40 protein-coding genes (1 of these 40 only partly in view) are annotated in these 45,626 nt (G+C 59.1%); 15 read left to right on the plus strand and 25 right to left on the minus strand.

Annotated features, from left to right (window positions below):
- Positions 1-530, minus strand: the beginning of a protein-coding gene (locus LCM31_RS07030; protein ID WP_224868594.1) for a S8 family serine peptidase. 1,024 nt of this gene lie to the left of the window's left edge; only the first 530 of its 1,554 coding nucleotides appear in the window; its start codon is at positions 528-530; its stop codon lies beyond the left edge, outside the window.
- Positions 531-1,111: 581 nt separating this feature from the next.
- Between LCM31_RS07030 and LCM31_RS07035 the strand changes: the two genes are divergently transcribed.
- Positions 1,112-2,779 carry an FAD-dependent oxidoreductase gene (locus LCM31_RS07035; RefSeq protein WP_224868595.1) on the plus strand — a complete coding sequence of 556 codons (1,668 nt, stop codon included), beginning with the start codon at positions 1,112-1,114 and terminating at the stop codon, positions 2,777-2,779.
- 104 nt (positions 2,780-2,883) lie between these two features.
- Here the strand turns inward: LCM31_RS07035 and LCM31_RS07040 are convergent, their stop codons facing one another.
- Both LCM31_RS07040 and LCM31_RS07045 read right to left on the minus strand, forming a co-directional pair.
- Positions 2,884-3,069, minus strand: coding sequence for a CPXCG motif-containing cysteine-rich protein (locus LCM31_RS07040; protein WP_224868596.1), 186 nt, complete (start codon positions 3,067-3,069; stop codon positions 2,884-2,886).
- A gap of 18 nt (positions 3,070-3,087) precedes the next feature.
- Entirely contained in the window at positions 3,088-3,867 is a 780-nt protein-coding gene (locus LCM31_RS07045; RefSeq protein WP_224868597.1) for an alpha/beta hydrolase family protein, read from the minus strand.
- Positions 3,868-4,215: 348 nt separating this feature from the next.
- Between LCM31_RS07045 and LCM31_RS07050 the strand changes: the two genes are divergently transcribed.
- The 3 genes from LCM31_RS07050 to LCM31_RS07060 all read left to right on the plus strand — a co-directional run bounded on the left by LCM31_RS07050 (position 4,216) and on the right by LCM31_RS07060 (position 7,736).
- Positions 4,216-5,379 (plus strand): phosphoglycerate kinase, encoded by a 1,164-nt coding sequence (locus LCM31_RS07050; protein ID WP_224868598.1) that lies wholly within the window; start codon positions 4,216-4,218, stop codon positions 5,377-5,379.
- 228 nt (positions 5,380-5,607) lie between these two features.
- Positions 5,608-6,672 carry a class II fructose-bisphosphate aldolase gene (gene fba, locus LCM31_RS07055; RefSeq protein ID WP_224868599.1) on the plus strand — a complete coding sequence of 355 codons (1,065 nt, stop codon included), beginning with the start codon at positions 5,608-5,610 and terminating at the stop codon, positions 6,670-6,672.
- Between the two features lie 86 nt (positions 6,673-6,758).
- Positions 6,759-7,736 carry an alpha/beta hydrolase gene (locus LCM31_RS07060; RefSeq protein ID WP_224868600.1) on the plus strand — a complete coding sequence of 326 codons (978 nt, stop codon included), beginning with the start codon at positions 6,759-6,761 and terminating at the stop codon, positions 7,734-7,736.
- Between the two features lie 37 nt (positions 7,737-7,773).
- Here LCM31_RS07060 and rarD read toward each other — a convergent pair whose 3' ends face one another.
- The gene (gene rarD / locus LCM31_RS07065) at positions 7,774-8,682 is read right to left on the minus strand and encodes an EamA family transporter RarD (protein ID WP_224868601.1); all 909 of its coding nucleotides are present in this window, start codon (positions 8,680-8,682) and stop codon (positions 7,774-7,776) included.
- A gap of 208 nt (positions 8,683-8,890) precedes the next feature.
- Positions 8,891-10,138 (minus strand): phosphoglycerate dehydrogenase, encoded by a 1,248-nt coding sequence (serA, locus tag LCM31_RS07070; RefSeq protein WP_224868602.1) that lies wholly within the window; start codon positions 10,136-10,138, stop codon positions 8,891-8,893.
- Between the two features lie 154 nt (positions 10,139-10,292).
- Here serA and LCM31_RS07075 point away from each other — a divergent pair, with 154 nt between their 5' ends.
- Entirely contained in the window at positions 10,293-10,955 is a 663-nt protein-coding gene (locus tag LCM31_RS07075; RefSeq protein WP_224868603.1) for a fumarylacetoacetate hydrolase family protein, read from the plus strand.
- 209 nt (positions 10,956-11,164) lie between these two features.
- Here LCM31_RS07075 and coq7 read toward each other — a convergent pair whose 3' ends face one another.
- The 11 genes from coq7 to LCM31_RS07130 all read right to left on the minus strand — a co-directional run bounded on the left by coq7 (position 11,165) and on the right by LCM31_RS07130 (position 23,938).
- Positions 11,165-11,812: a 2-polyprenyl-3-methyl-6-methoxy-1,4-benzoquinone monooxygenase gene (gene coq7, locus LCM31_RS07080; RefSeq protein ID WP_224868604.1), complete on the minus strand. Its 648-nt coding sequence runs from the start codon at positions 11,810-11,812 to the stop codon at positions 11,165-11,167.
- Between the two features lie 47 nt (positions 11,813-11,859).
- Positions 11,860-13,155: a phosphoribosylamine--glycine ligase gene (purD, locus tag LCM31_RS07085; RefSeq protein WP_224868605.1), complete on the minus strand. Its 1,296-nt coding sequence runs from the start codon at positions 13,153-13,155 to the stop codon at positions 11,860-11,862.
- A gap of 288 nt (positions 13,156-13,443) precedes the next feature.
- Entirely contained in the window at positions 13,444-15,018 is a 1,575-nt protein-coding gene (gene purH / locus LCM31_RS07090; RefSeq protein WP_224868606.1) for a bifunctional phosphoribosylaminoimidazolecarboxamide formyltransferase/IMP cyclohydrolase, read from the minus strand.
- 140 nt (positions 15,019-15,158) lie between these two features.
- Positions 15,159-15,458: a DNA-binding transcriptional regulator Fis gene (fis, locus tag LCM31_RS07095; protein ID WP_010132306.1), complete on the minus strand. Its 300-nt coding sequence runs from the start codon at positions 15,456-15,458 to the stop codon at positions 15,159-15,161.
- On the minus strand, positions 15,455-16,492 hold the full coding sequence (gene dusB / locus LCM31_RS07100) for a tRNA dihydrouridine synthase DusB (RefSeq protein ID WP_404804229.1): 1,038 nt from the start codon (positions 16,490-16,492) through the stop codon (positions 15,455-15,457). The genes fis and dusB overlap by 4 nt, the downstream gene beginning before the upstream one ends.
- A gap of 178 nt (positions 16,493-16,670) precedes the next feature.
- Entirely contained in the window at positions 16,671-17,951 is a 1,281-nt protein-coding gene (locus LCM31_RS07105; protein ID WP_224868608.1) for a DUF3426 domain-containing protein, read from the minus strand.
- 99 nt (positions 17,952-18,050) lie between these two features.
- Positions 18,051-18,935: a 50S ribosomal protein L11 methyltransferase gene (gene prmA / locus LCM31_RS07110; RefSeq protein WP_224868609.1), complete on the minus strand. Its 885-nt coding sequence runs from the start codon at positions 18,933-18,935 to the stop codon at positions 18,051-18,053.
- 375 nt (positions 18,936-19,310) lie between these two features.
- Positions 19,311-20,654: an acetyl-CoA carboxylase biotin carboxylase subunit gene (gene accC / locus LCM31_RS07115; protein WP_224868610.1), complete on the minus strand. Its 1,344-nt coding sequence runs from the start codon at positions 20,652-20,654 to the stop codon at positions 19,311-19,313.
- Positions 20,655-20,670: 16 nt separating this feature from the next.
- Positions 20,671-21,141, minus strand: a complete 471-nt coding sequence (accB, locus tag LCM31_RS07120; protein ID WP_224868611.1) for an acetyl-CoA carboxylase biotin carboxyl carrier protein — start codon at positions 21,139-21,141, stop codon at positions 20,671-20,673.
- A 66-nt stretch (positions 21,142-21,207) separates the two neighbouring features.
- Complete coding sequence (aroQ, locus tag LCM31_RS07125) at positions 21,208-21,645, minus strand: type II 3-dehydroquinate dehydratase (RefSeq protein ID WP_224868612.1); 438 nt, start codon at positions 21,643-21,645, stop codon at positions 21,208-21,210.
- A 412-nt stretch (positions 21,646-22,057) separates the two neighbouring features.
- Positions 22,058-23,938, minus strand: coding sequence for a protein-disulfide reductase DsbD family protein (locus LCM31_RS07130; RefSeq protein ID WP_224868613.1), 1,881 nt, complete (start codon positions 23,936-23,938; stop codon positions 22,058-22,060).
- Positions 23,939-24,129: 191 nt separating this feature from the next.
- Here LCM31_RS07130 and LCM31_RS07135 point away from each other — a divergent pair, with 191 nt between their 5' ends.
- From LCM31_RS07135 to LCM31_RS07150, 4 genes are all read left to right on the plus strand, one after another.
- A complete protein-coding gene (locus tag LCM31_RS07135) occupies positions 24,130-24,855 on the plus strand; it encodes an N-acetylglucosaminyltransferase (protein WP_224868614.1) in 726 nt (241 codons plus the stop codon).
- Between the two features lie 62 nt (positions 24,856-24,917).
- Entirely contained in the window at positions 24,918-25,466 is a 549-nt protein-coding gene (locus LCM31_RS07140; RefSeq protein ID WP_224868615.1) for a copper chaperone PCu(A)C, read from the plus strand.
- 74 nt (positions 25,467-25,540) lie between these two features.
- Positions 25,541-26,119 carry a YajG family lipoprotein gene (locus LCM31_RS07145; protein WP_224868616.1) on the plus strand — a complete coding sequence of 193 codons (579 nt, stop codon included), beginning with the start codon at positions 25,541-25,543 and terminating at the stop codon, positions 26,117-26,119.
- 290 nt (positions 26,120-26,409) lie between these two features.
- Positions 26,410-28,203, plus strand: a complete 1,794-nt coding sequence (locus LCM31_RS07150; RefSeq protein WP_224868617.1) for a putative bifunctional diguanylate cyclase/phosphodiesterase — start codon at positions 26,410-26,412, stop codon at positions 28,201-28,203.
- 199 nt (positions 28,204-28,402) lie between these two features.
- Here LCM31_RS07150 and LCM31_RS07155 read toward each other — a convergent pair whose 3' ends face one another.
- On the minus strand, positions 28,403-29,407 hold the full coding sequence (locus LCM31_RS07155; RefSeq protein ID WP_224868618.1) for an adenosine kinase: 1,005 nt from the start codon (positions 29,405-29,407) through the stop codon (positions 28,403-28,405).
- A gap of 354 nt (positions 29,408-29,761) precedes the next feature.
- Here LCM31_RS07155 and mrcB point away from each other — a divergent pair, with 354 nt between their 5' ends.
- On the plus strand, positions 29,762-32,425 hold the full coding sequence (gene mrcB / locus LCM31_RS07160; RefSeq protein WP_224868619.1) for a penicillin-binding protein 1B: 2,664 nt from the start codon (positions 29,762-29,764) through the stop codon (positions 32,423-32,425).
- Between the two features lie 31 nt (positions 32,426-32,456).
- On the opposite strand, the gene hemB is transcribed toward mrcB, so the two are convergent.
- From hemB to LCM31_RS07185, 5 genes are all read right to left on the minus strand, one after another.
- Positions 32,457-33,467 (minus strand): porphobilinogen synthase, encoded by a 1,011-nt coding sequence (gene hemB / locus LCM31_RS07165; protein WP_224868620.1) that lies wholly within the window; start codon positions 33,465-33,467, stop codon positions 32,457-32,459.
- Positions 33,468-33,479: 12 nt separating this feature from the next.
- Positions 33,480-34,763: a glutamate-1-semialdehyde 2,1-aminomutase gene (gene hemL / locus LCM31_RS07170; protein WP_224868621.1), complete on the minus strand. Its 1,284-nt coding sequence runs from the start codon at positions 34,761-34,763 to the stop codon at positions 33,480-33,482.
- A 138-nt stretch (positions 34,764-34,901) separates the two neighbouring features.
- Positions 34,902-35,693: a bifunctional hydroxymethylpyrimidine kinase/phosphomethylpyrimidine kinase gene (gene thiD / locus LCM31_RS07175; RefSeq protein WP_224868622.1), complete on the minus strand. Its 792-nt coding sequence runs from the start codon at positions 35,691-35,693 to the stop codon at positions 34,902-34,904.
- Positions 35,694-35,798: 105 nt separating this feature from the next.
- On the minus strand, positions 35,799-36,221 hold the full coding sequence (hemJ, locus tag LCM31_RS07180) for a protoporphyrinogen oxidase HemJ (RefSeq protein ID WP_224868623.1): 423 nt from the start codon (positions 36,219-36,221) through the stop codon (positions 35,799-35,801).
- 72 nt (positions 36,222-36,293) lie between these two features.
- On the minus strand, positions 36,294-38,114 hold the full coding sequence (locus LCM31_RS07185; protein ID WP_224868624.1) for a chloride channel protein: 1,821 nt from the start codon (positions 38,112-38,114) through the stop codon (positions 36,294-36,296).
- A gap of 123 nt (positions 38,115-38,237) precedes the next feature.
- Here LCM31_RS07185 and argC point away from each other — a divergent pair, with 123 nt between their 5' ends.
- The 4 genes from argC to erpA all read left to right on the plus strand — a co-directional run bounded on the left by argC (position 38,238) and on the right by erpA (position 41,089).
- Complete coding sequence (gene argC / locus LCM31_RS07190; RefSeq protein WP_224868625.1) at positions 38,238-39,293, plus strand: N-acetyl-gamma-glutamyl-phosphate reductase; 1,056 nt, start codon at positions 38,238-38,240, stop codon at positions 39,291-39,293.
- Between the two features lie 60 nt (positions 39,294-39,353).
- Entirely contained in the window at positions 39,354-40,097 is a 744-nt protein-coding gene (locus tag LCM31_RS07195; protein ID WP_224868626.1) for a DUF6776 family protein, read from the plus strand.
- Positions 40,098-40,191: 94 nt separating this feature from the next.
- Complete coding sequence (locus tag LCM31_RS07200) at positions 40,192-40,605, plus strand: bactofilin family protein (protein ID WP_224868627.1); 414 nt, start codon at positions 40,192-40,194, stop codon at positions 40,603-40,605.
- Between the two features lie 130 nt (positions 40,606-40,735).
- A complete protein-coding gene (erpA, locus tag LCM31_RS07205) occupies positions 40,736-41,089 on the plus strand; it encodes an iron-sulfur cluster insertion protein ErpA (protein WP_010132281.1) in 354 nt (117 codons plus the stop codon).
- A 34-nt stretch (positions 41,090-41,123) separates the two neighbouring features.
- Here the strand turns inward: erpA and LCM31_RS07210 are convergent, their stop codons facing one another.
- Entirely contained in the window at positions 41,124-42,248 is a 1,125-nt protein-coding gene (locus LCM31_RS07210) for an anhydro-N-acetylmuramic acid kinase (protein WP_224868628.1), read from the minus strand.
- Positions 42,249-43,619, minus strand: coding sequence for a peptidoglycan DD-metalloendopeptidase family protein (locus tag LCM31_RS07215; protein ID WP_224868629.1), 1,371 nt, complete (start codon positions 43,617-43,619; stop codon positions 42,249-42,251).
- Positions 43,620-43,982: 363 nt separating this feature from the next.
- Here LCM31_RS07215 and tyrS point away from each other — a divergent pair, with 363 nt between their 5' ends.
- The gene (tyrS, locus tag LCM31_RS07220; protein WP_224868630.1) at positions 43,983-45,290 is read left to right on the plus strand and encodes a tyrosine--tRNA ligase; all 1,308 of its coding nucleotides are present in this window, start codon (positions 43,983-43,985) and stop codon (positions 45,288-45,290) included.
- Here tyrS and LCM31_RS07225 read toward each other — a convergent pair.
- Positions 45,238-45,626 (minus strand): hypothetical protein (locus LCM31_RS07225; RefSeq protein ID WP_224868631.1); only part of this gene is annotated, 389 nt, incomplete at its 5' end. The genes tyrS and LCM31_RS07225 overlap by 53 nt on opposite strands.

Genomic DNA, 45,626 nt, shown 5'->3' on the forward strand with positions numbered 1-45,626 from the left:
TTTGGCATTACGCCTACCACGCCTTTGCCGTTGCCGATGGCGGCAATGGTGCCGGCAACGTGCGTGCCGTGACCGTTCTGATCTTCGTACCAGTTGCCGGTGCCGCTATCGTAGTTACCGGTGACGGTGTTACCCGATAAGTCTTCGTGGCTGATGTCGTAACCGGAGTCGATAATACACACGGTTTGGTTGCCCGCGCTCATATCGCTCAGCTGGTCCGCCTGCACCATGGGGATGCCGAAGGGCACCGACTCAGACAGCGGATAACGCTTCACGTCCTCCTCGACATATTCCACGTTGGGGTTTTTGGCCAGCGACTGCGCCACATGGCTTGGCAGGTAGGCGGCCATGGCGCTGTGTTTTTCCAGTGCTTTGGCGGAACGTCCCCCACTTGCGTTGACCGCAGCCATTACTGCCGGACCTTTACCACTTTTATATTTCACGATGTAGCGCTGGTCTTCGCCATTGGCATTAGCGGTGGCGGAAAAGGCAATAAGCGTCGTGAGCAACGCGGAAAGCGTCTTTCTCATTTTTCTTTTACTCCAGGAAAGTTGGATACGAGATTATTTGATGATTGGTAGGTGACAGAAATCACGGTAAACATCGGGCGCCATCCCTGCCGTGGTTGTGAATGTAGCAGGCGCAGTCAGTGTGTAAGGGTGAGGATTTTCGGATCTGTGAATCTGTCGGCGAACTGCAGTTTTGAAGTTGAAATGCGTGCCTGATTGATTGAGGGGGTTGCAACAGCGTACGTCTTGGCCCGTCCAGCGCCGCCTCCCAAGAGAGGGGCGGCGGTCGCTGGCAGAGTGATCTATGCGAAGCGAGGTCGAAAGGGGCTGGTATATATTCATGAAACTCTACGCAAGAGTGACAAAATTGGATGCAATTGGCGGAAAATTAAACGGCCATTAAGGGGTGATGTATTGGGTAGTAGGGGTTGAGGTTAAAAAAGTCTATGTAAATCAGTTTATTAGATGTTTGTGAGTACTTAGTTTTCTTTGGGTGCTAAAAACCGAATAAATATTCCATTTTTCTGCATCCCCTGTAGAATGGCGTAAAAAATAACTTCTGGGACCTAGGTCCCAGTTTCGCCAAACTCACAGGAAGAATCATGAGAAGCCGCAAGTCCCTCTCCCCCATCGCGGGCCTGATGCGCCGCATGCGTGTCGCCCAGGCGCTGTCTGATAAAACCGGAATCTCCGCAGACGAAAGCCTCGACATCGTTACCGAAGGCGCCAAGCTGACCGGTAATGAACAGCGTCGTCGCTTCCTTAAGCAGCTGGGTATGGGGGCCGCGGCAGTTGGTGTTGGCTCTTCTCTGGCAGGTGTTTCCAAGCCGGCGCAGGCGGATCCAGGTGGCGGCAATGGCGACGGCCGTCCGGGCAGCGTTGCGATTATCGGTGGCGGTATTGCGGGTATTCGCTGTGCGCATCGCCTGCAGCAGTACGGCATTGCCAGCACTGTGTTTGAAGGCAACACCCGTCTGGGTGGCCGGGTAAATACCAACCGCACCATATTCGGTGGCCCGGTTGAGCGCGGCGGTGAGTTGATTTCCACCGAGCACAATGCTGTGCGTAACCTGGCGAACGAGCTGGGTCTGGATATCGAAGACGTAAACGGCAACGCAGTGCCTGGCGGCAGCGAGCTGTATTACGTAAATGGCCAGCACTACTCAGAGCACCAGCTCAACGAAGAGTGGCGCGAAACCTATAAGATCTTCAAGAAAATCCAGCCAGAAGCCCCGTGGCTGCCGACCTACGACTGGCACAATGACACGCACAAAGCGCTGGATTATCTTGACTCCAATACCTGGATGGATCAGGTAGGTATTGGTGCTAATTCCAATATGGGGCAGGTATTCCAGGCGGACCTGGTGGCCGAGTACGGCCTGCAGCCGGAAGAGCAGACAGCGCTGAACCTGATTTATCTGCTGGCGTGGAACCCGATCAACAGCGCCACGCCGCTGGCGGGCACCGACGAGCGTTTCCGCATTGCGGGTGGTAACGACCAGCTGTGGAGCCGCATGGCCGAAGAATTGCCGGAAGGCAGCATCGAAACCGGACGCAAGCTGGTGGCGATCAATGGCGACATCAATGGTCCTTACACCCTGACTTTCGAAGACGGCTACGTACACAATTGTGACAAGCTGGTTCTCGCGCTGCCGTTCTCCCTGCTGCGTGATGTGGACATTGAACCGTCTCTGTACAACAGCTTCCGTCCTGAGAAGCGCATGGCGATAGAACAGATGGCTTTTGGTGCCAACGGCAAACTTGCCATGCACCACAACAGCCGCCCCTGGACCCAGACCCAATACGTAAACGGCCAGGCCGTGACCGCCAACGGAGTTACCTACGTGGGCCGCCCGGAGCTGTTCGACACCTGGGATTCCACTTCCGTAAACGGCCAGCCAGACGGCATTCTGGTGAACTTCTTCGGTGGCGACTACGGTAAAAACCTCGGCACCGACCAGCCTTTTGCGGCGCCGCTGCAGAGTGACATTAACCACTTCCATAACATTGTGGATAACGTCTTCCCGGGTACCTCTGCGGCCTTCTCTGGTACTGCGATGCAGTCCAAGTGGTCTGCCAACCCGTGGTCCAAAGGTTCTTACTCCACTCCCACCTTTGGCAGTTACACCTCCTGGTGGGGTGCCCAGCCGTTGGTGGAAGGCAATATCCACTTCTGTGGTGAGCACACCGAGCTGGAGTACTTCGGTTATATCGACGGTGCCGTATCTACCGGCGAGCGCGCGGCCAAGGAAATTCACCAGTCGGTGTAATTTCCCAGTCCGCCAACTTCATCTCACAGGATGCAAAAAAGGCCGCGAACGGATGTTCGCGGCCTTTTTTGTTTTGCCGATGTGTTTTTGCCAGAGCTGGTGACTTACACCTCGTTTTCATGGTTTAGCTGCACCTGCCAGCTGCCGTCCATCTCCACCGTTACCCGCACCTGAATCGGCCGACAGCACACTGCACAATCTTCAATGTAGTGCTGGTCGCCGGCACTGGTATCGATCAGCATGGAAATCATTTCCCCGCAGTAGGGGCACTGATCCGTGAATTCTTCCATGGTGGTCACCTTGCGTTGTTACTCCGAGCGCGTTTTCAGGTGCGGCTGGGCCCAGGCCGCTAGAGTATCGGCCACATAGAGGGCATCTGCCCGATCACTCAGCAGGTGGTCGGCATCGTCCAGACTGATAAAGCTCTTCGGGTGCAATGCGCGATTGTAGATATCCGCAGCCTCGTCAATGGACACCACCTGATCAACCGGCGAGTGGTAGATCAGTAGCGGACGCCCTAATTTGTGGATATGCCCTTCCGGTATACCCAATACATCGTCCACAAACTGTTTCCGGATCACAAACGGGCGTTGTGAAAGCTGCACCTCGGCCTGCCCCTCCTGCTGAATCGTCTCGAGGGCGCTGCCAAACTGCTTCAACACATGTTGTGGGTCTGCAGGGGAGGCGATGGTAACGACGGCCTTGGCTTCAGGGATAAACTCGGCCGCCGCGAGCACCGCGGCGCCGCCGAAGCTGTGCCCGATAAGCAAGTCCGCGGGCTGGTACTCGTCGCGCAGAAAGCTGGCAGCGCTAATCAGGTCCGCCACGTTGCTGGAAAAGTTGGTCGCACTGAAATCACCGGCGCTGTCGCCGAGGCCGGTGAAGTCCAAGCGCAGGGTGGCGATACCGTGATCGGCGAGGCGCCGGCAGATACGCGAGGCGGCCAGTACGTCTTTGCCACAGGTAAAGCAGGGCGCAAACAGCGCGAAGCCGTGCGTGGTGCCTTGCGGGGTTTCCAGGATGCCCGCGAGGGGCAACCCGTTGGGGTTGGGGAAGCGCACCTTGTGGCGACGTTTACTGCGCGACATATGGGATCCGGTGAACAGGGGGAAGTAATGGGATTAGCAAGCAAAGCACGGGTTCGTGGGTAATGGTATGGGGCTCGGCAAATAGCGGCAAACGCCTCTGGGGCGAGCTGGGAATTTTTTTGCCTTTTTGTAAAAAATGACAGCGTTATCAGAGGCTTATACACGGTATGTCGTAATCCATTTACAAAACGGGTTGATATACTCGCGCCTGCCCAAGCCCCCGCCGCGCAGACTTCGCCGCACCGTGACCGCTGGTGGCGCATCAGCGTATAATCCGCGCCCGCTTCCCGCCCCTCCGGGGCAGTTAGTGTGAGTAAGTATTCAGCAACCAGCAAAAGAGGATTGGCTATGGCGGTTAAATTGATGAAGGACCTGGATCTGGCAGGCAAACGCGTATTGATTCGCGAAGACCTGAACGTGCCGGTAAAAGACGGGGTTGTGACTTCCGATGCGCGTATTCGCGCGGCACTGCCCACCATCAAAGCCGCTGTCGACGCTGGCGCAAAGGTTCTGCTGATGTCCCACCTGGGGCGCCCCACGGAAGGCGAATTCGCGGAGGAATTCTCCCTGGCGCCGGTGGCGCAACACCTGGGCAAGCTGCTGGGTAAAGACGTGCCGGTAATCAAAGACTGGCAGGGTGGCGTGGAACTCGCGGACGGTGAAGTGGCGCTGCTGGAAAACGTGCGCTTTAACACAGGCGAGAAGAAAGACGACGAGGCACTGGCCAAGCAGTACGCGTCCCTGTGCGACATCTTTGTGATGGACGCCTTTGGTACCGCGCACCGCGCCCAGGCCTCTACCCACGGTGTGGCCAAGTTCGCCCCCGTCGCCTGCGCGGGCCCACTGCTGGCCGCAGAGCTCGATGCGCTGGAGCAGGCGCTGGCCAGCCCGGCACGCCCAATGGTGGCGATCGTTGGTGGTTCCAAAGTGTCTACCAAACTGACCGTGCTGGAGAGCCTGTCTGACAAGGTTGATCAGCTGATTGTGGGCGGTGGCATTGCCAATACCTTCCTGGCGGCGAGCGGCAAGCCGGTAGGCAAATCTTTGTGCGAGCACGATCTGGTCGATACCGCGAAGGCTCTGATGCAGAAGTGCGATATTCCTGTGCCCACCGATGTGGTTACCGGCAAGGAATTCAGCGAGTCTGCGGCGGCGGAAACCAAGCCTGCCGATGCGGTGACCGAAGACGACATGATTTTCGATATCGGCCCGGACTCTTCCGCAGCACTGGGTGACATCCTGAAAAACGCCAAGACCATTATCTGGAACGGCCCGGTGGGCGTGTTTGAGTTTGACCAGTTTGGCGGCGGTACCGAGCGTCTGTCCAAGGCGATTGCCGAGAGCGACGCCTTCTCCATTGCTGGCGGTGGTGACACCCTGGCGGCGGTCGACAAGTACGGCATCGCCGAGCAGGTCTCCTATATTTCTACTGGGGGTGGCGCTTTCCTGGAATACGTGGAAGGCAAGGTGCTGCCGGCAGTGGCGATGTTGGAAAGCCGCGCCGCGGAGTAGTCCGCAAAGCCCCGTGTTGTGCGGGGCGAAAGTTGAACGATGTTTTCAGGGTGGCTGAATCACCCTGCTCCCCGATTCAGATTTAACGCACCCGGCAGCATGCCGGGGCTGACACCAAATTAAAAAGAGATGCGACCGGAGCTTTGCTTCAGGAATCGCACGCCTCAGTGGGTCGAAAATGGCCCGCTAACCCAAAACTGCTAAATATCGACGAGAAAGGGTTTTTTCATGGCTTTAATCAGCTTGCGTCAATTGTTGGACCACGCTGCCGAGTTCGGCTACGGCGTGCCTGCGTTCAACGTCAACAATCTGGAGCAGATGCGCGCCATTATGGAGGCGGCCGAACAGACCGACTCCCCGGTGATCGTGCAGGCTTCCGCCGGTGCGCGTAAATATGCCGGCGCACCCTTCCTGCGCCACCTGATTCTGGCGGCGGTGGAAGAGTTCCCGCACATCCCGGTGGTGATGCACCAGGACCACGGCACCAGCCCGGCCGTATGTCAGCGCTCGATCCAGCTGGGCTTCAGCTCGGTGATGATGGACGGTTCGCTGATGGATGACGGCAAGACCCCGGCATCCTACGAGTACAACGTGGATGTCACTCAGCGCGCGGTGGAAATGGCCCACGCCTGTGGTGTGTCTGTGGAAGGCGAGCTCGGCTGCCTGGGTTCCCTGGAAACCGGTATGGCCGGTGAAGAGGATGGCGTAGGTGCGGAGGGCAAACTGTCCCACGACCAGCTGCTGACCGATCCGGAAGAAGCGGCAGACTTCGTGAAGCAGACGCAGGTAGACGCGCTGGCAATCGCCTGTGGCACCAGTCACGGTGCATACAAATTTACCCGCCCGCCCACCGGTGACATTCTCGCGATCGATCGCATCAAGGAAATTCACGCACGGATCCCGGATACCCACCTGGTGATGCACGGTTCTTCCTCTGTGCCGCAGGAGTGGCTGGCGGTCATCAACGAGTTTGGTGGTGAGATTCCGGAAACCTACGGTGTTCCGGTTGAGCAGATTTGCGAAGGCATCAAGTACGGTGTGCGCAAGGTGAATATCGATACCGATTTGCGTCTTGCCAGTACCGGTGCGGTTCGTCGTTTCCTGGCCCAGAACCCCTCCGAGTTTGACCCGCGCAAATTCCTGAAGGCGACTACCCAGGCCATGAAAGATATCTGTGTTGCCCGTTACGAAGCGTTTAACACCGCCGGTAACGCCAGCAAGATCAAGCCGATTAGCCTGGATGCCATGTCCCAGCGCTACGAAAAAGGCGAGCTGGTACCCAAGATCAATTGATCGAAAGTGCTTAGCTGAAAGGGCGACCCAAATTATCTGGAATTGGGGTCGCCCTTTTTTATTGAAAAATGCAGTACCATGGGGTCATGGAACTGCTGAAAGATCTCAATGTCGTTGATACCAGTCCGGTGATTCGCCGTCCGGACTATTCCGCGTTGCGCAGCCAACTGCCGCAGTTGGATTTTTCCTGTAGCCAACCCCTGCCGGAAGCGGTGATTTCCTACCGTAATTTTTATCGACTCCAATTCTCCGAGGCCTGTGCCACCGGCATCGGCACCTTCAAGTCCACCGGGTTTGAGCTGGTTGCCCAGTACTGGTTTGTCGATAACCCCAAGGGCACGTTATTTATCTGTCACGGCTACTTTGATCATACGGGTATTTACGGTTCCGCCATCCGCTTTGGCCTGGAGCGTGGCTATAACGTGGTGATTGTGGATTTTCCCGGGCACGGACTGTCCAGTGGCGAACCCGTGGCCATCGATACTTTTCTGCAGTACCGCGAAGTGCTGGAAGCCTTGTTGAGCAAGGCCAGAAATAAAATGCCGGAACCCTGGCACGGCATGGGGCAGAGTACCGGCGGCGCGACCTTGCTGAGTTATTTACAATTCAGTTTGTGGCAGCCGTTCGACAAGATCATGCTGTTGGCACCGCTGGTACGCCCGGCCAACTGGCACCTGCGCAAATGGGTGTATTACCTCGGGCGTTTTCTGATGCCGCACCCCAGCCGCGGATTTAACATCAATACCCACGACGCGGAGTTTGCTCGTCGTCAGGCCTTGCGTGACCCGTTGCAATCGCCGGTTATGTCGATTCGATGGCTGGGCGCCATGGTGGACTGGTTAAAGGTGTTCCCGAAAACCAACCGCAACCCCAAGCCCATTCTGGTGGTGCAGGGCACCGATGATAAAACCGTGGACTGGCGCTACAACATGGGCGTGATCGCAGACCGTTTCCCCAATAGTAAGCGCGTTATCGTGCGTGGTGCGCGCCATCAGATGATCAACGAAACCCAGCCCTACCGCGATCAGATCATCGATGCGCTCGAGCAGTGGCTAGCGGACTAGCGGTTTCGAGCGCTCTTTTCACAATCCTTCTTCAAGTTCATGCCTGTTGGCGGCGACGGTGTCGCCGCCGCTGCATCAGTGCGTCTGCGGAATAAAAGATCAGCGCCACCCACACAAAGGCAAAAGTGATCAGCTTGGTGCTATCCATCGGCTCCTTGTAGATCACGATGGCGAAGATAAACATCAGGGTCGGCCCGATATATTGCAGGAAGCCCAGGGTGGATAGGTTCAGCCGCCGCGCCGCGATATTGAACAGCAGCAGTGGCGTCAGGGTAACGGGGCCGGCGGCTATCAGCAGTAGGTTCATTTGCCAGCTGTTGTTGAGCAGGTTGCTGGTGGGGCTGCTGCTCCAGAACAGGAAGCCGAGTGCCAGTGGCAGCATGAACAGTGTTTCCACGGTCAGACCGGTGAGGCTGTCCACGGGCGTTTTTTTACGCACCAGGCCGTAGAGGCCGAAAGTCAGCGCAACGCCCAGGGCCACCAGTGGCAGGCGCCCGTAACTCCATATTTCATAGGAAATACCCACCGCCGCCAGGCATACCGCAAACCATTGCAAAGGTCGCAGCCGCTCGCCCATGGCTACGACACCGAGCAGCACGCTGAAAATCGGGTTGATGTAATAGCCGAGGCTGGCATCCAGGATATGATCGCTATTGATCGCCCAGATAAAGATCAGCCAGTTACAGGTAATCAGGGCGGTAGTGATCAGCAGCGCGATGACCGTTTTGCGCGTGCGCAGTACCTCGCGCAACCCGGTAAGCTTGCCCAGCACCGCCAGCATGATCAGCGCCAGTACCAGCGACCAGATACTGCGATGGCTGAGAATCTCCATTGCCGACAGGTCGTCCAGCAGCTTGAAGTACAACGGTGCGACGCCCCAGATAAAATAGGCACCGATGCCGGCAAGCAGGCCTGTCGCGGCGGAGTCTGAGTTGTGATTTTTCACGGGTATTACCTATGCTTCGCGGTTGGTATTGCGTAGCAGCAATGGGTACAGAGTCGGCTGAGTCGGGGATCGCCCGGAGATGCCGTAAACCATCTGTCTGGAGCACAATAAAGAAACCCGGGGTACTGTAGATTTACAGTAGCACCCGGGTTTTGGCGGAGTGTAACAGACGCCGGCGGCGCCCGTTAGCGATGTCGAGCGTGTGCGCTTAGAACAGTACGCGGCAGCGCAGAGTGCCGGGGATGTTCTTCAGTTTTTCCAGCGCCAGATCAGAGTATTCCGCGTCGACATCGATCACCACGTAGCCGACAGTCTCGTTGGTTTGCAGGAACTGCGCGGAGATGTTGATTCCATTGTCGGAAAACACCTGGTTGATCGCGCCGAGTACGCCGGGCACATTTTTGTGGATGTGCAGCAGGCGGTGAGCGCCGGCGTGGCCGGGCAGGGCGACTTCCGGGAAGTTCACAGAGCTGGTGGTGGTGCCATTGTCGGAGTAGAGCGCCAGTTTGTCGGCCACTTCCACGCCGATGTTTTCCTGTGCTTCGACGGTAGAGCCGCCCACGTGCGGGGTCAGCAGGGCATTGTCGAGACCGCGCAGTGGCGACTGAAACTCGTCGTCGTTGCCGCGTGGCTCCACCGGGAATACGTCGATGGCGGTACCGGCGAGGTGGCCACTCTTTAATGCTTCCGCCAGCGGCTCGATTTCCACCACGGTGCCGCGGGAGGCGTTCAGCAGGATGGCGCCTTTCTTCATTTTGGCAATCTGCTCGGCGCCAATCATCCACTTGGTGGAAGGTAGCTCCGGCACGTGCAGGGAGACCACGTCGGACTGCGCCAGCAGTTCGTCCAGGCTGTTGACCTGGCTGGCGTTACCCAGCGGCAGCTTGGTGACTACGTCGAAGAAGATTACGCGCATGCCGATGCCTTCGGCCAGTACCGAAGTCTGAGAGCCGATGGCGCCGTAACCGATGATGCCGAGAGTTTTGCCGCGCGCCTCATAAGAGCCCACAGCGGACTTTTTCCAGCCGCCGCGGTGGCACACGATATTCTTCTCGGGGATACCGCGCAGCAGCATAATGGCTTCAGCGATCACCAGTTCGGCTACGCTTCGGGTGTTGGAGTAGGGCGCATTGAATACCGCAATACCCAGGTCGGTAGCGGCTTCCAGGTCTACCTGGTTGGTGCCGATACAGAAGCAACCCACCGCGATGAGCTTGGGCGCATGCTCGAGCACTTTGCGGGTCAGTTGGGTGCGCGAGCGAATCCCGACAAAGTGGGCATCGGCAATCTTCTCGATCAGCTGGTCTTCCGGCAGCGCGGTTTTGATATATTCCACGTTGGTGTAACCACGGGAAGACAGCAGGTCCACGGCGGACTGGTGTACACCTTCCAGTAACAGGATGCGGATTTTGTCTTTCTGAAGAGATTGTTTTTGGTCAGAACTGGGCGGCGCCATATCGGGTCTCTTGGCCGTGCGCGATGAAGATTGGTCGCGGCGGGTTAAAGAAAAATCGGTTGGGGCTCACCGGGTACCGGCGAGGGCGGCATCATACCACAAGGGCTTTCCAAAGCTTTATACGCAATATCTATCCTAGCTATCGAATCTGGTTATGTATCAACACGAATTTACCTGTCATACCCCCGTTAACCTGCCGCTCGGCAAAGTCGTGTGTGTTGGACGCAACTATGCGGCCCACGCGGAGGAGCTGAATAACCCGATTCCGGATGAGCCGCTGCTGTTTATCAAGCCGGCGACCTCGGTGGTGCCGATGGCGCAGCCGGTTCATCTTCCCCGTGGCCGCGGTAGCTGCCATTTTGAGGGGGAGCTGGCGCTGTTGATTGGCGAACGCCTGACCGATGCCAACCCCGGCGATGTACCAGGGGCGATTGCCGGGCTGGGATTGGCGCTGGACCTCACGCTGCGGGAGTTGCAGTCGGACCTGAAAGGCAAGGGGCAGCCGTGGGAAAAAGCCAAGGGGTTTGATGGCGCCTGCCCGCTATCGCCGTTTGTGAAGCTGGACTGGTTGCCGGATTGGGACAACCTGACTTACACCTTGTGGCTGAATGACGAGATCCGTCAGCGGGGCAAGTCCAACCATATGCTGACGCCGATTCTGGATCTGGTGGCGTATATCAGTGAGTACTTCACCCTGATGCCGGGAGATGTGGTGCTGACCGGCACGCCGGCGGGTGTGGGGGAGTTGTTGGTTGGGGACCGGATTGCGATGGGGTTGGAAGAGGACTGGCTTCGTTGTGAGACTGAGGTGCTTTGAGGTTTTTGAGCTGATTCTGGGACGCCGATACTTCTGCTTCGCTTAGACCAGTTGCACTTCGTAGTGCGTCCGGTTAGGGCGAAGGTTGTGACGCCGGGTAGGCTTTTGCGAGACCCTCTAAAACAAGGATGTTTTAGAGGAGCCCCCAGGGATGGGTTCACGGCGTGTCTCGCAAAAGCCTACCCGGCGGCGCAACCGCCACAAGGGTATTACAAGCGGTAGCTGACCGAAGTCATCGCCTTAGAAACCAGTGTCATCAAACCTTTAACCGGGCCGGGGAAGCGTGCCCCGCCGGCATCCAGTGCCGCATGTTGATGCTTGGCCTCATCCACCAGCATCTGCTCCACCACCGCGCGGCTCTTTTCATCCTGCTCAGGCAGTTCCTGTAGATGGCCTTCCAAGTGCTTGCACACCTGTTCCTCGGTGGCGGCGAGGAAGCCGAGGCTGACCTTATCACCGATCTTGCCGGCGGCAGCGCCAATACCGAAGGACATGCCGTACCAGAGTGGATTGAGCACGCTGGGGCGGCTGCCCAGTTCATCCAGACGTTGCTCGCACCACGCCAGGTGGTCGATTTCTTCGTCCGCGGCGTGTTCCATTTCGGCACGCACCTCAGGCAATTTGGCGGTCAGCGCCTGGCCCTGGTACAGGGCCTGGGCGCAGACTTCACCGCTGTGATTGACCCGCATCAGCCCCGCCGCATGGCGGCGTTCACTGTCGGAAAGCTCTGCTTCATCTACTGCTTTGGCAGGTGATGGGCGCTCGTGACAGGGGGAGCCGGGGCTCAGGGTGCGCAGGGCGCGATCCGCCTGCAACAGCAGGCGGTCGAGTCCGGTCAATTGGCGGTGACTGCTCAAGGTGCGTTCCTCGTTAGCTTCTTATTGGCATCGTTTCGCTCAGACAATTAGGCTTCGGTCGGCTGTTCGCGCTCGATTGCACGGTAACCGATGTCTTTGCGGTAGAAGACGCCTTCCCAGTAGATCTTGCTGGCGCACTCGTAGGCGTTCTTTTGCGCGTCGGCCACGGTATCACCCAGTGCGGTGGCGCAAAGTACGCGGCCGCCGCTCGTTACCACGCGTTCGCCGTCAAGCGCCGTGCCTGCCTGGAAGATTTTGGCGTTTTCGCTGTCCGCCTTGTCCAGACCGGAAATCGCATCACCCTTGCGGTAGCTGCCGGGGTAGCCATGGGCGGCCAGTACGACGCCCAGTGCCGGGCGGGAATCCCACTCTGCGGTGACCTGATCCAAGCGCTTTTCTACCGCGGCCATACACAGGTCCACCAGGTCGGACTTCAGGCGCATCATGATCGGCTGGGTTTCCGGGTCGCCGAAGCGGCAGTTGTATTCGATGACCTTGGGGGTGCCCTCTTCGTTGATCATCAGGCCCGCGTACAGGAAACCGGTGTACGGCATGCCTTCGGAGGCGAGGCCTTTCACGGTGGGCTCGATGACTTCGTCCATGATGCGCTGGTACACGTCGTGAGTCACTACCGGAGCTGGGGAGTAGGCACCCATGCCGCCGGTGTTGGGGCCGGTGTCGCCATCGCCAACACGCTTGTGATCCTGGCTGGTGGCCATCGGCAGGATGTTTTCGCCGTCCACCATGACGATGAAGCTGGCTTCTTCGCCGGTGAGGAACTCTTCGATCACGACGCGGCAGCCGGCGTCGCCGAAGGCGTTGCCGGAGAGCATATCGCGCACGGCCAGCTCGGCCTGTTCTACGGTTTCGGCAACGATCACGCCTTTGCCCGCGGCCAGGCCGTCGGCCTTAACTACGATAGGTGCGCCCTGCTCACGGATGTACTCGATGGCGGGCTCGATTTCGGTGAAGTTCTGGTAGGCAGCGGTGGGGATGGCGTGGCGCTCGAGGAATTCCTTGGTGAAGGCTTTGGAGCCTTCCAGCTGGGCGGCAGCTTTTTCCGGGCCGAAGATGTTGTGGCCGCGGCTGTTAAAGAAGTCCACGATGCCGTCTACCAGCGGGGCTTCGGGGCCGACGATAGTGAGGTCGATGCCTTTTTCTTCCACCAGATCAGAGAGGGCGGAGAAGTTGTCGACGCCAATGTTGACGTTCTGCAGTTTGGGCTCGTGGGCGGTGCCGGCGTTGCCCGGTGCGACGAAGACGGTGTCTACGGCGGGGTTTTGGGCGGCCTTCCAGGCCAGTGCGTGTTCGCGGCCACCAGAGCCGATTACCAGGATGTTCATTCTTGAGTTTCCCCGTGCCTGTGTTTTAGGTGGGCTAGTTTAGCATTCAGATGAGGTCAACTGCTGCTCTACTGGCTTCAGGGGAAAAGTACCTGACCAGTCCGTGGCGGGGCTATGGCTGGCGGCCTTTCGCGAGACACGCCGTAAACCCATCCCTGGGGGCTCGGCTGCGGCCATCCAGGCCGCAGACGGTCTCGCGAAAGGCCGCCAGCCACAGCCCCTTCACGTCTGACTCTGCAGGTTGTTTACTGCAGAGTCATTACAACAGTCGTCGTTTGTGTGACGTTATCAGTGACGGAAGTGACGCATTCCGGTAAATACCATCGCCATGCCATGCTCGTCGGCTGCAGCGATTACTTCTTCGTCACGCATGGAGCCACCGGGCTGGATGACGGCGCTGATACCTACCTTGGCGGCGTTATCGATGCCGTCGCGGAAGGGGAAGAAGGCGTCAGATGCCATAACCGCGCCTTTTACTTCGAGGCCGGCGTGCTCGGCTTTGATCGCGGCGATGCGCGCGGAGTTCACGCGGCTCATCTGGCCGGCGCCAACGCCGATGGTGCGGCCGTCTTTGGCGTAGATGATGGCGTTGGATTTAACCATCTTGGCCACTTTCCAGGCGAACAGCAGTTCGTCCAGCTGCTCTGCGGACGGCTGTACTTTGGTGACCACCTTGAGGTCTTCCTTGGCCACCATGCCATTGTCTTTTTCTTGTACCAGCAGGCCACCGGTTACGCGCTTGTAGTCGAAGGCGGCGGGGCGCTCTGAGGTCCATTCGCCGCATTCCAGCAGGCGGACGTTTTTCTTGGCGGATACGGCCTGGGCGGCTTCGGCGCTGACCTTCGGGGCGATGATGACTTCGGAGAACTGCTTGTCGACGATCAGCTGGGCAGTCTCTAAGTCCAGTTCGCGGTTGAAGGCGATGATGCCGCCGAAGGCGGATTCCGGGTCGGTGGCAAAGGCCAGTTCGTAAGCGGTCTTGATGTCCGCAGCGACGGCAACACCACAGGGGTTGGCGTGCTTGACGATGACACAGGCCGGCTCGTCGAACAGTTTGACGGTTTCCAGGGCGGCGTCGGTGTCGGCGACGTTGTTGAAGGACAGTTCCTTGCCCTGCAGCTGGCTGGCGGTGGATACGGAGGCTTCGGTTGCATCTGCTTCTACGTAGAAGGCCGCTTTCTGGTGCGGGTTCTCGCCGTAGCGCATGTCCTGGGCTTTCTCGAACTGGGTGTTGAAGGTGTTCGGGAACTCGCGGGCTTCGTTCTTGGTGTTACGCGCGCCGAAGTGGTTGGCGATCATACCGTCGTACTGCGCGGTGTGTTCGAACGCCTGCACCATCAGGTCATAGCGGGTTTCGTAACCGAGCGCGCCGTCGTTGGCTTTCATCTCTTCGATCACGGTGTCGTAGCTGTGGGCATTAACCACGATGGCCACATCTTTGTGGTTCTTGGCCGCGGAGCGGACCATGGTGGGGCCGCCGATGTCGATGTTTTCGATGGCGGTGGGCAGGTCGCAGTTGGGGTCAGCGACGGTGGCCTTGAACGGGTACAGGTTCACCACAACCATATCGATGGGCTTGATGCCGTGTTCGTCCATTACCGCGTCGTCTTTGCCGCGACGGCCCAGGATGCCGCCGTGCACTTTCGGGTGCAGGGTCTTAACGCGACCGTCCATCATTTCCGGGAAGCCGGTGTAATCGGAAACTTCCACAACCGGGATGCCGGCTTCGCCCAGCTGGCGGTATGTACCACCGGTAGAGAGGATCTCTACGCCCATGGCGGAGAGTTCACGGGCGAACTCCACAATGCCGGTTTTATCGGAAACGCTGATCAGCGCGCGGCGAACGGCCACCTTGTCAGTCATATCGCATCGTCCATTCAGATGTGTAAAGAGCAGGTTAAAAACGTTGGAAATACAAATAGCGAGGGGGGATGAGCTCGGCTCATCCCCCCTCGTCGAATTTTTGCCGCCCAGGATATGGCTGCCTGGAGCGGTTGGCTGCCTTACAGCAGGCCGTAGCGCTTAAGCTTCTTGCGCAGGGTGCCCCGGTTGAGGCCCAGCAGCTGCGCTGCGCGGGTCTGGTTGTGGCGGGTGTGCTTCATCACCACTTCCAGCATAGGCGCTTCAATCTCAGACAGCACCATATCGTACACGTCGGTTACCATCTGTCCGTCCAGGTGGCGGAAGTAGTTTTCCATCGCGTGCTCAACCGCATCGCGCAAAGCTTGCGGCTGCTGTAGTTGAGTCTGGCCCCCAGTGGACACCACATCGCTGGTATCCGGAATTAATGCTTCGTTAGTCATGCCGCTTTTGCCCCTCTAGTTATTCGGCGTTCAAACCACTCACGAACGCTGGCATGTTGTGCTTCTGCGCTATCTATTCGGTTAAAGGTCTTACGAAACTCCTCGCTGTCCGCGAGTGTTTTTACGTACCAACCCACATGCTTACGGGCGATACGTACCCCCATAACCTCACCGTAGAAACGGTGCAGTTCACTCAAGTGAGTGATTAATATATCCCTGACTTCATCCAGTGAGGGCTCCGGTAGATGCTCCCCCTTTGCGAGGTAGTGAGCAATCTCCCGAAATATCCATGGACGTCCCTGAGCCGCACGGCCAATCATGACCGCTTTGGCGCCGGTGTAGTCCAACACCTTGCGGGCCTTCTCCGCGCCAGTTATGTCGCCATTGGCGAAGACAGGTATCTTCACCGCTGACACAATCTCGGCAATGGTATCGAATTCGGCCTGACCATGGTAGCCACAGGCGCGGGTGCGTCCGTGAACTGCCAGTGCAGAAATTCCGAAATCTTCGGCCATCTTGGCCACCGTTACCCCGTTGCGGGAATCCGGGCACCAGCCAGTGCGAATTTTCAGCGTCACTGGAACCGGTACCGAGGAAACCACCGCCTGCAGGATATCGGCGACCAGTTTCTCATCACGCAGCAGGGCAGAACCCGCTGCTTTTTTGCACACCTTCTTTGCGGGGCAACCCATGTTGATGTCGATGATCTGGGCGCCGCGCTCGACGTTTGCACGCGCGGCGTTGGCCATCATCTCTGGGTCACCACCGGCAATTTGCACCGAAATCGGCCCCGCCTCGCCGGCGTGGTTCAGGCGCATACGGGATTTGCGGCTGTTCCACAGACTGGTGTCGGAGGTGACCATCTCGGATACGACCAGACCTGCGCCGAGCTCGCGGCACAATTTGCGGAAGGGGCGATCGGTAACGCCGGCCATGGGCGCCAGGATAACTGGCGCTTCGATGTTATAGGGGCCTATGGCGAAGCTGCTTAGCAGTTCCGTGGGCAACGCACCCTCCCGCGGGTTTGGTCTCATCAGGTGTCAAAGAGCCGCCTATGATAGCGGCTGCCCGCCCACTGGAAAAGCGAAAAAGCGCTCAAATTGGTCGATGGCTGGCCGTTTGGGACGAACTTTGTGCAACAGTTTGTAGCAATATGCGCCACCGCACGTATTTTGCGTCTTCTGTTACGACCGGGCTATGTTCGCAGTGGGCTCAGTTCGGGGCGATACGCAGCTCGTAATTCACCGCGTCCGCGCCCGGGTCGACGATATCCAGCGCGATATGCACCGGGTTACCGGCGGGCATCAGGCGCCGGCCAGATAGTTCGCCGCGCAGGTAATCTTGCGGGCTAAACCGGCGGCTCGCCACCGGGCTGTTCTTCAGGTCAGTGAAGCGCAGCTGCAGGCTGGGGAAGGGCTGGTCGAACGGTGCGCGATTGAGCAGTACCGCCTCCACGGCAAGGGCGCCAGGGATCGTGGGGTGGCTGCGCACCACCAGATTGGCGGTGTGAATGGCATTGATGTCCACCTGCGGCGGCAAGGTGCAACCGATGTACGGGCAGACCTGGGCGTAGAGGTTGCGCCAGGGCTCACGCTTGCTGAGGGTGTCGAAGCCGAAGTAGGCGGTTTGCCCCGCCAACCCGAATATCAGCAGCAAGCTGCCGAGGGTCCACAGCCAGGTGGGAACGATATGGTGTCGCTTGGGCTGCCACGACATCTCAATTGGCGCGGCGCCGATGGATGAGATCAGCTGGTCCTTGGGCAGCAGCGGTGCCGATTCCAGCTGGCCGGAATCCAGATGGCGCGCATTCAGTTCCGTCAGGTCCAGTTGTGCATCCGTCAGGCTGCCGGGTTGATCGTCCGGGTGCAGAGAGAAATCATCAGCCGGAGAGGCGAGCAATTCGTCATGACCGGGTGTACCGGTACCATCTGTCGCTTCGAACTGCTCGGCGAACAGGTCATCGGCCGACTGCGTGGCGCGGCGATGGCGGGTGTTGCTGGACTCTTCCCGGGCCATTTCTTCCGCCCAGGGATTGTCGGGGGTATCGCCAATCCGGTCGAGGTCGTTGTTCAGGTCCAGCAGGTCGCGCTGCTGGTCATCGTCTTCTTCGCTACCGAGTTCCTGCCACTGCTGCTCACCAAAGGCGTCGTCGATCAGCGGGTTTTCGTCGTTCTTTTTGTCAGAGGTGGCGGCTTGTGCCGGCTGTTTCGGCGCAGCTTTAGCGGATCTGGGTAGATCTTCTTTCCCTGCCTGGTTATCGCCATCCAGGTCGATATCGTCGTGAATCAGAAAATCGTCGTCTTCCAGCAGTTCTTCTATGGCCTTTTTGTTGGCCGGCTGCGGATCGTCCTCGTTGAATACGATATTTTCGTCAGCGCGGAATACTTGCAGGCAGGAGCCACAGCGCACGGCACCGCGGGCGGCGCGCAGCTGCGGTTCGCTGACGTGAAACGAGGTGCTGCAGTGGGGGCAGCGGGTAACCAATTGCGACATGGGTTTCGACGATTATTGCTTTGGCGTGGGAGTTTATCAGTCGTGGGGCCCGCCGCGTAGCCCGAGGAGTCTCGGTTGCGGCGTAGTGCACCCAATGATTTATCGGACTCTGGTTCCGCTCAAGCGTACCCACTCTTCCTTTTCGCCATCTGCGTCGAAATCGATCCACTGGCTGTAGGCTGCTTTCACTTTCTCTGACTGGCTCGCCAGAATCCCGGACAGGCAGATGCGTCCACCGACCTTGGTGCGCTCCACCAGCTGCGGCGCCAGCTCAACCAGCGGGCCGGCAAGGATGTTGGCGAGCATAATGTCCGCGCTGGCATCTGCCGGCGTCTTCTCCGGCAGGTAAACCGGGAACCGCTCGGGCTCGAGGCCATTGCGCACGGCATTGTCGCGACTGGCAATCAGAGCCTGCGGGTCGATATCCGTACCCAGGGCACTTTCGGCACCCAATAAGATGGCGGCGATACCGAGGATGCCGGAGCCGCAGCCGAAGTCGATGGCAGTCTTGCCCTGCACGGATTCACCGGCGAGCCACTGCAGGCACAGGAAGGTAGTCGGGTGAGTGCCGGTACCGAACGCCAGGCCCGGATCGAGGATGATATTAACGGCCTCTGGTGCGGGCGGTTCGCACCAGCTGGGGCATATCCACAGGTTCTCGGCGCACTGGATGGGCTTGTAGTTGCTCATCCACTCCCGCTCCCAGTCCTTGTCTTCGAGCTGCTCCCAGCGGGCGTTGGGGAGGAGTTCACACAGGAATGAGGCGGCTTTGGCTTCGGTTACGCCGGTGTCGACCTCGGCATCGAACAGGCCGGTGACGAGGGTTTCGTCCCACAGGGGCGTCTCGCCGAGGCCGGGTTCGAGGATGGGCTGGTCGGCATTGTCTTGCAGGGTGACGGAGACGGCGCCGGCGAACAGCAGAGCATTTTCAATCTTCTCGGCTTGTTCGCGGTTGGTGTTTACTCGTAGCTGGAGCCAGGGCATTAGATGTTATCCGGAGTTTTTGGTTTTGAAGTGCTTGGGTGGCTCGTGGCGGCTCCGCTGTTGTTGGGGCTTTGCGGGACGCGCCGTAAACCCATCCATGGGGGCTCGGCTGCGGCCGTCCTGGCCGCAGACGGTCCCGCAAAGCCCCAACAACAGCGGAGCCTTCGATTCGAACTTGGGTGCATTCTACTAGAGAGCGTGAGCTTACAGGGTAGGAAAGGTAAGTCTGAAGGCAAAGTGCCGGGGAAAGGCTTTCAAAAGCGTCGGCGACAGGGACGTCGCCGACGCAGCGTACAGGGATGTATTCACAGCGGTTTTGAAAGCCTTTCCCCGGTGCTTTGGCGCCACCGGATTGGCTTCAAACCCTCGAAAGAATTACTCGAGTCCGAGCTTCTTCTCTAGGTAGTGAATGTTCACCCCACCCTTGGCAAATTCCGCATCCCGAACCAAGTCTTCCTGCAAAGGAATGTTGGTTTTGATACCGGTGATGATGGTTTCGCTGAGGGCGACACGCATCCGCGCCAGTGCGGTTTCACGGTCTTCCGCGTGGGTGATGATCTTGGCGATCATGGAATCGTAATTGGGCGGTACCGAGTAGCCCGCGTACAGGTGGGAGTCCACACGTACGCCCAAACCACCGGGTGCGTGGAAATTTTCCACCTTGCCCGGGCTCGGGAAGAAGGTCTTCGGGTCTTCTGCGTTAATGCGACACTCGAACGAGTGGCCGGTGATCTTGATGTCTTCCTGTTTGAAGGAGAGCTTCTCACCCGCACATACGCGGATCTGCTCTTTAATCAGGTCAACGCCAGTCACCATTTCCGATACCGGATGCTCAACCTGAATACGGGTGTTCATCTCGATGAAATAGAAGCGCTCGTTTTCGTACAGGAATTCGAAAGTGCCCGCACCGCGGTAGCCGATATCAATACACGCCTGCACACAAGAGTCCTGCACTTCCTTGCGCACCGCATCCGGAATGCCCGGTGCTGGCGCTTCTTCCAGAACCTTCTGGTGGCGACGTTGCAGTGAGCAATCGCGATCACCAAAATGCACGGCGTTACCCTGCCCGTCGGACATCACCTGGATCTCCACGTGACGCGGATTCTGCAGGAATTTCTCCATATAGACGGTGCTGTCGCCAAACGCTGCAGCGGCTTCGGACTTGGTTACCGCGATGGAATTTACCAGCGCGCCTTCGCTGTGTACCACGCGCATACCGCGACCACCACCACCGGCAGCCGCCTTGATGATGACCGGGAAACCAATCTTGCGCGCGATTTCCAGGCAGCGTTCACCGTCGTCCGGCAGCGGGCCGTCAGAACCGGGTACCGTAGGTACGCCGGCTTTCTTCATCGCGGCGATTGCGGAAACCTTGTCGCCCATTAGGCGAATCACGTCCGCGTCCGGGCCAATAAAGGTAAAGCCGCTTTTCTGTACCTGCTCGGCGAAATCCGCATTCTCAGCGAGGAAGCCGTAACCTGGGTGCACCGCCACCGAATCGGTGATTTCCATCGCCGCGATGATCGCGGGGATATTCAGGTAGCTCTGGGGGGATGGGTTGGGGCCGATACATACGGCTTCATCCGCCAGGCGTACGTGCTTGAGGTCGCGGTCGACCTGTGAGTGCACCGCAACCGTGGCGATGCCCATTTCCTTACAGGCGCGCAGCACCCGCAGGGCAATCTCGCCGCGGTTGGCAATCAGAATTTTTTCAAACATGCGTAAACGCCCCCGCTCAAGAAATAACGACGAGCGGCTGGTCGAACTCTACCGGTTGGCCGTCTTCTACCAGAATTGCCTCAATGGTACCGGCCTTGTCCGCTTCAATCTGGTTCATCATTTTCATGGCTTCAACGATGCAGATGACGTCGCCAACTTTTACCTGCTGGCCAACCTTCACGAAAGGATCGGCACCTGGGCTGGAGGCTGCATAGAAGGTACCAACCATTGGGGACTTAACCGGGTGGCCAGTCAGTGCAGGGACCGCTTCTTCCGCGGGTGCGGCTGGTGCAGCGGCAGGCGCGGCGGGCGCCTGCGGTGCAACGGGCGCAGCGGCCATCGGCATTGCCATGTGTGGCATCTGTATCGCGGCGCCACTGGGGCCACGGCTGATGCGCACGGATTCTTCACCTTCTTTAATCTCCAGCTCGCCGATGTCGGACTCTTCGAGCAGTTCGATCAGTTTCTTGATTTTGCGGATATCCATAACAGTTCACTCTTGATCTTGTGTATACCGGTTCCCCGACACGCAGTCGGGAAATGAAAATCTTGTTCAGCCCAGTTGCTTGAGCGCAGCCCCCACGGCCAGCGTGTAGCTATCGGCGCCAAACCCACAAATCACGCCCTTGGCCAAATCGGACAGGTAGGAGTGATGGCGGAAAGACTCGCGGGCGTGCGGATTCGACAGGTGTACCTCGATAAACGGGATGGCTACACCGGCCAGGGCATCGCGCAGCGCCACACTGGTGTGGGTAAAGGCCGCAGGATTGATCACAATGATGTCCACCTTGTCGGCAAAGGCCTGGTGAATACGTGCCACCAGCTCACCTTCGTGGTTGCTTTGCAGGCTGTCGAATGCGCAGCCGGCCTCCGCACACTGCGCGCTGGCAGCTTCATCAATCTGGGAAAGGGTCGTGGAACCGTAGATTTCTGGCTCGCGGGTGCCCAGCAGGTTCAGATTGGGGCCGTGTAGCAAAAGCAGTTTAGCCATTCTGTGCCTCGGTAAAGCGCGCAAAATTGTGACTAAAATCGGGAAAAAGTCATGTAAGTTCCCGGAAAACCGCGTCACAAGGGGTGTTTGGCAAATTTCGCTTGGAGTTTGCCGTAAAAGTGACCCCCTGTCCATGCCTCAAATGACGAAAAAGAGACGTTGCGCGCAGTTCGCCGAAGTTAGCGACCTAATTGCCGTAGTTTTTCATGAAGAGGTGGCGTTTTCGCCAGCGTGAATGGCCACAATGGCGTTTTGGCCGAAAAGCGGGGTTCGGTTCTGCGGCGGCGGTTATAGCGAGGATGATGACGGCGAGGGAGATGGCGGAAGCGCTAGGGCAACCGATGAACGGCGCAGCTAGTTGGCTGCGCAGTAAGTTGGGGTTGCCGGTGGCGTCACCACCGGCAGTGGGGAGCTAGCGGGTGACGGACTCTGCGAGTCGCTCTTCGCTCACGGCGCTGTGCATAGCGGTTAGCAGACCGTCGCGGGTCAGGATTTGCGGCAGAATCTGTGGTTCACCGCCGCCCTCGGGAAACAGCAGGTATAGCGGTACGCTGGAGCGGCCATAGCGCGCGAGTAGCTCGGTGATTTGTGGGTCCTGGTTGGTCCAGTCTCCTTTCAGTGCGGTAATACCCAGATCTTCTACCGCCGCGGTAATGCGGTCGCTGGAAAGTACGACTTTTTCGTTCGCCAGGCAGGTGATGCACCAGGCTGCGGTCATATTGATCAGCACCGGGCGGCCTTCACTGCGCGCTGCTGCCAGAGCCTCTGGCGAGTAGGTCTGCCAGTAATCGCTTTTGTTCGCTTGAGACGGCTGGCCGGCATTGCTGTCGAGATTAGGCAGTACCCAAATGGCGCCGGCAACCGCGATCACCGCGGTGCTGGTGCGCAGCCAGGTCTTGCCAGTGGTGGCCGGGCGAGGCCACAGCCACAGGGCGAAGGCGATGGCGACCGCGCCGGCCAGAACCAGGGCAACACCGTCACTGCCGCTCTGGCGGCCCAGTACCCACAACAGCCAAACCGCGGTCAGGTACATGGGGAAGGCCAGCAGTTGCTTGAGCGTTTCCATCCAGGGGCCGGGGCGCGGCAGGCGCTGCGCCAGTGCGGGAATATAGGTAAGCAGCAAGAAGGGCGCCGCCATGCCGAAGCCGAGGGCGGCGAATACCGCGAGTGCCACTGGCGCGGGTTGGGTCACAGCAAAGCCCAGTGCCGAGCCCATCATGGGTGCCGTGCACGGGCTGGCCACGACGGTAGCCAGTGCGCCTGTGGAGAAGGAGCCGCCCAACCCTTTGCTTTCACTGTTGGCGCCGAGGCCCATCAGGCGACCACCGAGCTCGGTCAGTCCGGACAGGCTAAGACCCATGGCGAAAAACAGGTAGGCCAATGCCGCAACCACTACCGGTGACTGCAGCTGGAAGCCCCAACCGACGGCCTCCCCTGCGGTTCTGAGGGCCAGCATCAGAGTGGCAATCAGCAGGAAGGTTGCGACCACGCCCGCGGTGTAAGCCCAGCCGTGCAGTCGCTGGCGGTCGCCACTATTGGTAATGGTCAGCGCCTTAATGGACAACACCGGGAAGACGCAGGGCATCAGGTTCAGCAGCATGCCACCACCAAAAGCCAGCGCCATGGCCAGTAACAGGCTGGAGAAAAGGGTGCTGCCGGCGCTGCCGGCGAGGGGCGCAGAGCTGCCGCTTGGCGCACCGCCGGGACTAGAGCCCAGACCACCACTACCTTCGGCAGGAGTGGCGGTTTTTTGCACCAGATCCAGCTCAAAATTACGTGTTTGCGGCGGATAGCACAGGCCGGCATCCGCGCAGCCCTGATAGTTCACCTGCAGGCGGGCCTTACTGGTTCCCGCGGGCAGCGCCAGCGGAACTTCCAGCTGCCAGCGATACACTTCGGTTTCTTTTTCGAAATAGTCGTCCCAGATCACCTCGCCGCTTTCCAGCGAGAGCGGCAGTTCGGTTTTGTCTTCGCCGTTCAGTAGGTAGACCGATAGCTTGTCTCGGTACAGGTAATATTCCGGGGCGATTTGGAACAGGGCGGCCGCATCCGTGTCATTTAACAGGACGTCCAGCTGGTAGGCTTCGTCCACTGGCAGGAAGTCGTCCTGACCACCACTGAGCGCGGCGAACGGATTCTCCTGTTGTGCGCTTGCCGGAGCGCTCAGCAGCACGCTGCACAGCAATGCCGCCAGCAGAGCTATTGCGGCCCCCAGCTGGCTGAGTGGCGAGCGCTGCCTGTTCGACGGGTGGTGCGGATAAATTTCTCGCATGCCGGAAGTGTTCGCAGTCATCGGTAATAAAATTCTTTATAGTCGGGTCAGATTGGACTGTTATTGCAAGCCGTCGTTCCCCGGTTGCAGGGGGCGGGCTCAGGTTGGATTCTGGCGTTTGCCGCAACCTGTGCATGATTGCGCTGGCAGTATAACGGTGGTGTCGGTACAAAAAAACAACAGTTGCTCCAGTGGGTGACTGCTGCAGGGAGGTGGGTATCAGAAAGTTGAAGGCGGTCACTGTTTTCGCAACCGGTGCGGTTGTGCTGCTGGCAGGGTGTGCGACGCCGCCGCCTCCAGCGCCGCAAGTGGTCGTGCCACCGGCGCCCACGGGCCCCAGCCCGGAAGAGGTACGCCAGCGCACCATCCGCCACTTTCTGACGCGTGCGGAAGTGGCACAGCGCGAGGGGTTTATCACGATGCCGGCCGGTGCCAGCGCCTACGATTTTTATCTGCAGGTACTGCAACTGGACCCCGGTAATACCCAGGCCAAGGCGGGCATCCAGACCCTGGTGATGCATCAGGTGGACCGGGCGCGCGATGCCTTGCGCCGGCGGTCCTTCGGGCAGGTCAACAGCCTGCTAAATACGGCGGACGAAATTGCGCCCGGCAACCCCTTATCAGCGGAGGTGCGCGCGCAATTGCAGCGCGAGCAGCAGCGTGCCCGGCAGGATGTGACTTTGGACGGGCCCGGTGCACAGACTGTGGCACTGCCGCCAGCCGAGCTGTCGGCGCGCTCGGAGGCCATGGTGCAGATGCTCGCGACGACCGCCCAGCGTATCCAGCAGCATCAGTTGCGGGTGATTATTGTTGCGCGCGACGATGCAGAGGGGCGCTGGATCTACAGCCAGTTGCGCCAGGCGGTGCCCGGATACCGGGTTCGAGGCGACATAAAGCTCGGCAATCCACCGCGTTTACTGTTACAAAAGAGTCGTTAAGCCACGCGTGCCAGAGTGTGGGGTGGGCGTTTCGCAACCTATATCTATGGGGGGAGTCGATAATGAAAAATAATCACGCAGTGACTGGCCTGTTGCGGGGCATAGTTCTGCTGTCTTTGTTTGCTGCTGGCGCGATACACGCAAGCGAGTCGAGCGGCCAGCGGACTGTTGAGCAACTCAGCGCCGTCGGCTACGCCCGGGAAATGCCTCCGGGTGCGCCAATGGGGGCCGCCTACCTGGCGCTGCAAAATTTGTCCGCGAGCGAATATGTGCTTGAGCGCATCGAGTTGCCCGCCCATCCAGAGGGTCGTGTGGAGCTGCACACCACCCTGCATGAGGGTGGTGTAAGCAAGATGCGTGCTCTGGAGAAGCTCGCCTTGCCGGCGCAGGCTTCCATAGAGATGCGTCCCGGTGCCACGCATCTGATGGTGCATGGCGTGCGACTGAAAGCTGGAGCACAGCTGCCGGTGAAGCTCGTATTTGCTGACGGCAGCAGCTACCAATTCTCGCTTCCGGTATTGGAACCTAATGATGTACTGCCTGCGGGAATGAGCACGGAGGTGGAGCAGGAAGGTCATCATCACCATCACGGGCACCATGGGCATGGTTAACGTGTAACAGAATCCCTAACTGAAATATATATTGCCGCTGTTTGCGGCCCTTACTGATAAAAAAGGAGCCTTTTATGAAAACACTGCTTGCGATATTAGCAACAGGTTTTGCGGTCATGCTGGGTGGCTGTGCGCACAGCCCGGTGCAGGTTGAAATCAAGCCGCAGGTGAGCGTTGCCGTGGATAATATCGGAGCGGGTTATACCCTTTCCGCCCGTGGTGCCAATCAACTGAGCAACGACGGCCTCGGTTCGCTGGGTGGTATCTACTCCGATTCCTCAAATGTGACCCTGGCCAATAACATTGACCGGGCGATTGCCGATGCGCTGTATCAGGGGTTTGAAGCCTGGTCATTCCGCGCCGTGGAAGGCGGCGGCGATGTGCAGGTGGTAGCGACTCTAACCGACTTGCGCTACACCAGCCCGAACAAGCTCTATACCACCAAAGTCGACTCTGGCGCGGCGATTCAGCTGCAGGTCACGGTAAAGGGCGCTACATTTTTTGGTAATTACAGCACCAGTGGTAAAGACCGCAACCTGATCAAGCCGAGCAAGGAAGAGGTGCAGAGCACCATTAACCAGCTGCTGAGCGCTACTTTGCAGCGCGCGTTTGAAGATGAAAAATTAAAGTCGTTCTTGCGCCAGCACCTGTGATGGGTGGGGTTGGTTTTGTGCTGGCCTGAAAATATTTCCTAAAAGTTTGTGAATTTACACACAATTTGTAACAGGGAGTGCCCAAGGGTTACCGCGCCAGCGCGGAAATCGGTATTATTTTGAGAAGTTTGTTTTCGCTCGGAAATTGTCACCAATCCGGTGTACAGTTAATTCCGTACGCAATGCATTCGTTACGGTAAGTGGTTGCGCCGCTCTGAGCATCCTGGCATCTGGCCGTTGCCGTGTTGTAGAAGCGGGCCACTTGCACAGGCGATTGAACTGGATGTCCCTTGACTGAATTTGATTCTCAAAATGCCACCTTTCATGGTCAGCTCGATGCATCGACGCCTGATATGGCGCCCAGTGCACAGATGAGCCCGGCTGCTGCCGAACTGGCGCTGGCGGAAGTGGCCGATGGCGTAGTGATTACCGATCGTTATGGCCGCATCCGTTACAGCAACCCACTCGCTGGCGAGCTGTGCGGCAGCCTTGTGGGCTTGCTGCCCGGTCAGATTTTGTCGGAATGTCTCAGTCTTGAAGATGATGAGGGTGTGGCATTAGACCTGGCCCTAAATACAGGTGACGCTGCCGCGGAAGTGGTGCCAAGCCGTCGCGAGCTTCGCGCCAACTTGCGCAGGCAGGGGCAGCGGGGCGCGCACAGTGAGGCAGACCTGGTTGAAATCAGTGTTCAGATAAACAGTGTCAAAGACGGCGTGAGCCTGGATGGTTATGTCGTGGTTCTGCGGCACACGTCGGAAGCACGGCGTATTTCTTCCCGCCTCAGCTGGCAAAGCAGTCACGATACGCTCACGCGCCTTCCCAATCGTCAGACATTTGAGCAGGCCCTGCAGCAATTGCTCAATCGGGATGCCGGCCCGCGCCAGCATCATATCCTGCTGTATCTCGATGTCTATCAATTCAAAGTGGTCAACGACACCCTCGGCTACAACGCCGGCGACGCGCTGCTGGTCGCCATAGCAGGCATCCTTACCCAGTGTCTGGGCAAGAACGATTTATTGGGGCGCGTGGGCAGCGATGAATTTGCTCTGTTGCTCCGCGATTGCACGCTGGAAGAAGCCAAGCGTATCGTCACGCGCCTGCGCGAGGCGGTAAATGATTTTGTATTCGAGTGGGAAACCAGTGAAACCCACCCTGCCCTGTCCATCGGTGCGGTGAGTGTGGACGCCCATGCACCACCCTCCAGTCAGCTACTGGCAACTGCCAATGATGCGTGTAGTGCGGCCCGGGAACAGGGGCGCAACCGGGTGAAATTCTTTGGTGATTCGCGCAAAGCGCTGGAGAAACGCCGTGAGGGCACCTGGTTGGCAGAGATCCATGCGGCAATCCGCGATGATCGGCTGATGCTCTATCGCCAGCCCGTGGTCGCACTGCAGGAAAAAAACCGGATTCATCACTACGAAGTACTGGTGCGCATGCGTGGGCGCGATGGCGACATAATATCTCCGGGGCTATTTTTACCGGCCGCGGAACGCTACGGTATTATCGATGAACTGGATCGCTGGGTGATTCGCAAGATCTTCAAGTACATGGCACTTGAGCAGAGCAGCGGCGCGGTTGGTTTCCATTATGCGATCAATGTTTCCGGTATCAGCCTTGGTGATGAGTATTTTGCGGATTTTGTGCTGCGTGAGCTAACGGATACGGGCGTTGCGCCGTCGCGGGTACAGTTTGAAATTACCGAAACCAGTGCGATCAATAACCTGGATCGTGCGCTGATGTTTATTCACAAGTTGCGCGCGGCCGGCTGCAGTTTTGCGCTGGATGATTTTGGCCGCGGCGCTTCCTCACTGGCGTATTTGCGTCAGCTGCCGGTGGATTACCTGAAGATCGACGGCTCCTTTGTGCGCAATATGCTGGAGGATGAAATCGACAGTGCGATGGTGAGTACGGTGGACCACCTGGCCAAGCGTATGGGGATCAGCACCATTGCGGAATTTGCTGAAACTCCGGAGCTACTGGAGCGGCTGCGTTTGATGGGGGTGGATTACGCACAGGGGTTTGGTATTGCCGCTGCGGCCTGCCTGCCCGAGATCAGCGGGCCGCGCCCGACGTCTGTGGATTGATCGATTAATTGGCCGTTTGAGTAGCTCTGAATTTCCGGCGGTGGCGCCAAGGCGCTGGGCAAGGGTTTTCAGGGGCGGGCGAGGCGCCCCCCCCCTTTGTGAATACGTCCATCTACGCTGCGTCGGCGACATTCCTGTCGTCGATACACCTAAAAAGCCTTGTCCGGCGCTTTGTCTTCGTGTCTTGTTTCTTAGCTGCTCAAGCGTTTGCCGTTTGCTCCAGCAGTTCTTTGTGCTGCTCCGCGCGCAAGCGCGGACCATACTGACTCACCACCTGCGCTGCCGCCCGGCAGGCCAGTTCACCGGCATCGGTAAAGCTCATCCCGCGGTTGATCCCATACAGGAAGGCGCCCGCAAACATGTCGCCGGCACCGTTGGTGTCGATGGCGTTTACCTTCGGGCTGGATACGCGGTATTCCTGTTCGCCGTCCCACAGCAGTGCGCCGTCGGCGCCCAGGGTGATGGCGAAAGCTTTGCTGTGCTTGCGCAGGGTCTGCGCGGCTTCCTGCAGGGAGTCGGTAGCGCAATATTGCAGGGCTTCGTCACGGTTGCAGAACAGCAGGTCGACGCCACCGCCGATCATTTCTTTCAGGCCGTCGTGGAACAGTTGCACCATCATGGGGTCGGATAAGCTCAGAGCGGTTTTTACGCCGCTGGACTCGGCCTGTTCGCGCAGGGCAATGGCGGCACCGCGACCGGTGGGTGACGACACCAGATAGCCTTCGATGTAAGCCCAGCGGGACTGCGAGAGCGCATCGCTGTCGAGTTCATTGACTGACAATTCGGCGCTGATACCCAGATAAGTATTCATGCTGCGCTCAGCGTCGGGGGTGATCAGTACCAGGCATTTGCCGGTGGTGCCCACAGCGGCGTTGTTCAGAACCTCCGGGTAGTTCACGCCTGCTGCGGTCAGGTTGTCGCGGTAGAAGTTGCCGTTGGCATCGTCTGCGACCTTGCAGGAGTAGAAAGTGTCGAGGCCGAAGTAGCTTGCTGCAATGATGGTATTGGCCCCGGAGCCGCCGCAGGCGTGGCTGGCGGTGACCAGATGGTTTTTGAGGTCGTCCACCAGCTGTTGCTGGCGTGCGTCGTCCACCAGGGTCATGACCCCTTTATCCACGCCGAGGGTCTTCAGGTCGCTGTCGGTGACTTCAATTTCCGTGTCGAGCAGGGCGGCGCCAATGCCATAGAGTTCATACTGGTGCATGGGGTCGGGAGTCCGTGATTATTTGGCTGGTGAATTTGGGAATGCGCGCATTATGGCGGCCACCCGGTCGAGTGCAAGTTTAGCGCTCGCTGAGCGCTGCGGTTGTTTCCACAGCACACTAGGCGGTGGCGCATCGTGACCCATTGGGTTTGACTTGTGTGCGGCCGACCTTATAAATGCCGCCTATAACAGCTTATGGTGCGGCTGGGCTCCAGACGTATACGGCTGAGTGTATACAAGTTAAGGGTATACACGCGGGCCGCAAGTGATTAAGTCGCCGTGCCGGCCCAGCGCATGTGCTGTTAGCGAATTATTTTACGTTCCTGTGAAGTTTCAAGAGTTACCCGGATATCTATGCCAGCAACAAAACGTCGTACCCAGAAAAAGCGCGCTAACCGAAAAGAGGGGCGCCTGGGCCGTTGGATCAAGCGGCTGAGCTTGCTGGCCTTGCTCGGTGTGTTGGTGCTGGCCGGCTATATGGTGTGGCTGGATATGCAGCTGCGCGAGCGTCTCGACAGCCGCCAGTACCAGTTGCCTGCACGCGTGTTTGCGCGGCCGCTGGTATTGCAGGAAGGCATGGTGATGCGCCCGGATGAGTTGGAGGCAGAGTTCTCTGCGCTCAACTACAAACAGGCGTCGCCCGTGGATGAGCCCGGCCAGTGGCAACGGGAAGGCATGGAATACGTGGTGTGGCGTCGTGATTTTGTCCATCCGGACCGCCGCGAACGGGAGGCCAAGGTGCACTTCCGCCTGCGCAATGACGAGTTAACCAATCTGCGCGACGAAAGTGGCGCGGCGCTGGAAGAGTTCCGCCTGGATGCGGCGCCCATCGGCACCTTGCTTGGTGGGGGTGACGACCGCACGCCGGTGCGCATTACCGAAATTCCACCGTTACTGGGTGCCACGCTGATTGCCGTGGAAGACCAGGATTTTGCCCATCATTTCGGGGTTTCCCCTCGTGGTATTGCTCGCGCCATGGTGGCCAACTTGCAAGCGGGCACCGTGGTGCAGGGCGGTTCAACCATCACCCAGCAGCTGGTGAAGAATATTTTCTTCGATCACAAGCCGAGCCTGTGGCGAAAATTCAATGAAGCCCTGATGGCGATCCTGATGGAGGTCCATTACGACAAGGCCTACATCCTGCAGGAATACATCAATGAGGTGTGGCTGGGTCAACAGGGCAGCCGCGCAATTTATGGCTTTGGTCTGGCGTCGGAGTTTTATTTTCACAAGCCTCTCAACCAGTTGGAACCGCATCAAATGGCTTTGCTGGTTGGGCTCGCCAAGGGCGCTTCCTACTACAACCCCTGGCGACACCCCAAGCGCGCGCTGGAGCGCCGCAATATCGTGCTCGATGTGATGCAGGAGCAGGGGCTGATCAGTGAGCAGGACCTGCAACGGCTCAAGGCCAAGCCGCTGGAAGTGGCAACCAAAGGTGCAGCCGCGCAGAACCCCTATCCCGCGTTTACCGAGCGCCTTCTTGAAGAGCTGCGCCCGTATTACTCCGTGGAAGAGCTGCGCACCGCCGGCCTGCGGGTTTACACCACGCTTGCGCCATCGGTGCAGAAACTGGCAGAGGACGCGATTAGCCAGGGTGCCGACAAGCTGGAAAGTGACCGCAACATCGAGGCCAACTCGTTACAGGGGGCCACGGTAATTCTGGAAAATCACAGCGGTAATGTGTTGGCGATGGTGGGCGACCGCCGCCCCCACTATCCAGGGTTTAACCGCGCTCTGGAAGCAAATCGTCAGGTTGGCTCACTGATCAAGCCCGCCATCTATCTGACGGCGCTGGAACGGCCGCACGAATTTAACCTGGCCACGCTCATCGACGATGCACCCATTCGCGAAGTGGCGGCCGACGGCCAGGTGTGGATGCCCGCGAACTTTGATAACCGCAGCCATGGCCAGGTACCGTTGTATGTGGCGCTGTCGCGTTCCTACAACCAGGCCACCGCGCGTTTGGGGTTGGATCTGGGTATCGAAAATGTGCGCGAGACGATTCGTCGGCTGGGCGTCGAAGCGACTTTGCCGCGGGTGCCTTCGCTGTTCCTGGGGGCGGTAGAAATGACCCCCTTCGAGGTGGCCGGCATGTACCAGACTATGGCCAATGGCGGAGAACATGTGGAGCCGCGTACCTTGTTGGCGGTGTCCGACGCAGTGGGCGATCAAGTGCAGCGCTTCCGCCCGAAAATGGACCGCGGTGTGGATGCGGTGCCGATCTATTTACTGCGCTACGGACTGGAACAGGTGATGCGTGAGGGTACCGGTAAGAGTGCCTATCGCCGCTTGCCCAACAGTGTCCCCTTTGCCGGCAAAACCGGTACTACCAACAATTACCGCGACAGCTGGTTTGCCGGATTTAGCCCGGGAGTGACGGCGGTGGTGTGGCTTGGCCGCGACGATAACGAGCGCACCGAGCTGACCGGCGCGACCGGCGCATTGACGATCTGGACCGATATCATGCGCAAGCTGCCCCATCGTCATGGGCGCATTCAGGCGCCCCGTGGTGTCGAGTGGAAGCCGGTGAACCAGAAAGGGGAGTACATGGACCCGCGGCACTGCGAGGGTGGGCGCGAAATTCCAGTGTCGGTTGAAAGCCGCCTGAAGACCGATCCCCGCTGCGAGCGCCGTGGCTGGTTCCGCAATTGGTTTGATCGCGACGACGAAAATGTGGCACCGCGAGAAGATATGAGTCCGGGCTGGGGCATTGATCCGGAGCAGCAACGCCGCGAGCAGATGCAGGAGCAGCGCGAACGCGAACAGCAATTGCGCGAGCAGCTGGAGCGCGAAGAGCAGCTTGGCCCGGAACAGTATCAGCAGATTCCACCAGATGAGGCGGAGCGCTTGCGCCGCCTTGAGGAGTCCGCGCGTTTGCAGGAGCAGCGTTATCAGGAAGAAGAGCGGCGCGCCCAGGAAGAGCGGCGCCGGCTAGATGAGCGCCAGCGTCGCAGCGGTGTGCCGGTGGAAGATGCGCAGCCCTGGCCACCGCAGCAGGAAGAAGATCAGTGGCCCTGACGCTGGTTGGTCGGAGCGCTTGAGTCGTTAATTACCCCTGTAACAGGCGCGCAGCCTCTTCCGCAAAATACGTGAGTACACCATCGGCGCCGGCGCGTTTGAATGCCAGCAGGGATTCGAGAATCACGGCGTCGCGATTCAGCCAGCCATTTTCGAACGCCGCGCAATGCATGGCGTATTCACCGCTGACCTGATAGGCAAACGTCGGCACCTTCAGCTCGTCCTTTACCCGTCGCACCACGTCCAGATACGGCATGCCCGGCTTCACCATAATCATGTCGGCGCCTTCCGCCAGATCCAGCGCGCACTCGTGCAGCGCTTCGTCGCCGTTGGCCGGGTCCATCTGATAGCTGAACTTGTTGGCGCCCTTCAGGTTGCCGGCGGAGCCCACCGCATCGCGAAACGGCCCGTAGTAACTGGACGCGTATTTGGCGGCGTAAGACATGATCTGGGTGTTGGCGTGGCCATCCCGTTCCAGCGCGGCGCGCACTGCGCCGATACGCCCGTCCATCATGTCGGACGGCGCGACCACATCGGCGCCGGCCTCCGCGTGGGACAGGGCCTGCTGTACCAGCACTTCCACGGTATCGTCGTTAACGATATAGCCCGCATCGTTCATCAGGCCGTCCTGGCCGTGGCTGGTAAACGGGTCCAGTGCCACATCGGTAATCACACCGAGTTCCGGTGCGGCGTCCTTGAGTGCGCGCACTGCGCGCTGGGCCAAGCCATCTTTGTCGTAGGCGGCGCGCGCGTCGTCGGATTTCGCCGACGGGTCTACCACCGGGAACAGTGCCACCGCCGGGATACCGAGTAGCACTAATTCTTTGGCCTTGGCGGTGAGCAGGTCGACACTCAGGCGTTCCACGCCGGGCATGGAGGCCACTTGCTGGGTCTCGCCGCGGCCCTCGATCACGAACAGTGGCAGGATCAGGTCATCACGGCTCAGGCGGTTCTCCCGCACCAGGCGGCGGGAAAACTCGCTGGCGCGCAGGCGGCGCGGGCGGCTGTGCGGGAACTGTCCACGGTGGGAAGTGAAGCTCATGGCAGTTCTCGCTTATTTCAGTTTGGCGAAGACGTTTTTCGCCGCGTCGATGGTGGCTTCGATATCTTCGTCGGAGTGCGCCGCGGACATAAAACCGGCTTCATAAGAGGCCGGTGCCAGGTACACACCTTCTTCCAGCATGCCGTGGAAGAAGCGGTTGAAGCGGTCGGTGTCGCACGCCATTACCTGCTGGTAGTTGGTGACCTGGTCGGCGTCGGTAAAGAAGAAACCGAACATGCTGCCGACTTTATTGGCGGTCAGCGGAATGTCCGCCGCCTTGGCGGCATCCAGCACGCCTTCCACCAGCCGGTCGGTCTTGGCTGTCAGTTCCTCGTACAGGCCCGGCTCTTGAATCAGCTGCAGGGTTTCCAGTCCCGCCACCATGGCCATGGGGTTCCCGGACAGGGTGCCGGCCTGGTACACCGGACCCAGTGGTGCAATCTGCTCCATGATTTCGCGCTTGCCGCCGAAGGCGCCTACCGGCATACCGCCGCCAATGACCTTGCCCAGGGTGGTGATGTCCGCGTCGATGCCGAAGTGCCCCTGTGCGCCGGTCAGGCTCACCCGGAAACCGGTCATTACTTCGTCGAGAATCAGTACCGCACCGGACTGGTCACACACCTCACGCAGGGCTTCCAGGAAGCCGGGAATCGGCGGGATGCAGTTCATGTTACCGGCAACCGGCTCCACGATAATGCACGCGATCTGATCGCCAATTTCGGCGAAGCACTTTTTCACACCTTCAATATCGTTGTAGGTGAGGGTGATGGTGTGGTCTGCCAGTGACGCGGGCACGCCCGGGGAGGACGGTACGCCCATGGTCAGCGCGCCGGAGCCGGCTTTTACCAGCAGGGAATCGGAGTGGCCGTGGTAGCAGCCCTCGAACTTCACGATCTTGTCGCGGCCGGTGTAGCCGCGCGCCAGGCGGATGGCGCTCATGGTGGCTTCGGTACCGGAGTTTACGAAACGCACCAGGTCCATGTTCGGCCATACACGGCACAGCTCTTCCGCCAGCTCGGTTTCCAGTTCGGTGGGCGCGCCAAAGCTCAAGCCGGACTGGGCCTGCTCCACGACCGCGTCGATCACTTCCGGGTGGGCGTGACCCAGCACCATCGGTCCCCAGGACTGTACGTAGTCGATGTAGCGTTTTTCATCCGCGTCATACAGGTAGGCGCCTTCGGCGCGCTCGATAAATACCGGAGTGCCGCCCACTGCGCGGAAGGCGCGCACCGGCGAGTTAACGCCGCCGGGGATGACTTTCTGGGCTTCGGCAAAGAGAGTTTCGGACTTGCTCATAGAAATACAGATACCGGGTAGGGAGCGGTGATGGGAGCACCGGGATGAAAATTTGCGCGTATTATCCGCGCCCCGGCCGCGCACCGCAAACCGCGCGAGGGTGCCGCACCAGGGTTCTATGAGCGGGTAGGGGAATGGTCAGTCTTTACAGGCCCAGAACAGCCGGTTGGGTACCGGTCGTCCCATGCCGAGGCGTCGGCTGTCGGCAATGGCGCTCCAGGTAAATTGCTGGCTGCGATTCACCGCTTCCAGCATGTTCAAGCCGTGGGCTATGTGACAGGCGATCGCCGTGGTCAGGGTCCCGCAGACACCATAGGCTGCTGGCTGCAGGCGTTTCCAGTGGAATTTACGAATCAGGCCGCGTTCGTCGTAGAGGCGATTTTCCAGTTGTTGATCTTCCGCCGGCACCCCGGTCAGCAACAGGTAGCGACAGCCGCTTTCCAGCAGCTCCTGGGCCTGGGCGTCGTAGACGTCGGCCTCGCCGGCCATGGCGCGGGCTTCGCGTCTATTAGGCGCGACCAGGGTGGCAAGCGGCAGTAACAGATCACACATCGCACGCCACAGGGGCGGCGCCAGCAGGCTTTCCTTGTCTGCCAGAGTGGCATCGGGGTCGATAATCAGCGGGATATCCGGGTAGTCGCGGAGCACGCTGTGCATGGCGTGCACATTCTCGACCGAGCCGAGATAGCCGATTTTGATGGCCGCCACCGGCATATCTTCGAGAACCGCTCGGGCCTGCTCTACCAGCAGGCTGTCGTCCACCGGGGCGACGCCGGCGAGTTCGCTGGTGTCTCCCACCGTAATCGCCGATACCACCGAGGCGCAGTGGCACCCCAGGCTTGCGGCCGTTTCCGTATCTGCCGCAATACCGGCGCTGCCGCTGGGGTCGTGGTGGGTGACGGTGAGGACGACTGGCTGTTGCGTATCCATGGGCCTTCGGGAATCTTTGGCAGGTATCCTAATTCTAGCTGCGTCACTGGGTGTGACAGTGCGGCGAGGAGGGCTCATGCGCCCCTGTGCGGGACGCGTGGCGGCTTAAAACGGTTTCACCACCGCGAGAATCACAATCGCGATCAGTGCCAGCACCGGCAGCTCATTGAATACGCGGAAAAAGCGCCCGCTTTTGGTGATGTTGTCGACGGCAAACTTTTTCACGAAGCTACCGCAGATGTGGTGATAGCCGATCAGCAGTACCACCAGGGTGAGTTTGGCGTGCAGCCAGCCAGCAGACTTGTAGTAGTCCGGGTTGTAGGTAATCAGCCAGATGCCAAAAATCAATGTCGCTAGCATGGAGGGGATGGCGATACCCCGATACAGGCGGCGCTCCATGATCTTGAAACGGTCTTTACTCAGCGCATCGGTAGCGTCCACGTGGTACACAAACAGGCGCGGCAGGTAAAACAGCGCGGCAAACCAGCACACCATGGCAATAATATGAAAGGCTTTGACCCACAGCATTGAGGCTCCTTACCCCGCAGGGTTTGTTGTTACCATTTTGGCTTATTGTTGATCAGTGTCCTATAGCGAGGCTCACTGGCGGTAATAATGTTCTATATGCTGGGGCAAGATAATACCCGCCACATCACAGTTGCGTACACCCGGACTGCCCTGATCGTAATCCCGGCCAATATACAGCGCGCCCACATCTCGTCGTTCCAGCGTTTGCTGTGCTTCCAGTAGGGTGGCGCGCCAGCTAAGCGGGGCCATTTCCAGGCGCTCGCCGGGCAGGCGCAACAGATCGATCTTTTCTTCTTCTGCGAGGTTTTGCTCTTTGTCCTCGGGTTCTTTCTGCGGGCGCTGGAGGAAATGTGCCAGGTCCGCGGTACGCAACGCCACCGCGCTGCCTTCGGTGTCGACCAGCAGCCAGGCGGGTTTCTGGTCGATCAGACGCTGAGCCTGTGATTGGTCCAGTAACTGTGGGGCTACCGCGATGCCCCGCTCCATTGCGCCTGCCACGCCTACGCGGCTCAGCATTTGCGCCCGCCAGCTGGGGGTGCCACTTTTGCCGAGGGCGCGCAGCGATTCCTGATAAATACCATCGGTGGCAAACAGCTGGCGGCTCACCAGGCAGGCAACAACGATGGATAGCATGGCGGGGAATAGCACGTTGGCGTTGTAAGTCAGCTCGAGAATGGCCAGCAATGCCGCCAGCGGCGCGTTCAGCATGGCGGCCATCATCGCGGCCATGCCCACCATCGCGTAGAGGCCCGGGCTGGCAGTGGCCTCACCCAGCAGAAGGTTCGCCAGGTGGCCGGCGGCACCACCGATGCAGGCGCCGAGAATCAGGCTGGGGCCAATAACCCCTCCGGGGATACCGAGCCCGATTGCCAGGGATGTGGCAGTGAGCTTTGCCAGCACAATGATGGTCAGTGCGGCAACGCCGATTTGCCCGAGCATGGCCAGCTCCATGGTGTCGTACCCGGTGCCGAGTACCTCGGGAATCCAGATGGCCAGTAGCCCGGTGGCCGCGCCGGCAACGGTGAAACGCAGCAGGGGCGAGTATTTTTGCTGGAGGGGCACCAGTGTGCGCTGGCTGATGATAAACAGCGAGGCGAGTGCGCCAATTGCCAGGGCGCACGCAAACAAAATGGGCAGCTCTGCCAGTGATTGCAGTTGCGACGGAGGCACGTTGAACATGGTTTGGTGCCCAAACGCAAGGCGTGTGGCCGCGCTGCCGCTCACCGCCGCGATCATTACCGGCAGGAAGCCCGCTACCGTGTATTCCAGCATCACCACTTCCATGGCGAAAATTACCCCGGCCAGGGGGGTGTTGAAGGACGCCGCAATAGCCGCAGCAACCCCGCACGCGAGCAGGGTGCGTCGGGCGTTATTGGGCAGGCGCAGGCGCTGCGCCACCCAGCTGCCGGTGGCGGCTCCTAAGTGAACGGAAGGACCTTCGCGGCCAATGGACTGGCCACTGAGCAGCGCCAGGGCGCCGCCAAAGAACTGCAGAATCGCGTTTTTGGTGGGCATCTTGCCTTGGTGGTTGTGCAATCGGTCCAGCACGTGGACCACGCCAACCGGGCGCCCGGAGGGTGCGATCCAGTGGAATATCAGCCCGAGAATCATCGCGCCGACTAGGGGCAGCATGAAGCGCCACTCGGGAGAGAGGGACTCGAAGTCCTCCAGTTTCGGCAGATACAGGATGGCTGGGCCTTCACTGAGTTGCCGGAACGCGATAATCACCAGCCCCGCGCAGATACCGATAACCAGCGCCAGGAGTACCAGCGTAGAGAGGGCTTGCTGTGCGGAAAGTTCGAGTTGCAGGCGGTCGAGAAACTGCGGCCTGCGCAGGCGAGAAAGTGCGGATGCGAAGCGAGATGGGGGTTTCGACTGCGTTCTGCGCCGCACGGTTAATCCTTTAATCTGAGTGGCTTATGGTAGAGTGCACGGCTCATTATACAGGGGACGTGGCCCGCCAGTAGGGTGCCCCGCAAAGGATAGAGACCAGCAGGCAGTAAAAGGAGCAAGATCGTGAGTGTCATCAAGGCGGCAATCGTAGGTGGAACGGGTTATACCGGCGTGGAGTTGCTGCGCCTGTTGGCTGGCCACAGCGGCGTAGAGGTGAGCGCGATTACCTCCCGTGCCGAGGCGGGCACTGCGGTGGCGGAACTCTTTCCCAGTCTGCGTGGTCATTACGATTTGAAATTTACCGCACCAGACGTGGATACCCTGGCGGCGTGCGATGTGGTGTTTTTTGCCACACCACACGGTGTTGCCCAGGCACAGGTGCCGGCGCTGATTGCACGCGGTGTGCGGGTCATCGACCTGTCTGCGGATTTCCGCATACTGGACATCTCTACCTGGGAAGACTGGTACGGCCAGCCGCACGGCTGCCCGGAGTTGGTGCCGCAGGCGGTATACGGCTTGCCCGAGGTCAATCGAGACCAGATTGCCGGCGCCCAGCTGATTGCCTGCCCGGGCTGCTACCCGACCGCGGTGCAACTGGGTTTGCTGCCGCTGCTGGAGGCCGGGCTGGTCGAGCCCACCGGGATCATCGCCAACGCCGCCAGTGGCGCCAGTGGTGCCGGTCGCCAGGGCAAAACAGACCTGCTGTTCGCGGAGAACAATGATACCTTCCGCGCCTATGCGGCCGGTGGGCATCGTCACCTGCCAGAGATTGAGCAGGGGCTTGGTCGCGCTGCCGGTGGCCCGGTAGAGCTGACGTTTGTACCGCACCTGCTACCCATGGTGCGCGGCATCCACGCGACCCTGTACGCCAAGTTGAAGGACGCCGCCGCGGCGGCCAGTGCACAAGAGGCGCTGCAGCAGCTGTTCGAGCGGCGTTACGCAGCGGAGCCGTTTGTGGATGTGATGCCGGCTGGCAGCCATCCGCAGACCCGCAGTGTGAAGGGCACGAATATGTGCCGGCTGTCGGTAATGCGTCCCCAGGGCCGCGATACGGTGGTGGTGCTTTCGGCCATCGACAACCTGGCCAAGGGCGCGTCTGCGCAGGCAATCCAGAACATGAACATCATGTTTGGCTTAAATGAGAACCAGGGGCTAGAGAGCCCAGCACTGCTGCCTTAGAATCGGCAGCAGTGGCACAATAGAAAAATACACGACACGGCTACAACACGAATCAATCTCATGGCGCGCAAAGTTAAAGGCAGCAAGCAGTACCGTATGAAAGTGGTGCCCCACCGGCCCATCCTGCATGGCGTATTTTCCGTCCTGGGGGTGAGTTTGCTTGTGCTGTCCACGAGTGCCGGCGCTTTTTTTGCCGGTCAGTACCAGATTAGTAAGAGTCTGGATGAGAAGTCTCGTGCCCACGCCCGCGCGCTGGACGAGGTCGACCATCTGCGTGCGCAGATCGAGACCCTGCGCATCCGCGCCACCACTGCCGAGCAGTCGGTGACTATTGGCGAGCAGGCCAGCGAATCGGTGCGTTCCGAGCTGGTAAGCAAGGACAGCCAGATCGCCGAACTGCGTCAGGAGATCGCCTTTTATCGCGGAATCATGGCTCCCGCTGAGGGCAGCGAGGGCGTATCCATTGGCCGCTTCAGTATTTCTGAGGCGGGCGACCGGCGTTATCAGTACAAGCTCCTGGTCCAGCAGTCTGCCGCCCGTCACCAGGTGGTGACGGGAGCCGTACGCTTTACTATTGTTGGACAGACGGATGGCGAGGCCCGCCGCTATGCATTGGCGGACCTGTCACAGCAGGTGGAAAGCGAGTCCATCCCGCTGCGATTCAAGTATTTTCAGAATATCGAGGGAGAGCTGCAGTTGCCGGAAGGCTTCGTGCCGGAAGGTGTAGAACTGTCGCTCAAATCCAGTAAGCGCAAAGGATTCAATATTGATCAGCGCTATGGCTGGCTGGTGCAGCAGAGCTGATTTGCTGAGTGCGCACATGGCGCGTTTGGAGCGACCAGACTCCATCCAATTCATGAGGTTCGGTTGAATTATGTTGAAAAAGAAAGAGAAAACTATGGCTAGCACTGGCGGCAACAGCACCACCCTGATTGCGAAACACACCGAAGTAACCGGCGACCTGCATTTTCGCGGCAACCTGGTGGTTGAAGGTACCGTAAAGGGAAATATCAGCGCCCACAGTGACAGCGATGCGCGTCTGCAAGTGGTTGACGGTGGCACCATCGAAGGTGAAATCCGCGTTCCCAATGTCGTGGTAAACGGCAATGTGAAAGGTGATGTGCACGCCAGTGGCCACCTGGAGCTGGCCTCCAAGGCGATGGTGGAAGGTAATGTGCACTACAAACTGATCGAGATGGTAAAAGGCGCCCAGGTAAACGGCTCGCTGGTATCCAATGTGGACATGGATACAGCCAGTGAACCGCGCATGCTTGGCTTCAGCGCTGACGAAACGGTCACCGACGCAGACTAATCTGCAAACTCGGCTGGTGAAACCCGGCAAATGGGGTAATACTTGACCCATTTGCTGGGTTTTATTCATAATGCGCCCAGTCAGAGCGCCCACATAGGGTTGGGGCTGCAAACTGTGTCGAGTAAATTCTATGTCTGAAGCTGTTTCCTTTTCTCCCGAACCTATCCAGGTGACCGAACAGGCCGTTGCCAAGGTGAAGGGATTGCTGGAAGAGGAAGGGAACCCGGAGCTGAAGCTGCGGGTTTTCGTCACCGGTGGTGGCTGCTCAGGGTTCCAGTACGGGTTTACCTTTGATGAGCTGGTGGCCGAAGACGACGCGGTAGTGGAAAAAGATGGTATTCAGGTGTTGGTGGATGCCATGAGCTATCCGTATCTGGTTGGCGCCAGTGTCGACTACGAAGAGGGGCTGTCTGGCTCGCGCTTTGTGGTGCAGAATCCGAACGCATCCTCTACCTGTGGTTGCGGTTCTTCCTTCTCAATCTGATCGCTGACCTGCGTATCAGATCCCTTCCCGCCACTCAGGCGGGAAAGATCCCCCCAAGTACGGTTTCCCTGCTCGCTCCGGTCACTGCCGGGCAATTGCCATTCAGCCCCAGAATGGTCTGGCGTGCGAGCCACGCAAACCCGGCACCTTCCACCCAATCTGCATCGATCCCGTAATGGTCTGTGGGTGCCACCGTCCAGGTGGGCAGGCGTCTGCGCAGGCGTTCCATCAGGTCGCCGTTGCGCGCGCCACCACCGCATACCAGCAGCTCACCGCCCCGGGCAAACTCGTGCACACCATTGGCGATGGTGGCCGCGGTGACCTCGGCCAGGGTTGCCTGCACATCCACCGGGGTCAATTCGAGCCCGGCGCAGGCCATCTCGAGCCAGTTGGGGTTGAAGGCCTCGCGCCCGGTGCTTTTGGGCGCCGGCGCCGCAAAGAAGGGGTCGTTCAGTAAGCGGTTGAGTAACTCCGGGTGCGGATTCCCAGTGGCGCCCCATGCCCCATCGGCATCGTAGGCCTTGCCGCGATGCAGCTTGACCCAGTAATCCAGCAGCGCATTGCCCGGACCGGTATCGTAGCCGCGCACACCGCCATCGGCGGCCAGCTCGGTGATATTCGCCATACCGCCAATATTCACCACGGCACGATCGCGGTCGGCGCGAAATACCGCATTATGGAATGCCGGCATCAACGGTGCGCCCTGGCCGCCTAGGGCCATATCCCGGCGGCGGAAATCGGCCACGGTGGTGATGCCGGTTTCCGCAGCAATGGTATTGGGGTCACCGAGCTGCAGGGAGAATGGGGTCGATACAGAGCCCGGCGGGCGGTGGCGCACGGTTTGGCCGTGGCTGCCGATGGCGCGCACCTGTTGCGGCTGGATGTTCGCCTGGCGCAACACGGCAAGGGTGGCGGCGGCAAATTCCTGGCCCAGCTGGCGATCCAGCTGCCCGGAACGGTCTAGCTCGGAGGGGCCGGGTGCGCACAGGGCGAGGATGGCTTCGCGCATTTCCGTGGAAATGGGATGGCCGATCGCCGCGCGGGTTTTGCAGTGTAGTTGGCTGCCAGAGGGGGAGGTTGATTCAGAAAATTCGACCAGCACCGCGTCGATACTGTCGACGCTGGTGCCGGACATCAGGCCAATGTAGAAGTCCGTCATTCAGTTTACGGAGTCCTGCTCATCGTTATTTTGTGCAAGGGCGGGTTGTTCAAAGCGTTGCAACTGTGCCAGCAGTGGTTGGGTCTGGGCCAGGAAACGGTCCATTTCTGAGCTGGCGACGGCCTTGGCCTTGGGCAGCTTGCGTACAATGGTTGCAGGGTTGCGGTGGTGGCCATCGACCAGGAACTCGTAGTGCAGGTGCGGGCCGGTGGCATAGCCGGTAGAGCCGACGGTACCAATTACTTGGCGCTGCTTGACCCGTTGGCCGCGTTTTACATGACGTTTGTGCAGGTGTAGGTAACGCGTGATGTAACGCTCACCATGCTGGATAAACACGTAGTTGCCATTGCCCTTGGTGTAGCCTGCCTTGATCACGCGGCCATCACCGGCGGAATATACCGGCGTGCCACGCGGCGCAGCGTAATCGGTACCGTTGTGCGGGCGACGCGTCTTGAAGATCGGGTGCAGGCGGCGCGGGTTGAAGTGGGAGCTGATGCGACCGATGTCCACCGGGGTACGGATGAATGCCTTGCGCATGCTTTTGCCATCTGGGGTGTAGTAATTCACGTCCCCGTTGCTGTCTATGTAACGAACCGCGCTGAAGGTCTTGCCCTGATTGGTAAAGGACACCGCCTGAATGGCGCCGTTGCCAATCTTCTCGCCATCGATAAACTCTTCATCGAAAACCACGCTGAACTTGTCGCCCTTGCGAATATCCAGTGCAAAGTCGATGTCCGAGCCGAAGATGTCGGCCATCTCCATGATCAGGTTGTTGCTGAGGCCGGCCTTGCTGCCGTCCACAAACAGCGAGCTGTTGATTTCCGCCTGGCGAAATGCAGTGTAGCGTTCGGCTTCGCGTGTGTGCAGAGCGTACTTGTACTCGTCGGAGCTATCGCGGCTGAATTCAACCTTACTGAGGCGATCCCGGTGCAGCTCGAGGGTCTGCAGGCTGCCCTCACCGTCAATCTGGAAGGTGAGTTCCTCGCCCGGCACCAGTTTGGCCAGTTGTTTCGCTTCTTTGCCGCTCGACAGCAGCTGGTACATTTCCGCGCTGCTAACGCCGGCACGCTGGAATAGGTCAGACAGTGTATCGCCGTTGCGCACGGTCTCCTGTACCACGCGCAAGCCTTCCATAACGCTCGTGCTGCCCGCAGTCTCTGTTTCGAGCTCCGGCGTCGATTGTTCGGTCAATACTTCCGCGTGGCTCAGGGTCACCGGCAGTGGCGTTCGCTTCGCCTCGACTTCCGGTGGCGAAATAAACAGGACGAGGGCGAGGGCGAAACTCGCCGCACCGGCGGCAACGGCGTGGGTGCGCGGGAAATGCTTGCCCATAGCGCCGATCAGGCGCTCGTTTTTGCGTCGATTTTGCATGGTTCTATATAGAAGTAGCGCTGACAGTGGTATTTGTTGGGTTTGGGTCAGACGTGAAGCGTTGCGCCGCAGGCCTGTGATCGTCTAAAAAACGAACACCAAGGCGACTTTATAACAAAATTTACGCCGTCGTTCACGGGGTAATTGACCTGTCTGATCAAGATTCAGTTCCTCCATGCGGTCATTAAAGGCTTCCGAGCAGCCATGGGCCCACCATTGCAGCCCACCGGGTGCGCCCTGCCGCATAACCGCCTCAAGCTTGTATTTACCGCTGGATTCGGTACATTTGCAGCCCAATTTTTGGCCGCCGAAACCTTCTTTGGCGGCTTACTGAGACATCTGATTTTACCGCAAGGGGATACCATGGCCGGAGTGGACGCGACACTACTGGAAGATCTCACGCGCCGCGGGCTGGTCAATCAGGCCACCGGTGACGGCGAACTCGAGCTGCATCTGGCAGAGCAAAGTCGCACTCTATATTGTGGTTTCGATCCCACGGCGGATTCCCTTCATATAGGCAGTTTAGTCCCGCTGCTGACCCTCAAGAGGTTTCAGGCGGCAGGTCACCGACCGATTGCACTGGTTGGCGGCGCAACCGGCCTTATTGGCGACCCTTCCTTCAAAGCACAAGAGCGTTCACTGAATACCCCGGACGTGGTTTCCAGCTGGGTCGAGAAAATCAAAGCCCAGGTCAGTGCTTTCGTCGATTTCGAATCCGGCGACAATGCGGCATTGGTCGCCAACAACCTGGACTGGACCAAAGACCTGAATGTGCTCGATTTCCTGCGCGATGTCGGTAAGCACTTCTCTGTGAACAATATGGTGAACAAAGAGTCCGTCAAGCAGCGGATTCAACGCGAGGGAGAGGGTATCTCCTTCACTGAATTCGCCTATATCCTCCTTCAGTCCATGGACTTCTCCGAGCTATACAAGCGCCACGAGTGCACCCTGCAAATCGGTGGTTCGGACCAGTGGGGCAATATTACCGGTGGCGTCGACCTCACCCGTCGCCAGCACCGCGGCAAAGTCTTTGGTTTGACCCTACCGCTGGTCACCAAGGCCGACGGCACCAAGTTCGGCAAGACCGAGAGTGGCACCATCTGGCTCGACCCCAAGCGCACCTCACCATATGCCTTCTATCAGTTCTGGCTGAATACTGCCGATGCGGATGTGTACAAATTTTTGAAGTACTTCACCTTCCTGAGTGTCGATGCCATTGATGCACTGGAGCAAGAGGATGCTGAGCGCGCCGGTCGCCCGCAAGCGCAGGGCGTGCTCGCCAAGGAAGTGACCCGTCTGGTACACGGTGATGAAGGTCTTGCTGCAGCCGAGCGGATTTCTCAGGCACTGTTCTCCGGCGGTATCGAAGATCTCTCCGAAGGCGATCTGGAGCAGCTGCGTCTCGACGGCCTGCCCAGTTCCGAGCTGCCGGCCGACTTCGGCGAGCAAAGCCTGATTCAATTGCTGGTGGATGCGGGCATGGCACCTTCCGGTAAGCCAGTAAAAGATGCACTTGGCCGCAGTGCCGTACTGGTAAATGGCGAAGGCATTGGTATGGACAGTAATGGCAACCCGGCGTCTGTGTTTGTCGTCGAGCGTGCTCTGCATAACAAGTACTTTATTGTTCGCCTGGGTAAGAAGAAGTACCACTTGTTTTACCGCGCGAATTAATCGCAAGTTGATCCCTAATTGAACGAAAATTGCCGGAAAAAATCTTTTTTGCAGTTTTGTCATAAAAGTACTTGCGTACCCCCCGGCAGATTCGTATAGTTCGCGCCCTCGCTGCTGCAGCGGCAACGCAAAGCGCGGCGGGGAAGCTAAGTAAGCTTTTGATTTTCAAAGATTTTTCTTCGAAAACATTTTTAAAAAAACCTTGCTTCAGCGGATCGGATGTGTAGAATACGCGTCCCACAGTGATGGCCAAGCGCTGCACTGAGTTGTTTAAAAATTCGATCAAGCAATATGTGTGGGTGCTTGCGGAGCGACGGATCGATACAGATGTCCCAA

It is taken from the genome of Microbulbifer agarilyticus (genome assembly GCF_020171345.1).
Taxonomy (GTDB): Bacteria; Pseudomonadota; Gammaproteobacteria; order Pseudomonadales; family Cellvibrionaceae; genus Microbulbifer; species Microbulbifer agarilyticus_D.

What these genes read in the sequence shown, in the direction of transcription:
- tyrS (WP_224868630.1), top strand. Translation starts at nt 43,983, where the DNA reads ATGGCCGGAGTGGACGCGACACTACTGGAAGATCTCACGCGCCGCGGG.
- LCM31_RS07140 (WP_224868615.1), top strand. Translation starts at nt 24,918, where the DNA reads ATGAAAAATAATCACGCAGTGACTGGCCTGTTGCGGGGCATAGTTCTG.
- LCM31_RS07200 (WP_224868627.1), top strand. Translation starts at nt 40,192, where the DNA reads ATGGCTAGCACTGGCGGCAACAGCACCACCCTGATTGCGAAACACACC.
- LCM31_RS07195 (WP_224868626.1), top strand. Translation starts at nt 39,354, where the DNA reads ATGGCGCGCAAAGTTAAAGGCAGCAAGCAGTACCGTATGAAAGTGGTG.
- hemJ (WP_224868623.1), bottom strand. Translation starts at nt 36,221, where the DNA reads ATGCTGTGGGTCAAAGCCTTTCATATTATTGCCATGGTGTGCTGGTTT.
- hemL (WP_224868621.1), bottom strand. Translation starts at nt 34,763, where the DNA reads ATGAGCAAGTCCGAAACTCTCTTTGCCGAAGCCCAGAAAGTCATCCCC.
- LCM31_RS07035 (WP_224868595.1), top strand. Translation starts at nt 1,112, where the DNA reads ATGAGAAGCCGCAAGTCCCTCTCCCCCATCGCGGGCCTGATGCGCCGC.
- dusB (WP_404804229.1), bottom strand. Translation starts at nt 16,492, where the DNA reads ATGAGACCAAACCCGCGGGAGGGTGCGTTGCCCACGGAACTGCTAAGC.
- fis (WP_010132306.1), bottom strand. Translation starts at nt 15,458, where the DNA reads ATGACTAACGAAGCATTAATTCCGGATACCAGCGATGTGGTGTCCACT.
- LCM31_RS07145 (WP_224868616.1), top strand. Translation starts at nt 25,541, where the DNA reads ATGAAAACACTGCTTGCGATATTAGCAACAGGTTTTGCGGTCATGCTG.
- LCM31_RS07075 (WP_224868603.1), top strand. Translation starts at nt 10,293, where the DNA reads ATGTATCAACACGAATTTACCTGTCATACCCCCGTTAACCTGCCGCTC.
- accC (WP_224868610.1), bottom strand. Translation starts at nt 20,654, where the DNA reads ATGTTTGAAAAAATTCTGATTGCCAACCGCGGCGAGATTGCCCTGCGG.
- LCM31_RS07130 (WP_224868613.1), bottom strand. Translation starts at nt 23,938, where the DNA reads ATGACTGCGAACACTTCCGGCATGCGAGAAATTTATCCGCACCACCCG.
- accB (WP_224868611.1), bottom strand. Translation starts at nt 21,141, where the DNA reads ATGGATATCCGCAAAATCAAGAAACTGATCGAACTGCTCGAAGAGTCC.
- mrcB (WP_224868619.1), top strand. Translation starts at nt 29,762, where the DNA reads ATGCCAGCAACAAAACGTCGTACCCAGAAAAAGCGCGCTAACCGAAAA.
- LCM31_RS07040 (WP_224868596.1), bottom strand. Translation starts at nt 3,069, where the DNA reads ATGGAAGAATTCACGGATCAGTGCCCCTACTGCGGGGAAATGATTTCC.
- aroQ (WP_224868612.1), bottom strand. Translation starts at nt 21,645, where the DNA reads ATGGCTAAACTGCTTTTGCTACACGGCCCCAATCTGAACCTGCTGGGC.
- LCM31_RS07060 (WP_224868600.1), top strand. Translation starts at nt 6,759, where the DNA reads ATGGAACTGCTGAAAGATCTCAATGTCGTTGATACCAGTCCGGTGATT.
- LCM31_RS07215 (WP_224868629.1), bottom strand. Translation starts at nt 43,619, where the DNA reads ATGCAAAATCGACGCAAAAACGAGCGCCTGATCGGCGCTATGGGCAAG.
- serA (WP_224868602.1), bottom strand. Translation starts at nt 10,138, where the DNA reads ATGGCGCCGCCCAGTTCTGACCAAAAACAATCTCTTCAGAAAGACAAA.
- prmA (WP_224868609.1), bottom strand. Translation starts at nt 18,935, where the DNA reads ATGCCCTGGCTCCAGCTACGAGTAAACACCAACCGCGAACAAGCCGAG.
- LCM31_RS07050 (WP_224868598.1), top strand. Translation starts at nt 4,216, where the DNA reads ATGGCGGTTAAATTGATGAAGGACCTGGATCTGGCAGGCAAACGCGTA.
- LCM31_RS07210 (WP_224868628.1), bottom strand. Translation starts at nt 42,248, where the DNA reads ATGACGGACTTCTACATTGGCCTGATGTCCGGCACCAGCGTCGACAGT.
- purH (WP_224868606.1), bottom strand. Translation starts at nt 15,018, where the DNA reads ATGACTGACAAGGTGGCCGTTCGCCGCGCGCTGATCAGCGTTTCCGAT.
- thiD (WP_224868622.1), bottom strand. Translation starts at nt 35,693, where the DNA reads ATGGATACGCAACAGCCAGTCGTCCTCACCGTCACCCACCACGACCCC.
- hemB (WP_224868620.1), bottom strand. Translation starts at nt 33,467, where the DNA reads ATGAGCTTCACTTCCCACCGTGGACAGTTCCCGCACAGCCGCCCGCGC.
- erpA (WP_010132281.1), top strand. Translation starts at nt 40,736, where the DNA reads ATGTCTGAAGCTGTTTCCTTTTCTCCCGAACCTATCCAGGTGACCGAA.
- fba (WP_224868599.1), top strand. Translation starts at nt 5,608, where the DNA reads ATGGCTTTAATCAGCTTGCGTCAATTGTTGGACCACGCTGCCGAGTTC.
- purD (WP_224868605.1), bottom strand. Translation starts at nt 13,155, where the DNA reads ATGAACATCCTGGTAATCGGCTCTGGTGGCCGCGAACACGCACTGGCC.
- LCM31_RS07045 (WP_224868597.1), bottom strand. Translation starts at nt 3,867, where the DNA reads ATGTCGCGCAGTAAACGTCGCCACAAGGTGCGCTTCCCCAACCCCAAC.
- LCM31_RS07105 (WP_224868608.1), bottom strand. Translation starts at nt 17,951, where the DNA reads ATGTCGCAATTGGTTACCCGCTGCCCCCACTGCAGCACCTCGTTTCAC.
- LCM31_RS07155 (WP_224868618.1), bottom strand. Translation starts at nt 29,407, where the DNA reads ATGCACCAGTATGAACTCTATGGCATTGGCGCCGCCCTGCTCGACACG.